The organism is Desulfogranum japonicum DSM 18378 (assembly GCF_000429945.1).
Lineage (GTDB): Bacteria > Desulfobacterota > Desulfobulbia > Desulfobulbales > Desulfobulbaceae > Desulfogranum > Desulfogranum japonicum.
This window is the reverse complement of record NZ_AUCV01000051.1, coordinates 1-41,787: the sequence shown is the minus strand read 5'-3', so window position 1 is coordinate 41,787 and position 41,787 is coordinate 1. Positions and strand designations below refer to the sequence as shown.

27 protein-coding genes are annotated in these 41,787 nt (G+C 47.7%); 17 read left to right on the top strand and 10 right to left on the bottom strand.

Going from position 1 to position 41,787, the window contains the following annotated elements:
• Positions 1-482: 482 nt before the first annotated feature.
• A complete protein-coding gene (locus tag G493_RS0118960) occupies positions 483-1,205 on the top strand; it encodes a response regulator (protein ID WP_028581671.1) in 723 nt (240 codons plus the stop codon).
• Positions 1,206-1,212: 7 nt separating this feature from the next.
• On the top strand, positions 1,213-2,508 hold the full coding sequence (locus tag G493_RS30120) for an ATP-binding protein (RefSeq protein WP_051309566.1): 1,296 nt from the start codon (positions 1,213-1,215) through the stop codon (positions 2,506-2,508).
• A 227-nt stretch (positions 2,509-2,735) separates the two neighbouring features.
• Here G493_RS30120 and G493_RS0118950 read toward each other — a convergent pair whose 3' ends face one another.
• Positions 2,736-3,611: an alpha/beta fold hydrolase gene (locus G493_RS0118950; RefSeq protein WP_035275160.1), complete on the bottom strand. Its 876-nt coding sequence runs from the start codon at positions 3,609-3,611 to the stop codon at positions 2,736-2,738.
• Positions 3,604-4,224, bottom strand: a complete 621-nt coding sequence (locus G493_RS0118945) for a TetR/AcrR family transcriptional regulator (RefSeq protein WP_028581669.1) — start codon at positions 4,222-4,224, stop codon at positions 3,604-3,606. The genes G493_RS0118950 and G493_RS0118945 overlap by 8 nt, the downstream gene beginning before the upstream one ends.
• Positions 4,225-4,511: 287 nt before the next feature.
• On the opposite strand from G493_RS0118945, the gene G493_RS0118940 reads away from it, so the two are divergent.
• The 5 genes from G493_RS0118940 (at position 4,512) to G493_RS0118910 (ending at position 12,834) form a co-directional block, all read left to right on the top strand.
• Positions 4,512-6,758, top strand: coding sequence for a cache domain-containing sensor histidine kinase (locus G493_RS0118940; protein ID WP_028581668.1), 2,247 nt, complete (start codon positions 4,512-4,514; stop codon positions 6,756-6,758).
• 53 nt (positions 6,759-6,811) lie between these two features.
• On the top strand, positions 6,812-7,885 hold the full coding sequence (locus tag G493_RS0118935; RefSeq protein WP_028581667.1) for an HD domain-containing phosphohydrolase: 1,074 nt from the start codon (positions 6,812-6,814) through the stop codon (positions 7,883-7,885).
• 507 nt (positions 7,886-8,392) lie between these two features.
• Positions 8,393-9,874 carry a hybrid sensor histidine kinase/response regulator gene (locus tag G493_RS0118920; protein ID WP_028581665.1) on the top strand — a complete coding sequence of 494 codons (1,482 nt, stop codon included), beginning with the start codon at positions 8,393-8,395 and terminating at the stop codon, positions 9,872-9,874.
• Positions 9,875-9,878: 4 nt separating this feature from the next.
• On the top strand, positions 9,879-11,252 hold the full coding sequence (locus G493_RS0118915; protein ID WP_028581664.1) for a sigma-54-dependent transcriptional regulator: 1,374 nt from the start codon (positions 9,879-9,881) through the stop codon (positions 11,250-11,252).
• Positions 11,253-11,607: 355 nt separating this feature from the next.
• Positions 11,608-12,834 (top strand): response regulator, encoded by a 1,227-nt coding sequence (locus tag G493_RS0118910; protein WP_028581663.1) that lies wholly within the window; start codon positions 11,608-11,610, stop codon positions 12,832-12,834.
• 93 nt (positions 12,835-12,927) lie between these two features.
• Here the strand turns inward: G493_RS0118910 and G493_RS0118905 are convergent, their stop codons facing one another.
• The 3 genes from G493_RS0118905 to radA all read right to left on the bottom strand — a co-directional run bounded on the left by G493_RS0118905 (position 12,928) and on the right by radA (position 16,444).
• A complete protein-coding gene (locus G493_RS0118905) occupies positions 12,928-14,202 on the bottom strand; it encodes a DUF401 family protein (protein WP_028581662.1) in 1,275 nt (424 codons plus the stop codon).
• Positions 14,203-14,283: 81 nt separating this feature from the next.
• Positions 14,284-14,880 carry a hypothetical protein gene (locus G493_RS0118900; protein ID WP_028581661.1) on the bottom strand — a complete coding sequence of 199 codons (597 nt, stop codon included), beginning with the start codon at positions 14,878-14,880 and terminating at the stop codon, positions 14,284-14,286.
• A gap of 184 nt (positions 14,881-15,064) precedes the next feature.
• The gene (gene radA / locus G493_RS0118890; protein ID WP_084813660.1) at positions 15,065-16,444 is read right to left on the bottom strand and encodes a DNA repair protein RadA; all 1,380 of its coding nucleotides are present in this window, start codon (positions 16,442-16,444) and stop codon (positions 15,065-15,067) included.
• 148 nt (positions 16,445-16,592) lie between these two features.
• Here radA and G493_RS0118885 point away from each other — a divergent pair, with 148 nt between their 5' ends.
• The 3 genes from G493_RS0118885 (at position 16,593) to pgl (ending at position 23,053) form a co-directional block, all read left to right on the top strand.
• Positions 16,593-19,637, top strand: coding sequence for a glycoside hydrolase domain-containing protein (locus G493_RS0118885; RefSeq protein WP_028581659.1), 3,045 nt, complete (start codon positions 16,593-16,595; stop codon positions 19,635-19,637).
• A 161-nt stretch (positions 19,638-19,798) separates the two neighbouring features.
• Positions 19,799-22,333, top strand: a complete 2,535-nt coding sequence (locus G493_RS0118880) for a glycogen/starch/alpha-glucan phosphorylase (RefSeq protein WP_051309565.1) — start codon at positions 19,799-19,801, stop codon at positions 22,331-22,333.
• An 18-nt stretch (positions 22,334-22,351) separates the two neighbouring features.
• Entirely contained in the window at positions 22,352-23,053 is a 702-nt protein-coding gene (gene pgl, locus G493_RS0118875) for a 6-phosphogluconolactonase (protein WP_153306588.1), read from the top strand.
• Positions 23,054-23,222: 169 nt separating this feature from the next.
• On the opposite strand, the gene G493_RS0118870 is transcribed toward pgl, so the two are convergent.
• Both G493_RS0118870 and G493_RS0118865 read right to left on the bottom strand, forming a co-directional pair.
• Complete coding sequence (locus G493_RS0118870) at positions 23,223-23,621, bottom strand: acyl-CoA thioesterase (protein WP_028581656.1); 399 nt, start codon at positions 23,619-23,621, stop codon at positions 23,223-23,225.
• Between the two features lie 78 nt (positions 23,622-23,699).
• Complete coding sequence (locus tag G493_RS0118865; protein WP_028581655.1) at positions 23,700-24,008, bottom strand: hypothetical protein; 309 nt, start codon at positions 24,006-24,008, stop codon at positions 23,700-23,702.
• 574 nt (positions 24,009-24,582) lie between these two features.
• Here G493_RS0118865 and G493_RS32490 point away from each other — a divergent pair.
• Positions 24,583-26,967 carry a mechanosensitive ion channel domain-containing protein gene (locus tag G493_RS32490; protein WP_051309563.1) on the top strand — a complete coding sequence of 795 codons (2,385 nt, stop codon included), beginning with the start codon at positions 24,583-24,585 and terminating at the stop codon, positions 26,965-26,967.
• Between the two features lie 461 nt (positions 26,968-27,428).
• Positions 27,429-29,420, top strand: coding sequence for a phosphoenolpyruvate carboxykinase domain-containing protein (locus G493_RS30110; RefSeq protein WP_161629855.1), 1,992 nt, complete (start codon positions 27,429-27,431; stop codon positions 29,418-29,420).
• A 136-nt stretch (positions 29,421-29,556) separates the two neighbouring features.
• Here the strand turns inward: G493_RS30110 and G493_RS0118850 are convergent, their stop codons facing one another.
• The gene (locus tag G493_RS0118850) at positions 29,557-31,533 is read right to left on the bottom strand and encodes a HAMP domain-containing histidine kinase (RefSeq protein WP_028581654.1); all 1,977 of its coding nucleotides are present in this window, start codon (positions 31,531-31,533) and stop codon (positions 29,557-29,559) included.
• Entirely contained in the window at positions 31,533-32,897 is a 1,365-nt protein-coding gene (locus G493_RS0118845) for a sigma-54-dependent transcriptional regulator (protein WP_028581653.1), read from the bottom strand. The genes G493_RS0118850 and G493_RS0118845 overlap by 1 nt, the downstream gene beginning before the upstream one ends.
• A gap of 437 nt (positions 32,898-33,334) precedes the next feature.
• On the opposite strand from G493_RS0118845, the gene fdnG reads away from it, so the two are divergent.
• The 5 genes from fdnG to mobB all read left to right on the top strand — a co-directional run bounded on the left by fdnG (position 33,335) and on the right by mobB (position 40,695).
• On the top strand, positions 33,335-36,340 hold the full coding sequence (fdnG, locus tag G493_RS0118830) for a formate dehydrogenase-N subunit alpha (protein ID WP_084813657.1): 3,006 nt from the start codon (positions 33,335-33,337) through the stop codon (positions 36,338-36,340).
• The gene (locus tag G493_RS0118825) at positions 36,337-37,176 is read left to right on the top strand and encodes a 4Fe-4S dicluster domain-containing protein (protein WP_028581649.1); all 840 of its coding nucleotides are present in this window, start codon (positions 36,337-36,339) and stop codon (positions 37,174-37,176) included. Before fdnG ends, G493_RS0118825 begins: the two co-directional genes overlap by 4 nt.
• A gap of 2 nt (positions 37,177-37,178) precedes the next feature.
• Positions 37,179-38,402 (top strand): NrfD/PsrC family molybdoenzyme membrane anchor subunit, encoded by a 1,224-nt coding sequence (nrfD, locus tag G493_RS0118820; protein ID WP_028581648.1) that lies wholly within the window; start codon positions 37,179-37,181, stop codon positions 38,400-38,402.
• A gap of 157 nt (positions 38,403-38,559) precedes the next feature.
• Complete coding sequence (gene fdhD, locus G493_RS30105) at positions 38,560-39,972, top strand: formate dehydrogenase accessory sulfurtransferase FdhD (RefSeq protein WP_051309570.1); 1,413 nt, start codon at positions 38,560-38,562, stop codon at positions 39,970-39,972.
• 108 nt (positions 39,973-40,080) lie between these two features.
• On the top strand, positions 40,081-40,695 hold the full coding sequence (gene mobB, locus G493_RS0118810; RefSeq protein WP_084813656.1) for a molybdopterin-guanine dinucleotide biosynthesis protein B: 615 nt from the start codon (positions 40,081-40,083) through the stop codon (positions 40,693-40,695).
• 580 nt (positions 40,696-41,275) lie between these two features.
• Here mobB and G493_RS33735 read toward each other — a convergent pair.
• Positions 41,276-41,787 (bottom strand): RNA-dependent RNA polymerase family protein (locus G493_RS33735; protein ID WP_028581646.1); only part of this gene is annotated, 512 nt, incomplete at its 5' end.

The following is a 41,787-nucleotide window of genomic DNA, read 5'->3' as shown; positions in this document are numbered from 1 at the left end:
CTCTTACCGCGAATAATCAGTGATTCCATGCGTTACCTCCTTAATGGAGATAACGCTATCATGATTCATATTTGAACGCAACCGTTATTGGACAAACGCGTAATGCTCCCATGCAAAGAGATAAGCGACCAGCGGGAGACTTCGTGGGATACCTGTAATCAGTTACCCATATTGTTGTGAAACAACCTGTTAACAAGGCACCAATAAATACTTTTGCCAGAATATAGAGAATATTGCCATTCCTCTGTGCGATCTCTGTATCAAAGTGTAAGCAATTGTAGGCGTAACACAGCCTCAAAAACTCGTTTGCAGCGTATGAGATAGTACAGTTGGGCACATAAACCCAATAGATACAGGGCTCTTTTTCTGGAAAATTGAAAAATGAAACAAGATAACGTTAAATACCATAAGCTGAACTTCATGATGTTGCCGAGCTCCAGCTCGGAAAATACCAACCGTTGATATACAGATCTAACAGCACTATGAGAACCAAAGAATACGTTTTACTGGTTGAGGATGACCGCCGCCTGGGCGACCTGATTACAGAGTATCTGACAAAAAATCAGTTTACAGTGTCCATTGAAAGAAGGGGTGATACAGCCCCCAAACGAATACTGAACGAACAGCCTGACCTGGTTATTCTTGACCTGATGCTCCCGGGAATGGATGGGCTGGAGGTCTGCCGAACAGTACGCCCGGACTATCAGGGACCGATTCTCATGCTGACCGCTCGTGAAGACGATATGGATCAGGTAGCCGGTCTTGAGATGGGGGCCGATGATTATGTCAAAAAACCCGTGGAGCCCAGAGTATTGTTGGCCCGGATACGAGCTCTCATGCGCCGTTTCCATCATTCCAACAACATGCCTGACGGCAAGGAACAAAGCGTTCAGGCAAATGAGTTGATCTTTGGTAGTTTACTCATCAACAAATCATCCAGATCCGTCTACCTGGCCGGTAACTCCGTCACACTGACCACCAACGAATTTGATCTGCTCTGGCTTTTGGCCGAAGCCAGCGGTCACATCCTAGACCGGGAAACACTCTATATGAAACTACGTGGCATTGAGTACGATGGCCTTGACCGCAGCGTTGACCTGGCAGTATCCCGACTCCGTAAAAAACTGGAAAATGACCCAGACAATCCCCAAGGCATCAAAACGGTCTGGGGCCAGGGATATCTCTTTGTCCCTGATATCTGGTGAAAATGAAATGAAACGGGTCTTCTTCTCCTTTTTTTTGTTCAGCATGTTCACTGCCCTTATCTGGAATTATGCATTTTCCTCCATAACAGATCGTTTTGTTGTTAAACAAATGGACCAGGAAATGGATCAGTATTATCGTTCTCTGGTTCAGGGAGTGTATGCAGTACTGACTGAAGATATCAAGGGGGTGCCGCACGATCAATGGGAGGATTATATTAAAGGGCGGCGGGCACAATTCGGTTATCCTTTGGCTATTGAACCCATAAATTCCCTCAAGATAGACACTACTGATCGGGAGATGCTTGAAAAAGGCGAAATTGTCGTTGGCACAGACGGTACACTTTATCATCAACGTCTGGGAAATTACGATCAGGTACTCACCATGGGTCCGATCGAAGATTTTAGTTTTCCTGTCCGTATAGAGGCTCTTTTCTGGTGTATCATTACCATCTACTTTCTTATTATGGCGATGCTGTGGGCATTGCCTTTTTGGCTGAAGTTACGCCGGATCAGTACTGCAGCTGAATCCTTTGGACAGGGAGACTTCAGTGCCCGTGCAAAAATGACCAGACATTCCGCTCTGTATCCTCTTGCAAATTCATTTAACAAGATGGCTGCAAAAATAGAGCATTTAATCGCATCTCACAAAGAGCTGACCCGTGCGGTTTCCCATGAATTGCGTACTCCGATTTCAAGAATTCGTTTCGGCATGGAAATGCTGGAAACAACTGCCGATGCCTCCGAAAGACACATCAAAATCACTGACATTAATACGGATGTGGATGAACTGGACACCCTGGTTTCAGAACTTCTTGTATACGCCCGCTTTGACAGAGAAAAACCGTCACTGGATCTGACAAAACTCCCTGTTGTTCCCTGGTTACGTGAACTTGTGGCAAAGACAGAAACCCTTCATACTGATATCCGGTTCACCTTGCCCGATTCGCCTCCTATGCATGAGTATACCGTGCAGGCTGATCCTTACTACATGTCACGGGCCGTATATAATCTGATACAAAACGCGATGAAGTATGCTGAACATCGCGTGGCTCTGAATATTGAACAAAAGGACGGTAAATGTATCATCCATGTGGACGATGATGGTCCCGGTGTTCCGGAGGCTGACCGAGAGCATATTTTTGACCCCTTTGTCCGCCTGGATTCAAGCCGAAGCCGCGATACCGGTGGACACGGGCTTGGCCTGGCCATAGTCCGGCAGGTTATCGACTGGCATGAGGCACAGATTGTTGTGGGCCAATCACCCCTCGGAGGAGCCAGGTTTTCCGTTATATTGCTGATCTGAAAACACATACTGCTTTTGGGGTCACGGAAAAAATACATTATCCAATCTTGCTTGTCTCTCAACTCGGTAACTACGTCGCCAAACCGATATCCTGCGCAATTTTTGGATATTTATTATTTTCCGCGCCCCTTAATATAAGCTGATTATTTCGGATTTAGGGGGAAGCCTTCGAAAGAAGGCCAAGACCGGAGGAAATCAAAAGGTTATGTAGAACTCCCTGTGCTAAATCAAGGCAGGGAATCAAGAAAACCTGACACGGCATTTCTCACCTGTTGGTTATGAGTAAAAATTGCCATATGTTCACCACGCTCAGCCAGACATAATTGCGCCCCCGGTATTCTTTCTGCCAGTTTCTTCCCATGCTTTGCAAAGGGAACCACCGGGTCATCGCTGCCATGAATCACCAGAGTCGGTACGATAATCTCTTCCAGAGGGTATTCGGTATTTTGGGTAATATGAATATCGTTGACTGTCCCTGGAATTCGTTTACCCATGTGGCTCATGGTGCTGATGGTCAGGTCTGTATAATAGGTCATCAATTGCTCATCGTTGATCAGGTTCTGCGCTATATCCGGGTAGCTTACTGATCGTTTGACAGATTTTTCAACATTTTTCAGAAATCTGTTCCGCATGAGATTGACGAGCAAAGGGACTCGGGCCATTACTTTCATTACGGTGAATGCAAATGGCACAGGTACGTCGTTTTTACTCCCTGTGGTTGAGCATAATATTAATGCCCGGCAACGCTCAGGATGACGCAGAGAAAAATGCAGTGCTGAATATCCCCCTCCTGAAATAGCCATGACAACGGCCTGCTGAATACCAAGTTCGTCCATAAGCGCTGCAAGCAGATCAGCCTGTTCCTCCGGGGATTCTTTCCCTTTGAGTGGTGTTTGCAGGTAACCCGGTCGCGATACGGCAATGTAGCGGTACCCTTTTGGGCCAATGGCTTGTCCTAATATATCAGATTGTTCGTACCCTCCCATGGCACCGTGAATGGTCAATATGGCGCCTTGTATATCGCTATGATTTTCTTTACGTTCACAATATTGGATCGGCCCTCGTGCGGTATTGGCAACTACGGCATGTGAAGTGTTATCCATTTTCAGCCTCCCGGGTAAAAAACATGTGATATAGGGTTGACAGGTGGGGGCATCTGGCGCTTTTGCCATACATTACCTGGTGTAATGCTATGCCGTTTATGTTGTTCCAGAAAAAAAATGCCAGATCTTCAGCTCTTCCCTGTCTTATGGTGCCCAGCTTCTGCCCTTGGGAAATAATTCCCGCTATGGTGTCGTAGGGAATCGCCCGTTTGGTATTTAACAACACTTTCACCTCAGCCGGAACACCCGTTGATGCCGCAGCCTGGGCGATCAGAAGATGATAATAGCCTGCTTCCGGTTTTGTTCTGATCGTTTTCACCAGTTCATCCATGGCATACCTGATTTTTTTATGAGGGGGCAGGTCCAAATTTTCAAGATAACGGCATGCTGCCAGCATTCTCTCCAGTGCAGTTCGGGTGAGTTCAATAAAAATGTCTTCCTTGGATGCAAAATAGTGATACACAAGCCCATTGGACATATTGGTGTGCCTGGCAATATCGCTGATTTTGGTTCCAGCCAATCCATTCAATGCAAACAGCTCCAACGCACCATAAAGAATACGTTCCCGTCTTTCTTCCTTGATCACCTGGTTTATCTCTCTGTTTCTGCCCATAGATACCCTCCCATTTTTTTACGCATCACAACTTTGTGAAAAAGCCAATACCATTGATTGAATATTTATTCAATACAAAACCGATGAATTTCGTTTCTATCTGGAAAAAAGAAAGGAATTACGATAGCCTTCTATTAAGGTCCGTGAAAAATACCATCGGTATGGAACCAATGGAACAGTCGTGAAAATGAACCCATATCCAGTGCAATTTGTGGAGAGCTAGCATTTTCCGCAGCCCTGGAAAAATACCTGAAAGTACAAGTATTAGCATCTACCTGGAGATGAAAATGCGCAACATGAGCATACAGCCGTTGAGTACAATCGTTTTTCGGGAGTTTTTCAAAGCAGCCCTATTACCATTACTGTTCATCGAATTGACACTTGTGCTGCTGTATTTCGGCATCAACGCCTACAACCATAAAAAGACCATTTCAACCCTTGAAACGGAAAGTATAGCGCATCTTGAGGAGATCGTTGGGGCTGAAGCCAAAATATTCAGCCGGGATCTCAGATCCATAGCCGAAATCATGAAAATCGTTCAAGGTGAGTCCGCTCATTTTTTCGCAGACCTCAATGACCTTACAGTCCCGGATTCGGCATACAATGCATACCGCTTTGCAGACAATGGAGTGTACTATAAGCCCAACGACACCACAGGGGGAAGCAGCCTTTTCTTCTCAACAGTGACCCAGATAGGTGCAAAGGAGAAAAAAAAGGCCGTAGCCAGTGAACAACTGGATCATGCGTATAAGCTGGCCGCCCAGGCGAACAGCAATATTGTTGCTGTTTATCTGAACACCTTTGATTCCATGAACCGGTACTATCCCTTTATTGCAGATGTGTATGCCCAGTTTCTACCGGATATGGATATCCCCAAATTCAATTTTTACTACCTGGCTGATGCGGAGCATAACCCCGGCCGGGAAACAATCTGGACGGAAACGTACCTGGACCCGGCAGGTCAGGGATGGATGATGTCCTGCATCGCTCCTGTGTATCGTGAGGATTTTTTGGAAGGTGTCGTTGGCATAGATATCACCATAGATGTTTTTCTCCAAAACATTCTCGACATGGAGCTTCCCTGGGGTGCAAAAGCATTTCTTGTTGATGCCAAAGGGACCATTATGGCCATGCCAGAAGCAGTTGAACAACTTTTTGACCTCACTGAACTACGGACCCATGTATATGATCAACAGATAGCCCAGGATACGTTTAAGCCTGAAAAATTTAATTTGCTGAAGACGACGATTCCAGGTGTTGCGGAAAGCATAAGCCGAATATTGACTGAAAACAAATCGGTAGAGGAACTGCATCTTCCGTCAGGTCAATACCTCCTTGCCCATGCCACTGAGCAGGAAAGCGGCTGGAAACTCATGGTGGTTGCCGACAAAAATGTCATGCTGGAGCCTGTATTCTCCATGGAAAAACAGGGAAAAAACATTGGCTATGCTGCCGTATCCGGCATGGTTTTGTTTTATATCCTGTTCATTTTTTATCTCCTGTTCAATGCACGCAGGATTGCGGCACAAATTGCTTCTCCGGTTGCCGCGATTGCTGAGCGAAGTACTCAGATAGCCAAGGGCAACTATGACGCAGAACCCTTTGATTCTTCCATTCAGGAGCTTGTAACCCTGAATATGAACTACACATCCATGGTTCAAGAGATCCAACAACTCAACGGTGATCTACGGGAAGAAATACACAGGGCAAATCGTGAAATCGAAGAACGTAAGCAGGCTGAAAAGGCTCTGAAAAAAAGTGAAACAGATTTACGGATTGCCAGGGACAATGCTGAAGCCGCCAATCGTGCTAAAAGCGCTTTCTTGTCTAACATGAGCCATGAATTGCGAACTCCATTACATCACATTATTGGTTTCAGTGAGCTGCTGGGTGATGAGGATTCTGGTGAGTTAAACGAACGGCAACAGGAATATCTGTCCTATATTCAAACCAGTAGTCAGGCTTTGCTTACTCTGATCAATGATGTTCTTGACCTTGCCGGAGTCGGAGGCAAAGAACAGGATCTTCAACTTTCTGTGTTTAACTTGCAGCCGGTACTGGAAAACAGCCTGATGCTGGTAAAGGAACAGGCAACTCAAAAACAGATCAATCTCTCTCTGAAAACCGAGTCTCTTCCAGAGACAATTGAAGCTGATGAGCGAAAACTCAAGAAGATCCTTTATAACCTGCTTTCCAATGGAGTGAAATTTACTTCAGCCGGAGGTTCTGTGGAAATATTGGCAACACAGATACCATGTTCCGAAGACCCGCTATCTCAGCGTGATGAACAATGCCTGAAGCTTTCAGTAAAGGATAACGGTATAGGAATAAAATCAGAAGATCTGCAACGGATATTCAGCACATTTGAACAAGTTGAAGACACCAAAAACCGACTCTATGACGGAGTAGGTATGGGCCTGACATTGACAAAGTCATATGTGGAATTACACCATGGATATATTACAGCAGAAAGCGAAGGTAAAGACAAAGGCACAACCATTCATGTTGTACTTCCACTTTCCCAGGATATTTAAGTCGTGATGATGCCTCACAAATATCTAACTCTTGCCACAGACTTCGGGAATATATGCAACACGACGAAATCAATATACTCATAGTCGATGATGAGCCGTTGAACAGAGAACTGCTAAGGGATTATCTGCAACTTCTCGGGTATGGCTCAGAATCAGTTTCCAATGGGCTGGAAGCCCTTGAAAAACTCGACCACAACAGCTACGACTTGGTTTTTCTGGATATTATGATGCCAGTACTAGACGGTATCGAAACAGCCAGAAAAATACGGGAGAAGCATACGCCTACGGATTTACCAATTATTATGGTTACAGCCCTTTCCGGACGAGAAGAGAGGCTGCAGGCTGTTGAAGCTGGGGCTAACGACTTCATTGTCAAGCCTGTTGACAAAGTGGAACTGACAGTTCGAACTGCCTCGCAACTCCAGATGAAAAAAATGCAGGACAAAGTGAAACAATATCAACTGCATTTGGAAGAGCTGGTTCAAGAACGTACTAAAAGCCTGCAAAAAACACTGGAAGAAATGCGGCTGGTCAGGCAACAAACCTACCAGGCCTATGTGGATACCATCCAACGCCTAGGCATAGCGGCTGAATACAAGGACAAAAATACGGCAGACCACATTTACCGGGTGAGTGAATATTCGAAAATCATTGCCCAAGCCATCGACATGCCCGAGGAAGACGTAGAAATACTTCGGTTGGCCAGCCCCATGCACGATGTGGGAAAACTCGGCATTCCCGATGCAATACTGATGAAACCAGGTAAACTTACCGCCGAGGAGTGGAACATCATGAAACAGCATACGCTCATTGGCAAAAAAATTCTTGAAGGTTCAAAATCGCAACTGCTCTCTGCGGGAGCTGTCATTGCAGCATCGCATCATGAGAAATGGGATGGATCCGGCTATCCCCTCGGGCTGGAGCAGGAGGATATTCCCATTTTTGGCAGGGTATGTGCCATTGCCGATGTTTTTGATGCCCTAACGACTGTACGCCCCTACAAACAAGCATATAGCCCAGACAAAGCATTTCGCCTTATTCAAAACGCCAAAGGCAGTCATTTTGATCCCAAAATCGTCAATGCCTTTGTTCACAACTTTGATAAAATACTGGCTGTCATGCAATAATCCCAGTGATACCAGTATCCCTGTGTTTCTCTGAAACAGCTTTTTGTTTTCCGCATAATCTCGTACTCCATGTTGTTCCAGCAGGTTCCCCACTGCGTGGCATGGCACGATATTTACCAAAAACTACCAATGGCCACAGGCTCTCCACCTCGATTTTCTTTATATATCTACAGCTTACGCAAGCGAATTTTGCTCTGCGATTTGACATCCACACGCTGTATTTCTACAATACATACTGAGCAGGATTCGTTTGGCAAATATATTCCACCCCATGGAATTTTCTGCAAAGAGGTTATCGCGGTCCATTACATTCTTTTCTACGATTCAGATCTAAGGGCCGCGGAAAAAATAAATTATCCAATCTTGTTAGTCTCTCAACTCATTCTCATAACTGTTCCAAAGGATCAATACGGCCAGTATGGAACCATTGGAACAGTTATGAGAATGAGCCGATATCCTGCGCAATTTTTGGATATTTATTATTTTCCGCAACCCTAAAAGAGTTTTATGCGCAAAAAGACCATTCTTATCGTTGATGACAATCCTGTTATACGCCGGTTTATTCAGGATCTGCTCCTGAAACAAGGTTACCTCGTCCATTGTGCCGAAGATGCCCTTACCTGCCTTGACCTTCTGCCGGTGGCAAAACCGGATATCATCATAATTGATTTGATCATGCCAGGCATAGGCGGTGATGATCTCTGCAGGATCATTCGGAAGATAAAAGGCATGGAAGATATCTACCTCATTCTGATCACGGCTACAGCCATGGAACAGAATATTGATTTCATCCGTTTTGGTGCCAATGCCTGTATTGCAAAAGGCCCGTTCGGACAAATGGAAAGCCATCTGCTGGAAGCCATTGGCGAAGCCAATGCCCACTCAAGCAAATCCATTTCAGAGACAATCCGTGGGAAAGATGATCTGCAATTCCGTCATATCACCAAAGAGCTCCTTGACTCATCACGCCATTTTCAAATCGTATTGGAATACATGTCCCAGGGAATCCTCGAACTGAAAAACAACAGGATTGTCTATACCAACCCCATGGCGATCACGATTCTGCGCACCCCTAAAGAACAATTGCTGGGATCTGATCTTCGGGATATTCTCCCACCGGTTCTCATTCACACAATTCTTGAATCACAGGGCGAATCATCGACCTATGAACCATTGCACATAGGCGAACGCCAGATAACGGTGGAACAATTTCTCCTGAAACCGACCTGTCCAAATCGCATCATACTCCTCACCGATGTAACGGAAAAACGTAAAATGGAATCGGTCATTGAAGCCGCAAACCTTACAAAAAACCTTGGGTATGTTTTTTCGGGTATACGGCACGAGATAGGTAACCCCTTAAACTCCATAAAAATGGCCTTAAGTGTTTTACAAAGAAATGTGCACGAATATGAAAAAGAAACAATCCTGGAATTTCTGGAACGGGCTCTTCAGGAAGTAGCCCGCCTGGAATATCTCCTCAGAACATTAAAAAGTTACAGCCTTTTTGAAAAACCAGACATGCAGGTTGTTTCGGTGAGTGATTTTATTCATGACTTTGTAACTCTCATTCGCAACGACTTTGAAGATAAACAGATCCGTATCCAGACCATTATCGCCGACAACGATCTCTTTGTATGGGCTGACAACAGAGCCTTGCATCACATTATGCTCAATCTGATTACCAATGCTGTCGATGCCCTTGAAGAGGAGCAAAAGCCACAGATCAGCATAAGTGCCGTCAGTAACGATGCGTGGGTGAATATCAAAATCGACGACAATGGTAAAGGCATCTCAGAGCAGGACCAGCAGCACCTGTTTCAGCCTTTTTTTACCTCAAAGGCTTCGGGAACGGGACTGGGCCTGGTCATTGTGCAAAAAATGCTTGCAGCCATGGGAGGAAGAATACATGTAGAAAGTTATCTCTCCCTGGGTACCACCGTCACCATTAGCCTGCAACGACCAAAAGCGCATCATAGAAAGGTATAACTCTATGACCTCCAAGACACTCCTTGTCATTGACGATGACATGTTGTTCTGCAAGTCCATAGCCTCTTTATTTGCGTCCACAGACATACATGTCGTCACGGTATCCACAGGAGAACAAGGCCTGAGCTGGTGTAAACATAACCATGCAGAGGTGATCCTGTTGGATCAGAAATTACCTGATGGCGAAGGATTAAAGCTCTGTGAACCTCTACTTGCCCTCCAGGATCAGCTGAAAATTATCTTTATCACCGCTTTCCCCAGTTTCAATCATGCTGTCCAGGCATTGCGTAACGGTGCGTATGACTATCTCTCAAAGCCCTTGGAACTGGAAGAGCTTGAACTGGCCATTGACAAGGCTTTCCGTACGGCTGAGCTTGAACGTATCGAGCAGGTTAAACGTTACCATGATCGCCGAAAATCAACCCAGAGCACCCCTGTCGGCATAAAGGGAGGTTTACAGCAAATCAGTAAAATGCTTCACCTTGCCGCTAACAGTCGGGTGCCTGTGCTTATCACCGGCGAAACCGGGACAGGCAAGAATGTTATTGCCAAGTCCATCCATTATCTGCGAGATCATCCGGAACAGAATTTCGTCAGTACCAACTGCGCGGCACTCCCTGAAAACCTTATCGAAGCTGAATTATTCGGCCATGAAAAAGGTGCATTTACAGGAGCTGAACAATCCAAAAAGGGACTGTTTGAAATGGCTGACAAAGGGACCCTGTTTCTCGATGAAATTGGTGAAATCCCCCTTCACCTGCAGGCAAAACTGCTTGGTGCACTTGACGACGGCAGCATCAAACGGCTGGGAGGCGCTGCAGCACGACGGGTGCAGGTACGTATTATAGCAGCAACGAATGTGAATCTCGAAGAGGCCATTAAACAGAAAAAATTCAGGGAAGACCTCTATTACAGGCTCAGCGTACTTCACATTCACCTGCCGCCTTTACGCGAACGTACCCAGGATATCGCAGACCTGTGCATGCATTTCATTCAGCACCGGATTCCGGATGGATCGGTTTCTGTTCCTGATGATGAAATGGAAAAATTACAGGCCTATCATTGGCCAGGCAACGTGCGGGAGTTAAAAAACATTATAGAACGTGCTATCATACTGCGCAGCGGCAGTGCTCTGTTTCCCTCAAAATGGCTGGGAAATTCCGTCCCCCCTTCCCCTGTTCAAGCTGTTGAGTCTCAGCAACCTATAGTGAATAGAGAGATAATCCCGTTACAGATCATGGAAAAAAAGCACATTCGCAAAGTACTGGACCATTTCGACGGCAACCACACCCAGACAGCCAAGGCTTTGGGAATAGCACGCTCAACCTTGATGCGCAAAATAGATCAGTACTGCCTCAAACCAGGTGACTCAAAATAGGTCACTGCCTTATTTTGCACGGGCAACCACCTTATTAAAAATACCGTCTCCACCTCTTCGATTCAACGCACTACCCTGAAATAACTTCTGTTATCCCACCTGCAAATAAAAAACTACAAAGTGGCACATCCCCTGCAAAGTCACAGGCAAAGAAACATGCTTATGACGTAACTACTCAGAGGGGAATGATGAAAATCGATACTTCCCCGGTAGTAATAATGGATTACAGCGTGTCTGAGATGTTCGCATGCAGACGCAGCATATTGGTTATACCTAAGCCCGACTGATCGCAGAAAGACCAGATACGCTGTGAACAGTTACCTTATAACTTACTAATCTCCGTGCAAAAGCAGCCATGAAAAAAGTCCTTATAGTCGATGATGAAGCCAGGCTCCTGCAGAGCATAGAAGCTGGCCTGGACAGTTATCAGGGACAGTTTGTAGTGGTGACTGCAGGTAATGGCAAAGAAGCAGTACCCATATTGGAGAAGGAAAAAATAGATCTCCTGGTTACAGATCTTCGTATGCCGGAGATGGATGGGTTTGAACTTCTCGCCCACGTTGCCAATACACAGCCATTTTTACCATCCATTGTGATGACGGCTTTTTCCACCCCTGAAATAGAAGAACGTTTAAATGCCTCTGGATTTTCAAAACTCCTGGAGAAACCTGTCGATATCAGCAGATTAGCAGCCACCATCCTGGAGAATCTCAATCAAGAGGATAATCAGGGAACCATGGCAGGCTTTTCTCTGGCAAATTTTCTTCAGCTCCTGGCCATGGAGAACAAAACCTGCCTCCTTAGAGTCCAGGAAGATGATATTCACGGATACATCTACCTGGTAGATGGTGAAATCCATGCAGCAACGGCACCACACCTTAAAGGAGAAGAAGCTCTCTTTCTGCTGCTTTCCTGCGATAATCTTCGCATAACCTTTATCAAGGCTCCGCAGATGAAAATACCAAGGATTATCAACAAACCGTTGATGTCCCTTTTGGTAAAAGGGATGCAGCGAAAGGATGAACGTCTGGATCCTATTCCACAACACAAGCTAGAGGATATTTCAGAAGAACATCAGCAGTCCATTTCAGATAAACAAGATCCAAATATACAAGAAAAAACAACATCCGATGCCCCTGAACCCCAGGGGGATGGACAAACTGGCAAATCAGCCAAAGGAGAACTGGATATGGGTAAATTAGAAGACACTTTGGGAAAACTTCAGGATGTAGATGGTTTCATGGCTGTAGGCGTTTTTACCCCTAATGGAGAAATGGCAGCCCAGGTCAACACATCCAATATCAAACTTGCAGAGATTGGAGCACTGGCCAATGATGTACTGCTGAAAGCACAGAAAGCCACAGATATTATGAATGTCGGCCGAGGTCAGGTTGTGCATATAGACGCCCCCAAGGCGCACATCTTTGCACGCTGCATGAATGAAGCCGAGGATTACACCGCAACCCAGGCTGGAAAAGCCCATGTGCACATTATCATGCTTTTAGACAAAGAAGGAAACCTGGCCATGGCCAAAATAAAAATGGAGTCTATCCTCTCTGAAATTAGCGCTTTTTTTCGGTGATTTTCTAGCGGGCATGCAGCAACGGATGCCTCTCCATCTGTTGCTGCACCGCTATACAGTCATGAGAAACTCAGGTTAATCGTCCCGGATTCATCAGTTAAGCAGCAGAAAAAACAACGCCACCCCCACCAGCAGGCAGCCCAGGCAGGGAAGCACCAGTCTGCGCCAAGTTGTCAGCAGATCCACATGAAAATACTCGCAGGTGAGCATGAAGCAAATGTGGATGGGTGAAATCATTACGCCTGTAAATCCGCAGAATGTTCCCAGAACCAGATAGGCAAGCATCTGCTCCTGCACATGCATAAGCTCCAGCAGTCCAAGAATCAAAGGGAAACAGGCTCCCACAAAACACACATTAATACCTGCAACCATGCCAACCAGGAAAGGCAAAAGCGTTGCCGAGGTAAGAAGGGCAAACTGTTCACTGCTCGCAGCGGCCATGGCTTCGACGACACCGGCTGCCTGCATGGTATCTTTAAAAATAAATATGGCAGCGATGACCAGAAGCATGGACCACAAACTCTTTTTGGTGACGATTTGCCCAAGAAAACTCCGGCCAAGTCTGTTCTGCACCATAATACTGACAGCAGACGCAAGCAGAGCTGCCAGGACACCCCACTCAAAGGGAATATGTGGGAAAAATTTGGCCAGAATCACTTCCAGGCCAACTGCTCCGACAATGGCAATCAACAGGGGAATACTCTGCAGGAGCACATACAGAAAGCCACCATTCACGGCTGATACGTCGTTTTCTTGCCGTGTTGCATAATCTGCCTCGCTTTTGACACCTCTCAGCAGGAAAAACCAACCAAAAAAGAACATAGCCACAATTCCAGGCCAGGTTTTGGAAATAAAACTGGAAAGTGGAATATCAGCCAGGGCAACAGTAAGGATAATGCCGGGGTACAGCGGCCAGGCCAGTTCCCAGACATGGCGAAACCAGTAATTGATTACCGCTCTGTCAACATCGGATACAGGCATGTCTTCCGAAACAGCCTTAACCATGGGGGCAGAAAACACGGCACCTCCTGGCATGGGCAGCAAGCCGATTAACGCGGGAAAGAAGAGCAAACGGATTTTTGGCCTGGTCAAATATCCGGATAGCGCGTCGATCAGGCGTTTAGACTGCCCTGAACGCTCAAGACCGTCGGATAACACCAGAATAAGGCCTACAATGGCGATCAGGAACAGAAATTTTTCCTGTACCAGCGCCTTGGCGGCAATCACTATCCACTGATCCAGTGGCAGTCCATAGAGTACGGCCATGGAAAAGCCACCAGCCAGTACAGACAGCCACAAGCCTAACCTGCAGCGTATACCGACAAGCATCAGAAAAAAGGCTGCAAAAATTTTAACAAAGGGGAGCATAAAAAATGACCAACATACAGAGCTAAGGAGGGAATGCAGACTATGCTTGCAGCAGAAAAAAAGTTTTATATATTATGTACCTCAACTTCCCGGAGGGGGAGGTGGTGAACCGTTGCCCGGCAACAGGCGTATGACTTTTTCTTCATATACAGAAAGCAGAAAGAGAACACCAAAAGGTGTAGTAAACAGCGTTCCAAAAATAACAGAACCGCCAAGGGAACTTAAAACGATAAGAACGACCACCACCGCTACGTGCTCACTTACAGGTTTCTGCATGGCCATGCGTGCACTTTGGCTTAGAGCATCAAACAGGTCGAGCTTTCTGTCTGTCATCAATGGCAAGAGATAGGTGCAGAAATATATCACTGCCAGGATAATGATAAAGCCAGGCAGGAAAAACAGAAACAAACCCAGAAACACCGCTGCCATCACCAGAAGACCAAAAACGAGAAGTTGCAGAAAAAGGTCTGCTTCAGAAAGTAAATCGCGCATCTGGGGTGGCCGACGCTCGCGGATAGCACGCAACAGGGATTGCACATATCCGGCAGCCAGAAACGGGCCGAGTATGCCAAAAGAAAATGCACAGGCACAAAGAAATACTGCCGTAATGATCAGAATAGAAGGAAGAAAGGCTGTAAAATTCTGCCAGCTCTGATCAAAATGTTTCTTAAAATCCACGAGTTCCTCCAATAAAAAACAAAGTCTTCGCCTGCATCACGCAATCAAACAAACATACGTTCAATATACCCCGCATCACCACACACCTCAAGCCCGATCACCAATGAAACATCATTGATGAGCAGTTGCCGCATACCGTTTTTTACGTACATGTCATCAACCAGAGCTCAAAAGGTAGCAGCTACTAACCAGCCAAAAACAAGTGATCGGCTAGATCGGTGATAGTTCGGACGCCGATGCATGCAATTTCCTTTTTATCCTTCTCATGGATCTGCTTCATACAGGACATGGGCAGAAGAAAGCTCTTAAAGCCCAAACGGGCAGCTTCCTTTATCCGCATATCCATGTGTCCCACAGCTCTGATCTCACCGGCCAACCCGACTTCACCGCAAACCACGGTGGTCGGCTCAACGGTTTTTTCAAAAAAACTGGACAGCAAAGCCACGACCATGCCCAAATCAAGGGCAGGCTCATCAATTCTGATGCCCCCTGCAATATTCAAAAAAATATCCTGGTCATAAAGCGTCAGGCCCAATTTTTTCTCCAGTACAGCGGTCAATAACGCCAGCCGTTGGGGATCGGCTCCAATGGCAGTTCTCCTGGCATTGCCCGGGCTCGATCTGCTGACCAAAGCCTGTACTTCCACCAGAATGGGACGGCTCCCTTCAATGCTGGGCATGACAACAGATCCGGGTACATTCACGGGCCGTTCAGCCAAAAATAACGCGGAAGGGTTACACACTTCCACCAGCCCCTGCTCTTTCATTTCAAAAACACCAATCTCGTTGGTTGCCCCAAAACGATTTTTCACTGTTCGCAAAATACGAAAAACCTGTCCTCTGTCACCCTCAAAATAAAGAACCGTATCCACCATATGCTCCAAAACCCTGGGGCCGGCAATGGCACCATCCTTTGTGACATGCCCGACAAGCAAGGTAGGAATATTTCTTGATTTGGCAACCTCCAGCAGGCGAGCAGTCCCTTCTCGAACCTGGGTAACAGAGCCAGGTGCAGAGCTGACATTCTCGCTATACATGGTCTGGATGGAATCAATGGCTAAAAGCAGCGGTTGCATTTCCGTTGCCATCTGGGCAATGGACTCAACACAATTTTCAGTGGAAACGTACAAAGTTGGTGCTTCCACGGCCAATCGCTGGGCACGCATCTGGATCTGACGGCTCGATTCTTCACCAGTTACATAGAGCACTTTGTCATTTTCTCCACCGCCCTTACTGATAGCGGTTAAGAGCTGAAGTATCAGGGTCGATTTACCAATTCCGGGGTCTCCACCGATCAGTACCAGTGAACCGGGAACTATTCCTCCTCCGAGAACCCTGTCCAATTCGCCGATGGAGGTAACCAGCCGTGCGCTTTCCGGGCCCACTGTGCTGTTAATGGGCACAGGAGGGTCTATATTGCGCCGACTGGCCAGTGTCTGGGTCTGTTTTTGCTCTTCAAAGGTATCCCAGGCATCACATTCAGGACACTGTCCGAGCCATTTTCTACTGGTAAATCCGCATTGTGTACAAACAAATACAGGCTGTTCTTTTTTGGGCAGAGCCACAGGTAACTCCTCAGGTCTAGTAACAATTCACAGGACATCTATTGCCCCGACATTCTACTTCATGTTTTTCTGGAAGGAAGACATAATCTTCGATATTCTCTATGTATAATGAAATTTTAACCATAATAGTAACATGATTGGAAACAACATGAGTACAAGAAGTATATGCATTGCCCTGTTCCTTGCACTGGCAAAGCCAGCCTGTGCCGCGTGGCTGGATCGCGCTACAGTGGATATTGTTTTAAATACCGAGGATAATCAGTTTGCTTTCTACTCCGGACCAAGTACTCAGACTGAATGGCTGATAAATAACGGTGGTAAATCAACCATCCGTCTGAAGGGATATGATGATCCCTCGGCCATGCAATGGGATCTGTCCGCTTACCAGGGAAAGGTGATCGAAGCTGCAGAGCTGCACCTGGCAAAAGCCAACAGTGATGCGATCAATGCTCTCGTGGTTTCCACCATCAACAGTGACTGGACTGAAGGACATTCCTATGGTAGCGTCGCCGGTTCAGGTGAACCCTGCTGGCGCTGGCGCAGTTACCCTGATGGTGAATGGACCTATCCGGGCAGTGATTTCAGTACCGCTACATTCGGCAATTTCGGGACACTGGTAAGTTTCGGCTACAAACACAACGACACCTTTAAAGAATATACCAGCGACGGCCAGACCTGGATTGCCATGCAGCTTGATCCGGCCATTCTATATGCCATGATCCAGGATAACTACGGCCTTGTGGTCACTGATCCCCGCTTTGGATCTGCAAACGGCAACCCGACTATATACTCTTCTGAACAGAACTCTACAGTTCAGCCCCGCCTTTATATCAAGCTGGCATCAATTGATGACATAACTCCCCCAGGTGCTGTGGCCGGGCTGGAAGCGCAAGCAGGCGACTGGAACGGTGAGGCTGTACTACGCTTTACTGCACCCACCGATCCCGATGACGGCAAAGCTTTTGGTTACACGGTTCGATATGCCACCTACGACAATTTTTCAACAGCAACCAACGTCGAGCGCTGGCGTATACCACGGCCGGGAGAGGCAGGAACAACGGACAGCCTTTTACTGGAAGATCTCAATCCTGGGACAACCTATTACTTCTGGGTGCAGGCGTATGATAAAGTCGGTAACAGTGGACCTGTTGCGATGACGACCCTGACAGTACCTCCAGCACTTGCCACCCCGGCTTTTGCCGATGGCGACTTTCCTGTACCAGACCCCACCGGCAAGCAAATTGCTCATGTTTCCGGCATATTGCAATATTGGGCATGTTCTGAACTGGCCAAGATCAACCCGGCAACGGGCAACCGGCTCACAGACGGTTATAGCAGCAGCGGTGATGATGCCTATAAAAAAGCAAATGCGGTTTGGAATGCAGCCACGAAAACGATAACCCTGAAGGCTCTACGTAACGAAGTGGTCGGTTTTCAGGTTATCCTGGAACGCCTGCTGGCCTCACTTACCGATGTTTCTCTAGAGGTAAGTGATCTCCATGGACCGAACGGGGCAATCATTGCTGCAGCGGAAAATATTGACCGTTTCAAGCTCCATTACACCAGTGGCAGTCCGGCCTATCCAGATCCGGCCATTCCGCTGTCTGCACCTTTTTCAGAAACTCTGGATATTCCAGACGCAGACAGCAATCCAGGAGGAACGTTCCAGAGCATCTGGAGTGATATCTATGTCCCGCGGGATACGGCCCCAGGCACGTATACAGGTACAGTAACGGTTGATTGCAATGAATTGAGCAGTCCAGTAACAATGCAGATCCAGTTGCTGGTGGCTAGCCCTGTCATTCCGGACAGCCCCACTTTCTTTATTGACCTCAATGGATATGGCAATAAATGGGAGAACGAAGCATCCCGTTATCAGGTGTTCCAGCTTACCCACAGGCACCGCATGGTTCCCAATACCCTGCCATACAGCTGGGGCTCTACCTGGGTGGAAGACAGGGCACCGATCCTGTCGGGAACAGGTCCATCTCGACAAATCAGCGATTGGAGTACCTTTGCTACCAATTATGGACCATTCTTCGACGGCTCGGCCTTTTCTCCGGATCATCCGGTATATCCATATCACGGGCCTGGCGAAAACACGGCAATTGCCAACTTTTATACCACAGGATATGAAGGCTGGCCACTCAGCATCGCAGACACGACCTATGGCTATGACGAAATTACTGGCGGCAAAGGGCACAGCTACTGGAACAGCCTGGTAGACAGCGGTGGAACCTCTCTTCAGACCTTCTGGCTTGAAGCTCCAGACGTGATGGAGGCCTTCCCCTCAGGGTACATGATCGGCACCCGGAACGTCTGGAAGCAGTTTGCCCAGTATGCCCAGGACCATGGCTGGACCACAACATTCCAGTTTTATCTCAATAATAAATACAGCTATAGCACTACCAACTCCCTGTGGACCCTGGAAGAACAATATGTTGCCGATGATTTCCGCGCAGACGCATTTTTCATGGGATTGTTCAAGGAGGGGTGGGAAGAGGCTAACGCGCCTGACACGAAATTTCAGGCACGCATTGATACCAGCTCGCGCTGGCAGCAGAACTGGGGGCAATTGAAAGGTATCTGCAACCTGCGGGTACAGGGAGCAGGGAGAAACTGGGATTACAGGCATGACCGCTATCGCCGCTACATAGAACAGCAAACAGAGCAGCGCTGGTGGTATGGAACAGGCCCAAAACGCACCGACGCCCTGACAGACCACGGAGCAGAATTCTTAACCCACTGGTCCCATGGCCTGGATGGAGGAACCCCCTATTGGGAGAACTACACAAACGACTGGACAGCCTCAGATACAGAGGATGCAACCCTCTCAATATTGCTCTCAGGCAGTGCTGTTCCAGGCCATGGATCGTATGAAGGACGTGTTGCTACCATTCGAATGAAGGGAATGCGGTACGGCCAGCAGCTGGTTGAAATGCTGAATATGGCAGCAGATACGAACGGCTGGAACAGGAACCGTGTTGCCCGTGCGCTCAGTGCACGCTATGGCGACAACGCTGGCGATGATTTTGATGGGTTTGGAGGTGATTCTTATACAGGCATGCAGATCCTGGATTTCTATAAGCTCCATGCCGATCTTATTGCTACACTTGAAAACAGTAATGGGATTGGAGAAAATGATGCATTTCCCTGGCTGATGTTTTTACCAGCCATAAACAGGCAGGAATAGCAATATACAAGCATTTTTTGAGTAAATACGGCTCGAACTGATTTGTTGAAAACTTAACCACAGGCATTGCAAAGGATAAAGCTCTGGGCTAAGCTTGGATCAGCATGGCAATCCCGTCATGATTTCTCTATCTTCCAGCATACTACCCGTGGAGGTGTTCCATGAACAATCACCATCCGCAAGAACTGCTTCCTGCCCCGGACAGCCACAACAGTACCATCAATAAGCTTAAACGGGCCTTTGCCTACAAACTGTTTTATCAACTGGGCAAAACAGTTCGATCAGTTTCTGCAAACGATTATTACCTTGCAGTGGCGTCTTCAGTGCGGGACAGAATGCAGCACCTGTTCATCAACTCCCTGGAAGCGATGCTGGAACAGGAGACCCGCGTTGTCTGCTATTTTTCAGCAGAATACCTGCTCGGTCCCCACCTGCACAACAATCTTATCAATCTTGGCCTCTATGATGAAGTGCGCCAGGCAGTGAATGAGACCGGCCTGAACCTCTGCCCGATTATGGACAGAGAGGAAGAACCGGGCCTTGGCAATGGCGGTTTGGGACGCCTTGCCGCCTGCTACATGGACTCTCTGGCCACCCTGGAAATCCCTGCCATAGGGTACGGTATTCGCTACGAATACGGAATGTTTGACCAGGAGATAGAAGACGGCTGGCAGGTGGAACTGAGCGACCGCTGGTTGCAGGCTGGCAACCCCTGGGAAATTAAAAAAGCAGACCTTGCCCAGGATGTGGGTTTTGGCGGCCACACAGAAACATACCAGGATAGTGAAAAGAGGATGCGATCCCGGTGGATTCCCGCCAGGGTGGTCAAGGGTATCCCCTATGACACTCCAATTCCCGGCTACCGGGTAAACACAGTCAACACACTGCGGCTCTGGAGTGCTGAAGCCCCGAAATCATTTGATTTTGAAGATTTCAATGTTGGTGATTACAGTGGAGCAGTTGCCGAAAAAATTGCTGCAGAAAACATCACAAAGATACTGTACCCCAATGATCAGGAATTCAAAGGCAAACGCCTGCGACTGGAACAGCAATATTTTTTCACCAGTTGCTCTCTGCAGGATATGATCAGGCAACATCTTTTTGCCAATGATAAGCTGGACAACTTTCACAAAAGTTTCGCGGTTCAACTCAACGATACCCATCCGGCCATTGCCATTCCGGAGTTGATGCGGCTCCTGCTCGACGAACATTGCATGACCTGGGAACAGGCCTGGCATATATGCACACGTACCTTTGCCTACACCAATCACACCCTTCTTCCCGAAGCAATGGAGAAATGGCCCATTGACCTGATGAGCGGACTCCTGCCGCGCCACATGGAAATCATTTATGAGATCAATCACCGCTTTCTCGACATCGTACGCAGAAGATTCCCAGGAGATCAGGAAATCGTCCGTAATCTTTCCATTATAGAGGAAACAGGTGCCAGATATGTACGTATGGCCAACCTGGCATGCATCGGCAGCCACACTATTAACGGGGTAGCCACCCTACATACCAGACTCCTTAAAGAACATACCCTGTATGACTTCAACCGATTGTGGCCCCAAAAAATTATAAGCATTACCAATGGCGTTACGCCTCGCCGTTGGATGCTTGTCAGCAATCCCAGATTATCAGATCTCCTGTACGACGCCATCGGAGAAGAATGGGCTACAGACCTGAGTAAACTGAACAAACTTGAATCCATGGCTGAAGATGCGGCCTTTCGTGAAGCATGGCACAAGGTAAAACTGGCCAATAAACAGGAAATTGCCCAGCTGGCGAAAGACAAACTCGACATAGTGATACATCCAGCCTCGCTCTTTGATCTGCAGGTTAAACGAATCCATGAATATAAACGTCAACATCTCAACATTCTGCACATTATAACCCTGTATCACAGGCTGAAAGATAACCCGGACTATCCTGTGCAGCCACGGGTCTGCGTTTTTGGCGGCAAGGCTGCACCAGGGTATCAAATGGCCAAGTTAATTATCAAACTGATCACCTCCGTTGGACGGGTAATCAACAATGATCCTGATGTACGGAGTAAACTCAAAGTTTTTTTCATCCCCAACTACAATGTCAAGACAGGGCATATGGTCTACCCCATTGCTGACCTCTCTGAGCAAATATCCCTTGCAGGAAAAGAAGCCTCAGGGACCGGAAACATGAAATTCTCCTTAAACGGAGCATTGACCATCGGCACCCTGGACGGTGCCAACGTTGAAATTCGGGAACAGGTAGGAGCCGAAAACTTTTTCCATTTCGGACTGGAGGTGGAAGAAGTTCTTGCCCTGAAAAAACGGGGATATAACCCACGGAAATTTTATGAACAAAATGAAGAACTGAAACGAGCAATTAACCTAATCAGTTCCGGACATTTTTCCTATGGCGACCGAGACCTTTTCCGTCCAATCGTAGACGAGCTGCTTGGACAGGATCAATACCTGCTTCTTGCTGATTATCAGTCGTATATTGAGTGTCAGGAAAAAGTTGACCAGGAATTTGCGGATATTCACGCCTGGACCAAAAAATCGATTCTCAATGTGGCCAGAATGCATAGATTTTCTTCCGACAGAGCAATAAGAGAATATTGTTCGCAGGTGTGGAAGGTCGCCCCCATCCCTGTCCACCTGAAATGGCAACGTATCCCTGAAGGCGGTATTATTTTTCCCTATGTTGAAGAATAATTACAAAGTAGACTATCCATGAACAAGACAATGTGCACGATATTTAACACCCGCGCCCAACTGGAAAAAACTTTGGCAGACAGAATCCTCCAGCTGCTGCAGCAAGGAATAGATCAACGTGGTACTGCCTCACTTATCGTCTCTGGCGGTTCCACCCCAGTAGCCCTGTTTGAAAAGCTGAGTCAACGTGATTTCAACTGGAACAGGGTCATAATCAGCCTGGCCGATGAACGATGGGTTTCGGTAGACTCTGAGGAGAGCAATCAACACCTGGCACAAACACACCTGCTGCAAAACAAGGCTTCCGGGGCAACATTTATCGGCCTGCACTCAGGCCATGCCACGCCTCACCAGGCGCAGGCTGAAATTGAGCAACGCCTGAAGGCTATTCATCGGCCCTTTGACCTGGTCCTTCTGGGTATGGGAAATGACGGACACACAGCATCACTTTTTCCGGAAAGCATAGAACTTCTGGAGGCGATAGATGATCAGAATCCTCACCTTTGCCAGGGGATAACCCCTGTTACAGCTCCCCATCTGCGCATGACCATGACCCTGCCCTGCCTCCTGGACAGCAAAGAAATCATTCTCCACATCACCGGCGAACAGAAACACAAGGTGTATCAACAGGCTATGGAAGGCACGGATGTACATGGCATGCCGATTCGCGCTGTACTGCAGCAAACAAGAACTCCTGTCACTGTATACTGGGCCGCTTGAGCCAGATTGGGAAACCGATCACCAGCACCCGGTAAGACCAGGCCGCAACAGATCACGGGCTATGTAACTTCTTACGTAACTACTCACAGGTGAAATCACTCAGCTTGACAGCTCCCCTGTATGTGCAACGGGTTACAGGGTGTCAGAGGAAAGAGCAGGTTCACTGTGATCAATTATCAAGTATTTCTTCAAATTCTTTTGGAATATAAGGCCTCCCTTTGGCATTTAAGGCAACACCAATAATTTTCGCCTTCAACACAATTCTCTTTTCAGGGAGAAGGAAAATATCCTGAAAAAAAGCAAATCTGATTTTGGATTCTTTCTCCAACGTGGCGGTGACACTGAATTTGTCACCACTGGTTAGCGGATATTTATAATCCAATTCAGCTCGAGTTACGGTCAGGTTAATTCCTTTATCCGCGTATTCTTTAAAATCAATGCCCTTTGTCTTCAAATATTCGTGTCTTGCATGCTCAAGATAATTTTGATACACAGAGTTGTTCACCACCCCTTGGATATCACATTCATAGTCTCGCACAGACATTTCTAATTCAAAAGTCTTTCCCATCACCAATCTTATCCTTTTCTGACCAAATTTTTTATCCGATTACATCTCAAGATTTTTAATGTTCCACCACACCATCAATCATGTTCCAGTACCCAGCCCCATAAGCCCGACAAAGAACCAGCCTAAAATGCCAACGACAGCAATTATCTGACCAATAACTTTGTTATGGTTTTTGAATCCAAAATAGATTGATATTAAAGAAACAATAAGCCCAAGGATCATCACTACTTTTGTGATAACAGGGAAGGGATATGACAAACCCATCGGTATACCTATAATTCCTCCAAGTAGCACCATGAGCAACAGCCATGGATTACCTTGAAGAATTAACCCTGTAACAAAAAGTGTCGAAAATATGCATAGTAAGGCAATTATTATTCTTTTCATAATTTCGTTTTGTGCAACAAGTTATTTGCAGGTTCCCTTGCATCTTAAGAAATAGAGTAAGTTACAGGCAACACACAATGAATACATTACTCGTAACTGATCACAGACTCCGCGAAGTCTCCCGCTGGTCGCTTATCTCTTTGCACAATCGCTTTTTCCCGCATAGATAGCCTACTGGAGTCTTCCCTTACCTGCGAAAAAACACGCTCGCCCAAACCTGAAGCACCTGTGACCAGTTACAACTCGTAAACAACTGAAATATCAGTGTTATTAATCCCGTTACCAGTTACATCAAATCACATTCGTAAACACGTTGATTCTGTTCAAAAAAGTACCCCCCCCCGTACTACCGGATTGCAAAGCACACAGGGGTCTGGTACATATTTTTATGCTTTCAAGGCTGGTTAACCAGTGTCAACCACACTCTTTTGCTTCCTATCATCACTGTCCGATCCGGTTATTTATGAGCTTATCATCACGCATCTGCATCCTGTTATTTGTATTCCATACCCTGTTGACGCCTCTTTTTTCTACGTCCTCCCAGGTGTACGCACAGGAGGACAAGCAGCCCGGGGTGATTGCCCAGGTAGAACAACAACCGGAACAACAGAAACTCTACCTCATAAGCCTGTACACCCTCTCTTCGACACTGCCCAGGGAATATATAGATCTGCAAAGGCATCTTTCCAATGCACCGGATGTATATAACCTGCAGGAAAAACTGCCAGCCCTGCAGGAAGAATTGAAAGCCATTGAATGGGATACCACCATTGCCAGGTCAACACCCAACCTCAGTTACCACCAGCTCTCCAGCCTGGAGAATCAACTCTATAAACTCAAACTCCGCATTGAAGGCCTCAACAAGCCCATAGCCCACTCCATCGAAAAGATGGACAGTTGGTATGAAAACTGGGCAGAAAAAAAAGAAAAAATTCACTCACTGCAGGAAAAAGCGCAAGGATTTGTCGACACAGTCGAGCCTGCAGAAACAATGAAATCGCTGACCAAGACTGTCACATCTGCCCTTGAGCTTATTGAAAGCCAGTTAAAACCTTTGCTGTTGTTCGGCAATCAAATCAGCACGCTGCAGGTTCAGGTTTATAGCCTGGAGCAGGATATCAATGAGCTTGTCATTGAAACCAGGGAGATTGGCATACAGCAGACCATGCCATCCATGTTGTCTATGGAGTTCTACTCGCAGATACAGCCCAGACTCTGGGAACAGAGTATTTCCAATCTTACCTTTTTTCTCAATACCCAAAAACGCTACCTGCAACAAAATCTCGGGTCTTTGCTTATTGGTACCCTGATGACCTTTCTCTTTGGGTTGCTGATTCGACAAAGCCAGAAGTTAGTTGAGCAGAATTCAAACTGGATAAAATTTGCAGAATACCCCATAGCATCGGCCATGTTCATTTCACTGACGATCTTCGAATTACTGGTTATTCTGCCTGTGCATTTTGTTCAGCCCCCTGAATGGGATCTTATTTTTCAGCTCCCTTTAATTCTCTCCATGAGTGCGCTGACCCGCTCCGTCTGTACAAACCCGTGGAACGGCAAAATGCTCCGTCGTATTTCACTCTTTCTTAGTGTAACTATTCTTCTGCGCCTCATAGAGTTACCCCACCTGTTGGTACACCTGGTAATTTTTTACGGTTCTATAGCACTCTTTCTGTATTACCTGGCACAACTCCATATAACCGTGAAAGATGAGTCCAGACTTTCTGCAATACTGAGAAGGACATGGGGACAACTACCTCTGATCATTATCATTGCAGACATTGCCGGGTATGATCGACTGGCTCTTTTTATTTTCACATCCTGCCTGGAAACGGTGGTAGCCATTCTCTTTATCTGGATGGCCTTTCATATGTTTGTCGGGTTTCTTGAATTGCTACTGCTTCGAACACCCTTTGAAATCATCAGTAAAAATGGCTCTATTATCGTCAAACAGCTGCAACCCCTTATCTGGTTAGGCCACATACTCTTTCTCTTGACCCTGCTTGCCGTTATCTGGCGTATTCAGGCTACTGTGGAATCTGCCTACACCACCATGACCTCCTTTGGGGTTACCATTTTCGATATTTCCATTACCCCGGGTTTCCTGCTGGCCATTTTCCTGGTCATCTACGCAGCCATTCTCTTTTCCAGGGCACTCCAGACTTTTTTACGTCAGGAAGTTCTTCCCAGGTACCGTGCCGAAGAAGGTGTGCAGGTGTCCATCACCCGCCTTGTCCATTACGCAACCCTGACCGTAGGATTTCTTATTTTACTGAAAGTCCTTGGTTTTCATCTGAACCAACTCACCATTCTTGGTGGTGCCCTGGGTGTGGGTATTGGTTTTGGTCTCCAGGCCATCGTCAACAACTTTGTCAGCGGACTTATCTTGCTCTTTGAACGGCCTGTAAAGGTTGGTGATATTGTCAGCATCGGCACCGAAGTGGGAACAGTCAAAGAACTGGGACTCCGGGCCACCATCATTGAAACCTTTGATAACGCAGAGATCGTTGTCCCCAACTCAGACCTTATCACCAATCAGGTAACAAACTGGACCCTGGCCAATAAACAAGTCAGGGTACATGTACCAATCGGAGTCGCCTATGGAACAGACATAAGCAAAGTACTGGAAATACTTACCAATTGCGCAAATGCCAATCCCATGGTCATGACCACTCCTAAACCCATAGCCCTGTTTCTTGCTTTTGGTTCATCTTCCCTTGATTTTGAACTGCGTGTCTGGATAATGGATTTCAATGACAAACTTACAGTACTCAGCGACCTGAACCAGGACATTGAAAACGAGCTCTCCCTTGCTGGTATAGAGATTCCATTTCCGCAAACAGATCTGCATTTTCGTTCCATTGATGAAGGCGTTGCCTGTCAACTTTCAGGAAAAACTGAGTGTACGCCTCAGGTTAAAACAACGGAGATAACCGAACAGGAACACGAGAACACATGACCACAAAGTAGGCCTCTGGGCATCTCCACGGTAGCAGTCTGGTCAGCGCACAGTCACAAAAACAAGTCACCCAGACCGACAATTACGCGTATAGTCTCTCATTATAGCTACAAAAAGTTATAAGAGAAAAATTCTCAATATCACACTTTAATCACTGTACAAATCAGACAAAAAGGCCTGGCAAAGACTAAAAAACCATGCCTTTTTAGCAGCTTAAACAAACAGTCACTCGACAGCCACACCTCTCCGAAAAAAACGGAAAACACACTTTTCTTCTTCTATCTCCGTAATTTACGTGAAAAAAATACAGCTATCAGGTGATTTGTAAAGTGAAAAAAATTACAAATTCGGCTAGGATATTTTTTTCTTGTAAACATTCAGTCATATTTGCATGAATGTTACCTGCAAATCTCACCTGGCCCCCAGGGACAACTTTTTTTTTAATTTTTTATACGGCGAAAATGGAAAAATACACTACCGGGAATACCCGACAAAATCAGGATGTTGATATCTCCAGGCTCGAAATGATGAGGACGTACCTCACCAGTTTGATGGATGAATCCAACCAGAAAAAAATGATGCAGTGCAGCTACGAAGTACTGGCACCTATTTATAACGGGGCAACCCGTATGAATCCAGCATCTATCTTTATCAACACCGGTTCTCCGGAAGACATTGCCTATATTCGCGCAAAAGCCCTGGAGGTCGGTGAAGAATTCACCCTGAAGAAAAATAATCATACCTGCCATTTTGACGGTCCCAATGACCAGGGGCGGGATACCGCCAATACCAAGTACCTGGCATACACAGATACAGAGATTTCCTCTCTCCAGAAAAAAGAGGAACTGCATGCCGGAGTGGTTGAAGCGCGAAACATCATCACTGATATCATGAAAAAGAAAGAGATGATCATCTCTTTCATCTCCCGTGGCCCGATCGGCTGCCAGGTCTCTGACCCGACCCTGCAGGTAACAGACTCCTACTATGTTACCCATAGCGAGTACCTGCTCTACAGGATGATGACTCCGGAAAGGTTCTCCAAGGATGTTGAGACAAAAGGCTATATGTTCGTCAATTACCATAGCGCCGGTCGTCTGACTGAAACCAATGTTTCCGCTGACCTGAAAGATCGTCGCATCTATATGGATGTGGAACGTTTCCGTTCATACAGCAGTAACAACCAGTACGCTGGCAACTCCATTGCCCCCAAAAAGATCAATCATCGCTTTGCCAATATGAATAATATTCGCAACTATTTTGGCGAGCGGCTGGATGAGCATATGTTCATCACCGGCTTTCAGATGGATGACGAAGTCATCTATTTCGGCGGAGCCTATCCTTCAGGATGCGGTAAAACAGGTACAGCCATGACCGGAACCCATCTGGTGGGAGATGATCTTGCAAAAATCTTTATAGATAAACAGACCGGCGAGGTACGTGCGGTTAATCCTGAAAAAGGTATGTTCGGCATCATTGAAGGGGTAAATAAAAAGGATGATGCTGAAACCATGAAGGTTCTGGAAGGAGATGGCAATGAGGTGATCTTCTCCAATCTGCTGGTTTCAGACGGCCGGCCTTACTGGAACGGCATGGGCGAACCACTCCCTGAGAAGGGCGTAAACTATCTTGGCGAATGGACATCCCAGTCTGGAATCCAGGCTTCCCACAAGAATGCACGATTCACCATTTCTCTGGACGAGCTGGAAAATTACGATCCAGCTACAGAGGATGCCAACGGTGTAAAAATGAGCTGCCTGCTCTTTGGCGGACGCGACTATACCACCATGCCCACCATTGTCATGGCACATGACTGGATGAACACAGTTGTTCATGGAGCCATTATCCGTTCTGCCACAACGGCGACGGAGATTGGGGCTGACGGCAGTGAAAAACGTTCTCCCTATGCCAATGAAGCCTTCTTCCCCGGCCCGCTGGCAGACTACATCAGCCACTATGAAGCCTTTGGCGAGAATACCAGTATAGATCCGAAGAACCTTCCTTCCGGTTTCCAGGTGAACTACTGGTTGCATAAAAGCGGACGGGGAAGTCTCGCTCCCGGTGAGCCTGATGGCCTGGTAGGAGAAAAACGGGATACCAAAGTCTGGATGCGAATTATGGCTCTGATGCACCTGGGCAAGGTGAAATCCATCTGGACGCCCATTGGCCGCATCCCAAGATACGAAGATCTGAAAGAACTCTTTACAGAGATAATCGGTAAGGAATATCCCAAAGAAACCTATACCAAACAATTTTCGCTGTATGTGGAAAACCTGGTTTCGCGAATTGACATGTCCCTGACGGAATTCTCCAGGGAAAAAGGAATGCCTGACGCCTTTTTCAGGGTTCTTATGACCTGGCGACGTGACCTGGTTGCCCTGAAAGCATCGGCAGGCGCCATTGTCACTCCCGATGAAATGATTAAATACGTGGCCGCCAACCAGCCAAAGTCCTGATCAATTCTCACCGGAAAAAACAGTTCGCAAACACCACGTTTGCCCTGACCTGAGACCAGCTTTTCGGAGCCTCACTTCACTTGAAAACATGAGGCTCCGAAAACTACTTGGTCCCTTCCCCCTGCTACAGGTTTTGTTATTCGATAAATCGCTGCTTAATGGGTAAGTCTATCCAGAAAACAGTTCCTTGGCCTTTACCTGATGAAACGGTAATCAGGCCATTATGGGCCCGTATAATACCGGAAGAAACCGAAAGCCCCAGACCGGTGCCATTACTTTTCGTGGTGAAAAAGGGATTGAAGATTTGTCCCTGGAGATTTTCATCTATTCCAGGCCCTGTGTCAGCGACCTGAACGCGCACCCTGTCTTCAACCACACTCCCGGCAAGAGACAGCTCACCTTCTCCGGCCATGGCCTGTGCAGCATTGAGCATAATATTGGTAAACACCTGGCGTAGACGCTCGCGATCTCCTTCAACAGCCGGCAACTCCTTGCCAAAGGCTTTCCAGACTTTAATTTCGGTCATTACGGTCTGATGATTGAGCTGTTCGAGTATTTCATCAATGAGTGCGGGGATCTGTACAGGTTCCAGATTAAGGGACTGTTGTCTGGAGGAACTGAGCAGATTCTGCGTAATCAGCGAAATCCGTTCCACCTGTTTCATGATCTCAGCCAATTCTTCGCGCTCACCGGCGTCTTCGGGCAAACTCATCTGCATGATTTCAACATTGCCCCTGATAATCGCAGCAGGATTATTGATTTCGTGGGCAACTCCAGTTGCCAGAGAGCCAATCGCAACAAGCTTTTCCTGGAGCAGCAGCTGTTCCCGGGTTTCAATCAGCTGCAGGCTTTTTTCCTTGAGCTGCGACGTTCGTTCAGCTACTTTTTTTTCCAATTCATGGTTGAGATTCTGCAACTCCTGATCACTGAGACGCAGAGCGTTGGTCATATCGGCGAATGCGTGGGTAAGATGACCGATTTCGTCCTGCCCGGCGACAGGTAAAGATACATCCCGTTCTCCACCGGCTATCTTCTTGGCTGAATTGGTCAACGCCAGGAGAGGCTGGGATAAACGCCTGGCCAGCCAGCCAGCCAACAGACCACCAAACACACACCCCACAATCAACAAGCCGAATAAGGTCATGAAGGCCCGTTTTTTCAGGGCGATCAGTGGTTTTTCCAGCATGCCCACATAGAGCGCACCAATGGTTTGCCCTGTATTGTTGAAGATGGGTTCATATGCGGTGAGGTACCACTCATTGACCACCAGGGCCCGGTCAAGCCAGGTGTCGCTATGCTGTAAAACAGCTTCAGCCACCTGTTCTGACACCAGGGTTCCAAGAGCACGGCTTCCATTCTGTAAGCGGATAGTGGTGGCAATCCGTCTTGTTTCCAGAAAAATTGTCGCACTCCCCACCGCTATGCCTTCATATTCGTCAGAGCCGTACACCACTTCCTGAATTCTATCAACCAGAGCCAGGTTGTTATTAAGCAATACTCCCCCGTAAAGACACCCCATTACTTTCCCAGAAGAGTCAAACAGCGGTACAGAAGCTATCAGAAACATCGCGCGCCGCTCAATTACCCCGGACTGACCGGTATGATCATATATCCTGGCTCGCTCAGCCAGGTCAGGATCATCGTGCTCCAGCTCAGCCTCACTCAACAACACGATCTCCTGTAAGGGCCCGTCAGTCAATGTTCTGGTGACGATCTCAGCAATACTTGTCACTTTTTTCCCATGGGTCGGCACCAGTGCCTTTGCCTTGGGACCGGTAAATCTGAGAATATCCAATTGTTCATGCTGTCGGATTTCGCTCAATAACTGCTGAAGAGACTCCCGATCAGAAGTTCGAAAACTTCCGGAAAGTGACAGTGAGCGTGCTGTAAAACGCACCACCTCATACAATCGCCGTTGCTTCTCCTCCAGAACCACCTGTGCTGCATTCAAGTCCTGGCGAATCTGTTTTTGAGTCTGATCAACGATTGAAGCATTGATTAAATAGGAAGCTGCCAGCGCCACCAGTACAAGAATCAGGACCAATGGCATCATGGTGGCGAGGGTGAGCTTGCCGCGAATGGAAAAAAATACAGAATAAAAAGGTGTTGTCATCAAGCAAGCAGTTCGTTTCTGGTAAGATCAAATTCCTTGATTTTACGATCAATGGTTCTCCTGGTCACCCCAAGTAATTCTGCAGCCTGGCTTTTATTCCATTTGGTTTCGCGCAGTGCACGAATAACCTGCAAACGTTCAGTTTCGCGCAGATTGAGGGGAAGGTCCTGCGGGTCTGCAGATTGTGGTTTCTTGTTGGCAAACGGCAGATGGGAAATTTGTATAACCCCGTCACGGGCAAGAATACTGCACCGTTCCATAACATTTTCCAACTCGCGAACATTTCCCGGCCAGTGATAGTTTTTCAGGGCATCCAAAGCCTCTGACTCTATCCCGGTAACGATGCGGCGCGTCTTCAGGGCAATTTTATGAAGAAAGTGCTCAGCCAGGGGTTCAATATCTTCTTCGCGTTCCCGTAGCGGTGGCAGTTCGACCGGAAATACGTTGAGACGATAGTAAAGATCTTCCCGAAATTCACCGTCTGCGACCTCCTGCTGCAAGTTTTTATTGGTGGCTGCCACGAAACGGACATCGACCTTTTTGATTCTGGTGGAACCAACCGGAATGAACTCTCCCTCCTGAAGTACACGCAATAGCTTGGCCTGCAGGGATGGACTCAGTTCACCGATCTCGTCAAGAAACAGGGTGCCATAATTGGCAGCCTCAAGCAACCCCTTCTGGGCATGAACTGCCCCGGTAAAAGCGCCCTTTACATGGCCAAACAGCTGGCTTTCCAGCAAAGGTTCAGACAGCGTGGCGCAGTTTAAGGCCAGGAACCGATTATTCTTACGTGGACTGGCATAATGGACAGCCGCAGCAACCAGTTCTTTGCCTGTGCCGCTTTCGCCTAACACCAGAACACTCAGGTCGCTGTCTGCGACACTGAGCGCGAGATTATATGCCTGGCGAAAAATATCGCTGCGAAAAATGGGTTGAGCAGGAACCTTTTGTTCCCGCAACTCCCTTTTCAAAGAGAAATTCTCTTCACGAAGATGGTGCTGTTCAAGGGTGTGTTTCACCACTGCGAACAGTTTTTCCTGTGGAAAAGGTTTGGTCAGATAGTCATAGGCACCGATCTTCATTGCTTCAACCGCTGATTCGATGGTTCCATGTCCGGTCATGATAATAACGGGCAACTTTACATTTATGGTCTGCAATTGCTTGAGTACCTCGATACCATTCATTTGCGGCATCTTGACATCAAGCAGTAACAGGTCAGCCTCGGTATCATGCTGTTCAATGCTGTTCAGCAGGAGCAGTGGATCAGCAAAATCTTCAACATGATACCCCCAGCTTTGGAGCATTTTGTTGAGATAGCGTCGCATCCCCTCTTCATCATCACAAATTATTATTCTCGGGAGCATATCAAATTACTCTAGGTACTGCGTATACATTTCGCCCTTAACCAGTTTGAACTATTCTTACCAATATACACCAAAACCAACAGGTTTCAGCGAGAAATTGAACTGCTAGCCAAGAATTGTTCTCAACATCCCGCTCTATTTCATAAAATATATCACCAAACAATCGAACAGATATCTGTGCCGGACAATTGGTCTATTCAGCAGTCATACAACACCTGCGAAGTGCGCATTTCTGTCCGGACCGAGACAGATGTATCCAGAAATCATACAAAAACAAAAGGATACAACCGCCCTCCCTGAAAGGGTTCAATCCCCTTTTTTGCCTGTTACTTCCGGCACCTCAGCGCTTTTAGAAAAAAACAGCAAAGGGATGGTGCGACCTTTGCTCATGACATTCAAAGTTTTTATAAAAAAATTTGATTCAAGGAGAGGGAAGCATGGGAATATCGAGACGCAATTTTATTAAAGGCAGTTGCCTGACTGCCGGTGCTGTTGCTCTGACAGGCAAGCAAAGTGAAGCTGGTGTTGATTCACCGGAAATGCGCACCAAAGGCTTGCAGACCAGCACCACCGTCTGTCCATACTGTGCAGTGGGATGTGGCATGATAGTCCATACCAAAAACGGTAAAATCGTGAACATCGAGGGAGATACCGAGCACCCGATCAATCAGGGCTCACTCTGCTCCAAGGGCAGCGCCCTGTTTCAGGTGGCAAACAACGAACGTCGCCTGGACAAGGTGCAGTATCGTGCTCCAGGCAGTGACAAATGGGAAGAAAAATCCTGGGATTGGGCCATGCAGCGTATGGCCAAGCTAATGAAAGAAACCCGCGACCGTAACTTTGTTACTGAAGAAGAGATCAACGGTACAACGTATACGGTTAACCGTAACGACGGGATGGCAATGCTCGGTGCTGCAGCTCTGGACAATGAGGAGTGTTATCTGCTGGGTAAATTTGCACGGGCAATGGGGGTCGGCTACCTGGAACATCAAGCTCGAATATGACACAGCGCTACTGTCGCCGGTCTGGCGGCATCGTTCGGTCGTGGAGCAATGACCAATCACTGGATTGATATCCAGCACGCCGATGTTATCGTGTGCATCGGTTCAAATCCTGCAGAAAATCATCCTGTTTCTTTTAAATACGTGGAAAAGGCAATGGATAATGGCGCCAAGCTGATCTCCGTTGACCCGCGTTATACCAGAACCTCATCCAAGGCAGACATCTACGCCCAGCTGCGCCCGGGCACCGATATCGCCTTTATGGGGGGGCTGATAAATTATCTGCTCACCAATGATCTGATTCAAAAGGAGTACGTGGTTCATTACACCAATGCTGCGTTCCTTGTCAGTGAAGATTTTGATTTCAATGATGGCCTTTTTTCAGGCTATGATCCAGAAAATTTCAGCTACAACAAAGAAAGCTGGGCCTACCAGCTGAATGACAACGGTATGCCCAAACGTGATGACACTCTTGAGCATCCCCGTAGTGTCTATCAGCTGATGAAAAAACACTATGCCCGCTACACTCCGGAAAAGGTCTGTGAGATTACCGGTACTGAAATACAGAGCTACATGGAAGTGGCGCGCACCATTGCTTCAACCCACAAAGCGGACAAGGTGGCAACCGTCATGTACGCAATGGGTACTACCCAGCACACCTACGGCACCCAAAACGTACGTTCCTATGCCATGTTGCAGTTGCTTCTCGGTAACATCGGCATGGCCGGTGGCGGGATCAACGCTCTGCGTGGCGAGTCAAACGTGCAGGGATCAACCGATTACGCAATTCTCTATCACATCCTGCCCGGCTACCTGAAGGTGCCGACCTATGATAATGTGAACCTGGCAGCGTATAACGAAAAATGGACGCCAAAAACCAATGATCCCCAGAGCGCCAACTGGTGGAGCAATACTCCAAAATATATGACCAGCCTGTTGAAGGCTTACTGGGGTGAAGCTGCCACGGAACAGAATGACTTCTGCTACGACTACCTGCCAAAAAGAAGCGGTAACTATTCCTATATCCGCTTAATGGAACGACTGCAGAACGGTGGCTTTGAAGGCATGGTGTTCATGGGAACCAATCCCATTGTCGGTGGACCGGATGTCAATGCCATTGCCTCTGGAATGGATAAGCTCAAATGGCTCGTAGCCGTTGACCTCTGGGAGACAGAGAGCTCTGTTTTCTGGAAGCGTCCGGGTGTTGATCCGAAAAGCATCGATACCGAGGTATTCCTGCTGCCAGCAGCCTCCTCTGTGGAAAAGGAAGGTTCCATCTCCAACTCAGGACGCTGGACTCAATGGCGTTATAAAGCGGTAAATCCTCCGGGACACGCTGAGAGCGATGCCTTTATCGTTCACCAGTGGGTTACCCACCTGAAAAAGCTTTACCAGGAGGATGGTGTCTTTCCCGAGCCCATTGTTGACCTGGCCTGGAATTACGGTGACGGCCATGAACCTGACATTGATCTGGTCGCTCGCGAATGCAACGGCCGGTTCACCCGCGATGTGGTGATCAAGGGCAAGGCCTTTAAAAAAGGAGAGCAGGTGCCCAGTTTTGCCTACCTGCAGGCTGACGGATCGACCACCAGCGGCAACTGGCTGTATTGCAACTCCTACACCGAAGAGGGCAACATGATGCAGCGACGGGGTAAGGAAGATCCCACCGGTATGGGTTTCTATCCTAACTGGGCATGGTGCTGGCCGGTCAACCGTCGCGTTCTCTACAACCGTGCTTCGGTTGACCTTCAGGGACGTCCCTGGAATCCTAAGAAACCGATTATCAGCTGGAATAGTATGACCCGAAAATGGGAAGGAGATGTGCCTGATGGCGGTTGGGTACCGATGAATGAGGACGAAACCAAGTCACCCTTTATCATGATTCCCGAAGGATATGGCAGATTGTTTGCGGCAGGTCTTGCCGACGGTCCGTTACCTGAACATTACGAACCGATGGAAAGTCCGGTTGCCAATGCCATGACCTCGCAGCAATGTAACCCTGCGGTCGCTATTCCCGGAAAAATAAATAACAGCGGCAAATACCCCTACGTCGGTACGACATATCGCGTCTCCGAACATTGGCAGGCAGGTGCCATGACCCGCAACCTGCCATGGCTGGTTGAATTGGTTCCGGACATGTTTGTCGAAATCAGCGAAGAACTGGCTGAATCCAAGAGTCTGAAAAACGGGGATATGGTTACCATCAGCTCAGAACGTGGCCAAATCGAGGCCCGGGTTCTGGTTACCGAACGAATCAAGCCACTCCGTGTGCAGGGAAAACTGGTCGAACAGGTTGGAATGCCATGGCATTTCGGTTTCAACGGTCTGGCTACCGGCGGTACGGCCAACACGCTTACCGCTGCGGTTGGCTGCGCCAATACCACTATTCCGGAGTTTAAAGCCTTCCTCTGCAATATCGAAAAAGGAGGTATCAACTCATGAGTGCGAATCATAACCCGAAGCAGAATACCTTTTTAATTGACCTGACCAAATGTACAGGTTGTCGCGGTTGCCAGGTTGCCTGCAAGCAATGGAATCAGCTGGAGGCGGAAGAGACGGAATTTTTCAGCGGTGAGGGATACCAGAATCCTCCGGCAATGTCGGAGTATACCTTCACCCGTATCAAATTCCGCGATTACCAGAAAAACGGTGAGAACGAGTTTGCGTTCTACAAAGAGATGTGCATGCACTGCGACGATCCGGCCTGTGCTTCGGTTTGCCCGGTTGGTGCTTTTGAAAAGACGCCGGAAGGCCCGGTCATCTACAAAGCAGACCGCTGCATCGGTTGCCGTTTTTGCATGGTTGCCTGCCCTTTCGGTGTTCCCAAATATGAATGGAGCAAAGGGCTGCCACTGGTTAGAAAGTGCACAGGTTGTTACAGCCGGGTCAAGGAAGGGTTAAAACCTGCCTGCGCCACTGCCTGCCCCACCGCGATCGAATATGGCCCCCGTGATGAGATGGTCAAGATTGCCAAAGAACGACTCGCAAATCATCCGGACAAGTATATCAAAAAAATCTACGGTCTGCATGAAGCGGGCGGTACCTCGGTTCTCTACCTGACCAACCTGCCCTTTGATGAACTGGGCTTCAAAGATGTTACCCAGCGGCCTTTACCGGATTACACCTGGCAGGCGCTGCGTTTTGTCCCGGCTTCTTTCCTTGCCGTGGGTGGTACGCTTTCCGCTCTCTCCTGGATAAATCACCGTCGTGAACGTCTGATGAATCAAAATGCAACCAGCGAGCAGGCACATACTCCTGCTGAAGAGAAGGAGGAGTAAAGATGACCGCTACTCAAAGAGTTGTTAAGGAAGTCAAGGCATACCACTGGTTTATCAAATTCATGATTTTCCTGGTGGCCTTAGGAGCGGCTGCCGCTGTGACCCGTTTTATATTTGGGCTGGGAGCAACCACCAATCTGGATGATACCTATCCATGGGGGTTGTGGGTTTCTTTTGACGTTGTTACGGCAGTACCATTGGCAGCCGGGGCTTTTACCCTGGGCGCTATTACCCACTGTTTTCACATAAAAAAGCTTGAGCCGTTGGTACGTCCTGCGATTGTCACCGGGTTTCTTGGCTACTCACTGGTCTGTGTCGGCCTGCTCCTTGACCTGGGACAACCACACAAAGGCTGGCACGTGCTGCGTTACTGGAACCTGCACTCGCCTATGTTTGAGGTTTCCATGTGTGTTATGGCCTATACCACGGTACTCTTCCTCGAATTCCTCTCGCCGGTGGCAGAGAAATTTGGTTGGAATATTCCGCTACGAATCCTGCGTTGGCTCGAGATGCCTCTGGTTATCCTTGCAGCATCCATTTCCACACTGCATCAATCTTCACTGGGTACGTTTTTCCTGATCGCAGTCGATAAGCTCCACAACCTCTGGTACAATCCGCTGTTGCCGCTGCTTTTCTATGTCAGCGCCATCTGCACAGGTATGTGTATTATCATTGTGGAAGCAACCGCCACCCATAAATGGATGGGCCAGCCAAATGAAGGGCCGTTACTGCGTACCCTGGCAAAAATTCTGCCCTGGACACTCAGTCTCTACATTGGGCTGCGCATTTACAGCCTGGTGGTACTTTCGGAAAGGCCACTGTTCGATAACGGCATTCTGACCATATTATTTTATACTGAGTTTATCCTGGGTTTTGTTCTGCCCTGCTGCATGTTCATGTTCAAGGACGTCCGCAACAGCGACACCCTCCGGGTAACTGCTGCGCTGCTGGTTGTCTGTGGTTTGATTCTCAATCGTTTCAACGTCTCGATGTTCGGCATGATGGACGCAAGTCATGTCTATTACCCGTCGCTTATTGAGTCACTGGTAACCATCGGCATCATTACTGCCCATATCCTGTTCTTCGTACTGATCGCCAAATACTTTCCGATCTTTGAGCATCATCCTGAGACCGTCGATTATTCTATCCCCGATTCATTCGGTAAGATCAATCCCGACAAACCAAAAGGTGCATCGCAAAGCGAAGCTGTTACCAGTATCAGTTAGCCCGTAATCCGGGTTAGAGCACCCTCACAACCGCCGTTTTCACCAAGAGACGGCGGTTGATTACCCCCTATTTCTACTGCAAATATACGCGTATGAAATTCGGGTTCATTGAGGGAAATGCCTACCTGGCATAAACTCATTTCCAATGGACTACCCCATGGAGAATAATACCCCACATCAAATAATTCGTGTCAGACAGGGTCGCAGTGAACAGCTTCTACGCCACACCGTTACCGAATATCCATTGCGCCTCCGGGTAAACGGGAACGATTTGGCAACCCTGGTCTGCTCCCCGCATCAGCTCAATTACCTGCTGACCGGTTTTTTTCGTCTCCAAGGTTTTATCGACACGCTTGATGATATTTTACTGCTTGAAGTATGCGAAAAATATGGTCTTGCCGAAATTCACCTGAATGACGAATTACCAGAGCGGTTACAACCAACCCTTACCTCGGGCTGCGGCACAGGCATTGCCTATAATCTGCCAACCAGCCTGCTCAACCAGAACAAACAAAGGCCACGCTATTATACCACCGGTGCACTCCTGCGATTGATGAAGGAGCTCAACGACCTTACTGAACACTACCGAAGCCACGGCGGTATCCACTCAGCGGCAATAGGCGATTATGATGGATCGCTATTGCTGCATGCCGAAGATATCGGCCGCCATAACACCATTGACCGAGTTGCTGGCGAAGCAATGGTAACCAACCTTGACCTGGTGGACAAAATGCTGGTCACCTCCGGCAGGATCTCAACGGAAATGGTAGCCAAAGCAGCCAGGCTTGGCGTTGGCCTGGTTGCATCACGGACATCACCCACCGACAAGGCCATCACTCTCTGTGAACAGGCTGGCATCACCCTGGTGGGCTATGTCCGAGGACAGAACATGGATGTATTCACCCATCCGCATCAACTGTCTGTGAGCAATGAAGAAGAACGCATCACCGATGTTACCGGGGTTATACTCGCCGGTGGAGAAAGCCGCCGGATGGGAAGCAACAAATCCCTGCTGCCCCTTGACGGTGCCCGCTTTATTGACCAGGTATACCGTCGAATGGAAAGTCTCTTTAATGAAGTTATCATCGTAACCAATACCCCGGATATCTATAAGGAAATTCCCTGTCGCAAGGTTCCTGATATGTATTACGCGCAGGGTTCCCTTGCCGGGCTTCACTCAGGACTGACCCACGCCAGAAACGAAAAAATCTTCGTCGCTGCCTGCGACATGCCGTTCATCTCTCCTGCAGTGGTTAAAGAAATCTGTGCCCATGGCGATCAAGGAGATCTGGTGATTCCGTATAGCAGTAACGGACACGAACCGCTCCATGCACTGTATAGCAAGAGTTGTTTGCCAGCCATGGAACAGGTACTCGATGCCGGCCAGAAACGCATCATTAGCTTCTTTGACAAGGTAAAACGGGTGAAATTACCGGCAAGCACGATTCGCCGACATGACCCTGATGAAAAAACGTTCAAGAACATCAATACGCCGGAAGATTATTATCGATTGCGCGGCACAGTGATTGATACAGACCAACCTGAGCGGCGTAAGGTCAGTAATACGTAAGAGGCATATTGGATAACTGCCGTATAGTGGTCAGGCTGTAAACAGTCTGACCTCAGGCCTGGACAGATATTTTATTCATCGCACTTTCGATTCAGCAGGGGACAACACATGCTCAACTCTTATGATGGCAGAGATCAGAGATTCGATTCAACAACACAGCACATATCACCGCTCAAAGACATCTCTCCTTCCATAGCTGCAACCGCCACGGCCAGCAAGCATCCACCTGCAGTCGCCTTCATAGCCCGATCTGGGACGGGTAAAACAACCCTGCTTATACAGCTGATCGCCGAGTTAAAGAGTCGGGGGTACAGAGTTGGGGCGGTCAAGCATGGACCTCCCAATTTTGAAATCGACCATCCCGGAAAAGACAGCTATCGTTTCACCCAGGCAGGGGCTGACAATATGCTAGTCTGTTCGGATAACAAACTGGCATTTGTCAAAAAACAGCAGCAGGCACCACCCCTTGACGAATTGTTGGCTGAATATTTTCCTGATGTTGACATAATCCTGGTCGAAGGATTCAAGTCTGCCGGGCTACCAAAAATTGAAATTCATCGCCACGGTCAAGGCAGTACCCTGCTCTGCCGCGGCGAATATTACGATCCAAACCTTCTCGCAGTTGTCACGGACAGCAATATGCCGATGGATGTTCCCAGGCTGGACCTGCATAAGCCAGAGCAAATCATTGATTTTCTCTTGCAGTTTTTTGCCATAGCCTGATTTGCTTGTAACTGATCACGGGGTTGACAACACCTATATTATATTTCAATAAGTTCTGAATTGTAACCGGCGACAGGTGCTTCAGATTTGGGCAAGCGAAAACTCCGGTAGGCTATCTATGCGGGAAACCGCGATCGTGCAAAGAGGTAAGCGACCAGCGGGAGACTTTTCCGGAGGGACTGTCGGGGTCATAGAGCGTGGCATGTAGTGAAAGAAGTGTCAGCAACCCGGAGTCTACGCTAACGAGCTGTTTTTCTTTAGGAAGAGGTTAAGTCAAAGAATAAGGACATGCCAGGCAAGAGCCAGGCAAAGATCCGCCCCCTTTACAACTAGCCGTTACACCGGCCGGAGTTGGTGAACTCTTTCATTATCAAGCTGAGTTATTGGTCAAAGTCGAGTAGACCGGTTTCTCCAGGCAAACAATAGATAGGGACTTCATTGACTTTTACTTGACGCCTCGTCGCACGCGACTACTACGTGTCATGAGCTCCTGTCTATAGAGTATTACCCGTTGGCCCCGGCCCCTCTCAGAACCGTGCTTGCGCTATTTACGCACACGGCTCCTCACACGATCAATTCACTAAAAGCCAAACATGCTGACCATTATACGTGGTTTCGGTAAAGGAAATCGCTCCAGCATTATATTGAACTTCTCCCAATTGAGACAGTTTCGCTTCCCCCTACGGTTCAGCCACTTAAAAAGCAGCTTCTTAACTCCTTCAAAGAATCGTTTAATTCCTGGAAAGTTATCGGTTACACCGTAGTAGTTGTAGTGGCCTGTCAATTTGGCTTTAGCTGTTTTCCAGAGATCTTTGGTTTTCATGATCCTGGCTTTCTTCAGCCAGTCTTTAAAGATCTTCAGTTTAGCGATAAACTTCTTGCGGGCTGTTACCCGTTTCATCCGAAACCCTTTGCCATCCCGTTTTGTGCTACAGAAATGGGTAAAGCCGAGAAAATCAAAAGTCTCTGCTTTTCTCCCCCTTCTGCCGGCATTTTGAACAGCAAATCGACCAAACTCCATCACTTTGGTTTTCGTTGGTTCCACCTCAAGGTCGAACCGGCCAAGACGATTTGTCAATTCCATATGAAATC

Excerpts from the sequence above, each read along its gene's own strand:
- G493_RS0118825 (WP_028581649.1), top strand. The coding sequence starts at position 36,337 with ATGAGTGCGAATCATAACCCGAAGCAGAATACCTTTTTAATTGACCTG.
- G493_RS0118845 (WP_028581653.1), bottom strand. The coding sequence starts at position 32,897 with ATGCTCCCGAGAATAATAATTTGTGATGATGAAGAGGGGATGCGACGC.
- G493_RS0118880 (WP_051309565.1), top strand. The coding sequence starts at position 19,799 with ATGAACAATCACCATCCGCAAGAACTGCTTCCTGCCCCGGACAGCCAC.
- G493_RS30120 (WP_051309566.1), top strand. The coding sequence starts at position 1,213 with ATGAAACGGGTCTTCTTCTCCTTTTTTTTGTTCAGCATGTTCACTGCC.
- fdhD (WP_051309570.1), top strand. The coding sequence starts at position 38,560 with ATGGAGAATAATACCCCACATCAAATAATTCGTGTCAGACAGGGTCGC.
- G493_RS0118945 (WP_028581669.1), bottom strand. The coding sequence starts at position 4,224 with ATGGGCAGAAACAGAGAGATAAACCAGGTGATCAAGGAAGAAAGACGG.
- G493_RS0118850 (WP_028581654.1), bottom strand. The coding sequence starts at position 31,533 with ATGACAACACCTTTTTATTCTGTATTTTTTTCCATTCGCGGCAAGCTC.
- G493_RS0118865 (WP_028581655.1), bottom strand. The coding sequence starts at position 24,008 with ATGAAAAGAATAATAATTGCCTTACTATGCATATTTTCGACACTTTTT.
- G493_RS0118885 (WP_028581659.1), top strand. The coding sequence starts at position 16,593 with ATGAGTACAAGAAGTATATGCATTGCCCTGTTCCTTGCACTGGCAAAG.
- G493_RS0118960 (WP_028581671.1), top strand. The coding sequence starts at position 483 with ATGAGAACCAAAGAATACGTTTTACTGGTTGAGGATGACCGCCGCCTG.
- pgl (WP_153306588.1), top strand. The coding sequence starts at position 22,352 with ATGAACAAGACAATGTGCACGATATTTAACACCCGCGCCCAACTGGAA.
- G493_RS0118935 (WP_028581667.1), top strand. The coding sequence starts at position 6,812 with ATGCAACACGACGAAATCAATATACTCATAGTCGATGATGAGCCGTTG.
- mobB (WP_084813656.1), top strand. The coding sequence starts at position 40,081 with ATGCTCAACTCTTATGATGGCAGAGATCAGAGATTCGATTCAACAACA.
- G493_RS0118940 (WP_028581668.1), top strand. The coding sequence starts at position 4,512 with ATGCGCAACATGAGCATACAGCCGTTGAGTACAATCGTTTTTCGGGAG.
- G493_RS0118950 (WP_035275160.1), bottom strand. The coding sequence starts at position 3,611 with ATGGATAACACTTCACATGCCGTAGTTGCCAATACCGCACGAGGGCCG.
- G493_RS0118905 (WP_028581662.1), bottom strand. The coding sequence starts at position 14,202 with ATGCTCCCCTTTGTTAAAATTTTTGCAGCCTTTTTTCTGATGCTTGTC.
- G493_RS30110 (WP_161629855.1), top strand. The coding sequence starts at position 27,429 with ATGGAAAAATACACTACCGGGAATACCCGACAAAATCAGGATGTTGAT.
- G493_RS0118915 (WP_028581664.1), top strand. The coding sequence starts at position 9,879 with ATGACCTCCAAGACACTCCTTGTCATTGACGATGACATGTTGTTCTGC.
- nrfD (WP_028581648.1), top strand. The coding sequence starts at position 37,179 with ATGACCGCTACTCAAAGAGTTGTTAAGGAAGTCAAGGCATACCACTGG.
- G493_RS0118870 (WP_028581656.1), bottom strand. The coding sequence starts at position 23,621 with ATGGGAAAGACTTTTGAATTAGAAATGTCTGTGCGAGACTATGAATGT.
- G493_RS0118910 (WP_028581663.1), top strand. The coding sequence starts at position 11,608 with ATGAAAAAAGTCCTTATAGTCGATGATGAAGCCAGGCTCCTGCAGAGC.
- G493_RS0118920 (WP_028581665.1), top strand. The coding sequence starts at position 8,393 with ATGCGCAAAAAGACCATTCTTATCGTTGATGACAATCCTGTTATACGC.